The organism is Bacillus sp. BS3(2021) (assembly GCF_021043345.1).
GTDB classification, from domain to species: Bacteria; Bacillota; Bacilli; order Bacillales; family Bacillaceae; genus Bacillus; species Bacillus paralicheniformis.
The window spans coordinates 1-57,671 of sequence record NZ_JAJNDM010000004.1; the positions used below are offsets into that span (position 1 = coordinate 1).

A 57,671-nucleotide genomic window follows, 5' to 3' on the forward strand; every position below is an offset into this window, starting at 1 on the left:
ACGACTGCGCCAGGTTTTTCAGCGTATTGTTTACATCTTCGAGTGTCAGCTTGTCGTATAGACCGTGGCCGACTTGACGGTAGGTATCGTGTTTCAGGTCGTTGATCGCAGCGTCGTGTTCCTGATAAGCGTTTTCGGCTTCGCGTTTCATCGTCCGCAGATCGTTGATCATCACATTTACTTTTTGCGCGAGCTGTTTGGCAACTGCGGGTGTTACTTTAATTGCGCCACTTCCGGATGCAACTTCCGGTGGGAGCATCGCTTTTAAATTTTTGTCATAAACGAGCTCATCGCCCTCTATATTTTGAACGTTGCCGTTTTCGTCGAAAGAGAAATTATTGCTGCCGACCCAGTGTGTATCGGGATTTTGAAAGATTAGCGTATTTGCGAAATACAGAAGGTTTCTTCCGACTTGTTGGAGTTTATTACCGTCAAGCCTTTTTTCGCGATTAGCCATTGCGATAGAAGGATCTTTTGTGTAAATAGTAGTTCCATTGTGGCGATCAAATTCGTCCCACCAACCGGCACCGACCATATCATCCGGATTGACAATTGACTTTACATAAGGGTGATAGTCTCCGTTATTAATTTCCTTTTGTTTTTCCTCTGAATGTAATTTTACAATTGATGGGCTGTTAAATGAAACAGCGTAAATATCATTGTTGACTGCGCTGTATTCCGCCTCTGCGCCGCCGAGAGAATGTCCGGTTGTTGAAATAATCGTTGAGGTACCTTTATACTTTTGTTTGACTTCCCGCACAAGTTGATCGGCTTGATCGATTTGCGATGTTTTTGTAATTAATTTATAATCTCCGGACTCAAGCATGGCAGTTTGTTCCATCGAACCAGTATATCTCCCAAGTGTCGTAGATGTATCTTTCGCATCTTTCTTGACGACATATTGTGTTTTATCTTTAGGATCGTTTCCTAAGACAATATGGTTAACGTCCGCTTGTTCTACGTCACTTAACGGGTCCTTTCCTGGATCTGTTCCAGCAAAAGCTACAACGACGTTTTTCGGGTTATCGGATTTTACCCACTTGCCATTTCTCTTTTCGGCTTGTGACAGAACAACCGCATCAAGTCCGGTGTCGTCGTCGTTTCGAACGCGCTCAACGTACCAACCAATCTTGTTTTCTGTTACAATTGGCGTGTTACTTTTTAACTTTTCTTTAAGTTGATCATACTTATACGCATTTCTGCTTAATGAATAAAATGTGCTATCCGACAAATTTGGAACTTTTATGTTTTTACTCATACAAACCCTCGCAAATTTAGTGTAAAATGGTCTTGAAAGGATGAATAACTTTGAAAAAATACCTTATTATTCTAGCTTTAGTAATTATAGCAGTCGGAGGTTTTATTGTGAAGAACAACGCACAACATAATGAAGAAATTGAAGAGTTTAAAACTGCAAAAATACATATGGAAAAATTCTTGAAGTCAAATTATGAAGGGATAGATAGTGTTCAGTTCGAGGATAGATATGAAATAGATCCAATGGGGGGCGTACAGGTGTTTGGGTATTATAATAAAGATAAAAATAATAAATTTGATGGTATATACGATCCGTCTAATGATAAGATAATGAGTCATAGTGTTGACGCTGTTATGAAAAAAGAGTGTAGAGATAAAGATTGCGGATATTAAAGAACCCTTTTAAAATGAGTGAACCTTTTTCCTTACTTCTACAACGTTCCCATGAATAGCCGGAACGATTTAGTTCAGCTCAATCTTGTGAGGAAGGGTATACTTTAGAAAAAGCTTAATATACTGAGGTGAATATTGAAAATATGGATTCGGCATTGAATAATTTAATCATCAGTTGCCATTACGCTTTATTGGGGGCAATTCCATACAAATTAAGGGGACTCGCAGTCAAGTTAGAAAATGAAACGTTATACTGGAAAGGCTATTTTAACGGGGAACCGACAGACGATGAAATAGAAATGCTGAGCGTAGCTTGTACAGAGGTACTTGCTGACTTTCCACATATTAAGGACTGTGAAGAAGAGTATATCAATCATAAGTTTCCTTTAAAAATGGATAAATTACAGTTTTGGGCATTTTTAAGATGGGAAGACAACGAGCATGATGAAATAGGATAAGCTGTAAAACACTTTATTATAATTTGTTACGGAGTTTGGTGTGAAGTGTAATAAACGAAAGGTGAATTCATTTTAAGATTATAGGGATTAAAGCTTTAATATGCATAGTTGGTTATCGGGAAACCACTTTCAAAAACGCACAAGTTCATAATAATAAAAAGATATTCATGTTGATTAGGCGTGCATCATTGCATGTCTATTCTTTTTGGAAAGAACTTTTACCTAGAACTAAAGAACTCAAAAAGCGAGAATGACACAAATTTTATTAGTTCTATTGTCTTATTTTTTATACATAATACCAAAAATACACTTCAAATGATTTATAATGAAGCGTGCCTAATAATTAGCAAACATGGAACGTGATTCAATAAAAACGTATAAGGTTATTGCAGTATGAACTGGAGGATACAGTTTTGAAATATAAAAAAGCAGCAGCGCTTGGAATTGGTTTACTTTTATTTATAGGCGGATGTCAGAACAGAGAGGAGTCTGACATTAGCGTCCAAGATTACACAGGACAAGATTTTCATATTCAGAGCAGGGGTTATCAGAAAGAAACCGCTGAGATCGCGGAAGCGCATCGAGATGAGGTTGAAAAAACTGTAAAAGATTATTTCTTGGATCAATATAGAACAAAGGTAAAAGTCCATAACATTGTCGGAGGGCATGGATTTGTTACTGTGTATGCTGAATCGGTCGGAAAATTGCATTTCTACACAAGCGCAAAAATTAAAATTGATTTGGACAAGAAAGAGGTGCAGACTGACGCGATCCGTTCATCGGAGTTGGACGTGAAAGACTCGATTACAAGCGCGATATACGTATTGGCTTTTGAAGACGAATTTGCCGCGCTAGATTACTATTTAGAGAAGCTAACAGAAGAAGAGCCGATTGTAGGCAAAACGCAGGCAGCCGTTGATAACACAAGCGGTAAGGGATATCAGACGCCTTATTATGCTGTTTCTTTAACTGCTGATTGGAAGGATGACCTTTATTCAGCATATTTAGAAAACCCGAAAAGAAGCAAACAAGACTGGCAGGAAAAATTAGAAGATGAAGAAATCACCCCAAAATCATGTGATATCAATATAAATTTATATATGAAAAAAGCACATACAAGGCCAAGTGAACGCATTTATAATCAATTGGTGCAGGATATTGAAGACATGGAAGAGCTGGCACCAGGGACTTACAGCATTTACTTGAATGACAATAGAATCGATAAAAACTTAGGATTTAATCCAAGAAAAAGCACGCTTGGACGATAATGTCTTTCTAAACTGATCATGAAATTGAAAATGTACTGATACGGAGATCTATTTTAAAATAATGTTTTAAGGAGCCGGAAAGCGGTCGGGTATTTCATTTCATTCCGCACGGTCGCCGGTTTTTTCAGCTGTTCAATCAAAAAGCGGCATCGATTACGGCGCGGCGCGATGCTTCAAATAGCAAACTTCTTCGGGACGATGCAGGGAACAGAGGAAAAAAACCGCCGGACCCGGGTGGCAGGCGGTTTTTCCTTTTGCAGAAAAACTTGTGGAAATAAAGCTGCGTGGAAATCGTGAATATGTGCTGTAAAGGGCGGCTGATTAATGCAGGGAATCTTTAATAATTTTATAGTTTTTATGATTGACGACGGTTAAGGAGTCCAGTTCCAAGTCTCTGTAGTTTTCCATAATCGTAACATCGACGATCACAGAGTTTTCGTTTACTTTCTCTACGATTCCGGTGAGTCCGTTTTTAAATTCGATGACGTTCCCGACTTTTGCAATTTTCAAGTGACTTCCTCTCCTTTAAAGTAAATTAACCTATTGAAAGTATTTTGCAATATTTTCTTGGAGAAGTAAAGCAATTTGGGAAGCGGCATCACTATTGTTGTACCCGGTGTGACTTAATGTTATAGTTAATTAGTTAAAGATGATGAGAGAAAAGGGGAGAGAACAGGTGACAGAGCAAAATGCCATCGATCAGATTGAGCAATTAAGGTCAGGGAGCATTCATGAACTCCACGTAAAAAAAGAAGATTTTCTTTCTTTCAGAGCCATCTTAACAAAGCAGGAAGATTTTAAGCATTTTCGCGGCATTGCCCAGCATGGCGGAGATATTATATTTCAATATATGAAAGAGGCAAGAAGCTGAAAAAGGCTTTCTCAGACCGGCTGAGAAAGCTTTTTTATTTGTGTGAAGCCATATGTTTCTGGAGATTTTGGTGTTTTCTGCATGAAATCGTCCGGCCGTCTGCAATAATGTGACAACCGGACAGTTTGATGGAAGGCATGCCAACATTTTGGCAATGAAATCAGCGATTCGTCTTGTTAGTGTAAAACATATGTTTTTTTCGATGAAGATTTGACAAGGAGGAAGGAAATGAAATCGAAATTTGCTGCGCTAGCTGCGTTTTTAATCTGCATGCTGCCGGCAGCAAGAATCGAACATGCTCAAGCTGTCATGTTGTTCTCGAAAAAAGATAAACAGGAAATGGAACGGCTGATGGAAAGCCTTAAACAGGAAGAAAATCCTGCTTTTCAATTAACAGATGAAAAAAGCTTCATTGAAGCCGCGCATCTGCCGGCTGAAGAGGAGCAGGAAAAAGAAGAAGCTGATGAAGAGACGACGGATCTTTCACATAAAGAAAAAGATCTTTTATCAAGGCTTGTACATGCCGAAGCGAAAGGCGAGTCATTTGAAGGAAAAGTGGCTGTTGCCAATGTCGTCCTGAACCGGGTGGAAGACGGCCGATTTCCTGACAGCGTAAAAAGCGTGATCTATCAAAGAAACGCTTTTGAGCCCGTTCTAAACGGCAGCATCGAGAAAAAAGCAGACCGCGAATCAGTTGAAGCTGTGGAAGAAGCGGTAGATCAAAATAAAAAAGAAACAGACGCTTTATTTTTCTATAATCCCGACATCGCTTCTGATGACTGGATTAAAACAAGAAAAGTCGTGAAGCGCATCGGCAATCATGTCTTTGCGATTTAAAAAGCAGTCAGGGCCATCCGCCTTGACTGCTTTTTATATGCAATTCTTTCTCACTTTTCACCCCCCAAGAAAAAATTTGTTTTTGATACTTTATGAAAATCAATTTTCAATGAAAAAGAAAATAATTTTTAGACTTGTCTCATATGATGGGATAAACCCGTGAGACAAGGAGAGACCTCATGAACCGTTTTGTAAAAGGAATTGTTCTTCTTTCGCTAGCTGCTTTTTTTGCAGAATGTCTTGAATTTGTCATCAACATGATTCTTGCACGGGAGCTTGGCGAGCATGGCATGGGGCTCTACATGAGTGTTTTGCCTTCCATTTTTTTAGTTGTGGTGATTGCGAGCCTTGAGCTGCCTGTATCGATATCGAAGTTTATCGCCGAGTCCACCCCGAAGCTGCACGAAAGCATGCTGAAACATGCATTGCGGATGACTGCGGTCTGCACGGTTTTTTCCACGGCAGCTGCAGTGATCATTCTTCCATTTATTCCGGTTTTTGATTCTTACCACCCTCTGATCAGAGGGCTTGTGATCGGGATGATCCCTACGGTTGCCTTTACGTCGATCGCGAGAGGCTACTTCATGGGCGTTCAGCAAATGGGTAAAATCGCAACGGCGAATGCCCTGAAAAAAATCTTTCAGCTCATCGGCTTGTTTTTATTTTTTCAATGGTATTCCTTTGAATTGGATACTTCTCTTCTGATCTCGTTGTTTGTCCTTGTTGCAAGTGAAGTGGTCGTGTTTGTTTATCTGTTTTCTCAGTTTGTTTTGGTCAGGCGCGCCGCTCAAAAAGGGCAGCAGATCCACCTGCGGAGAAACGATGTTTTAAAGCGCCTGCTCACTGTTTCGATCCCGACGACAGGGCTGCGCGTTTTTCACGCTGTGACAAACGCAGTTGAACCTTTTTTGGTGAAGGGGACGCTGCTTGCCGCTGGCGTATCGAGAACATCGGCCATCGACCAGTTCGGCATGCTTTCGGGGGTGGCGATGACAATCGGCTTTTTTCCGGCTTTCATCGCCCATTCACTGATGGTCGTCATGATCCCGAGCATTTCCGAAAGCTACGCTTACGGACAATACGAAAGAGTGATCAAACGGATTAAACAAGCGATCTTCATCACGCTGTTTTACGGCATACCGTCCGTTATGGTGATGTATCACTTTGCAGATCCGCTGACCCACTTATTTTTCGATTCGGTTAAGGCGTCGTTTTACCTGAAAATGCTGTGGCCGTATTTTTTATTTCACTTTTTTGCCATGCCGTTTCAGGCCTGTTTAATCGGAATGGGGTTGGCCAAAGATGCCTTTTATCATAATGTATGGGCCAGTGTTTTGTCGTTTTTGATGATGTATGTTCTCGGATCCATGCAGACATTGCAGATGACGGGGATCATCCTAGCGATGAATACCGGAATGATTTTGCTGACGGCGCTGCATTATGTGACGATTTGCAAAGAGCTGGGCGTCACGCTTTTTTTGACAAACAAATCCCGATCTCCGAGAATTGAAAGCCGCTGATTGACCCTCTTCATAGTTTTGGTTTTTACGGGGAAGCTAATACTAAAAAGAAGGGGAGTTCATATGCGAAGAATCAGTCTTATTTATCCGCTCATCCTGTTGCTTTTTTTCGGAGCCTTCGTATTTCAGCCGCAGGCCTCTGCAAAACATGCTTCTCCGGCAGTCATGCAGATGAACACGGTGGAGGGGCAGCGCGTCGTCATTCCCGCCGAAGGCCAAAAGACGATCGTTCATTTTTGGACGACCTGGTGTCCGCCGTGCCGTGAAGAGCTTCCGCGATTCCAATCCTACTATGAAAGCAAGCAATCCGGAGTAAAGCTCGTGACCGTGAATCTGCTGAATGCCGAAAAAAACGAACAGAAGGTGAAACAGTTTATTAAAGCAAACAAGCTGACATTTCCGATCGTTTTTGACAAAAAGGGCGAAATGATGAAAGCCTACAATGTCATGACGATTCCAACAACATTTTTCTTTAACGAAAAAGGAGAGCTGGAGAAATCGGTTGTCGGACCCATAACTGTGGAACAAATGAAAGAATGGGCAGGGAAAAGCTGAGCCGGGGGTTCAGCTTTTTTTTGAAATCTAAATGATAATTAATATCATGAAGAAATTATAATAATTATTATTTGAAAACGTAGAAAGCCGTGCTATAATGAGAAATAGAAAAGGGTGTGTTCAATGGACAAGAAGCAGTCATACCCTTTATATAAATAAAATACTCCATGTTTATGCTGCCGATGAGGCGGCAATTTGTTTTTTAAGAAGGAAATTGACGATGAATTACATTCTCAATTAGGGAGGATATTGGAGATGCAATTAGAGATCGGGAAACAATCGCAGCAGAACCGTCACACGTTTCATTTTGAAAATTGGAGGCAGCACGGGGAATTGATTGCTGCGCTTTTGTCGGGTTTGTTGATTCTTGCAGGCTGGCTGTTGTCCGGCAATAAAACATTGTCCGTTGTTCTGTTTATTTTAGCTTTTTGTATCGGCGGCTTTGCCAAAGCGAAAGAAGGTATACAAGAAACGCTGGCGGAAAAAACGCTGAATGTTGAACTTCTGATGATTTTTGCGGCGGTCGGGTCAGCGCTGATCGGCTACTGGGCTGAAGGGGCCGTGTTAATTTTTATCTTTTCTCTCAGCGGGGCGCTTGAAACGTATACATTAAATAAAAGCAAACGCGATTTGACATCGCTGATGAAATTGGAGCCGGAGGAAGCCGTTTTGCTCGAAGAAGAAAGAACAAGAACCGTGGCGGCGGCCGATCTTCAAGCGGGCGACCTCATTCTTATTAAACCCGGGGAACGCATTGCGGCAGACGGGGAGATCGAATCGGGAAGAACGAGTATCGACGAATCGGCACTAACGGGTGAATCAATCCCCGCGGAAAAAACCCTCGGAGACGCGGTTTTTGCGGGTACAGTCAATTTGAGCGGATCGCTCACCGTCCGTGTCACAAAGACAAATGAAGATTCGTTGTTCAAAAAGATCATTCGGCTCGTTGAGTCTGCACAAAACAGTGTTTCGCCGTCACAGGCGTTTATTGAGCGGTTTGAAAATATTTACGTTAAAGGGGTTTTGCTTGCTGTCGGACTGCTGCTCTTTCTGCCACATTTTCTGCTTGGCTGGAGCTGGAGCGAGACATTTTACAGAGCGATGGTGTTCATGGTCGTCGCTTCGCCGTGTGCCCTTGTCGCTTCAATCATGCCTGCCGCGCTGTCTTTAATCTCGAATGGCGCAAGAAACGGCCTGCTTGTCAAAGGCAGTGTTTTTCTTGAAAAACTCGGCAACAGCAAAATCGTTGCATTGGATAAAACGGGAACGATTACGAACGGAAAGCCCGGCGTGGAAGATATGCTTTTAGCTGCTGATATCGAGGAGCGCGAATGCTTGGAGGCTGCTGCTGCGATTGAGAAGCAGTCAGGCCATCCGCTTGCCAAAGCGATTGTCGAGTATGCAGAAGCAAAAGGCATCGAGCCTCCCGCAAATGTGTCGATCGAGGAGACGTCAGGGTTTGGCGTTCAGGCTCGATATAATGGAGAGACATGGCTGATCGGCAAAGCCGGATTTGTCGGGGAAGAGGCAGCCGGGCAATTTCTCACGACGGCTGTTCAGGAGCTTGCCAAGCAGGGAAAAACAATTGTGTTCGTGAAAAAAGGCGAAAAAATCGCGGGGTGTTTTGCATTAAAAGACCAAATCAGACCGGAAGCTAAAGCGGTGATCGAAGAGCTGAATGCGCTTGGTGTTCAGACGGCAATGCTGACCGGGGACCAGCCTGAAACCGCAGCGGCCATCGCACGAGAAGCGGGCTTGAAAATCGTCATTTCAGAATGCCTTCCTGACAGAAAAGTAGAGGAAGCGCAAAAGCTGAAAAAAACATACGGAACAATCGTTATGGTGGGAGACGGAATCAATGATGCACCGGCCCTTGCCGCCGCTGATGTGGGGATCGCAATGGGGGGAGGCACAGATGTCGCACTGGAAACAGCGGATGTCGTTTTAATGAAAAACGAATTGACAGGACTGACCAAAATGATTCGGCTCTCCCGGAAAATGAATACGATCATTAAACAAAACGTGATTTTCTCGCTTGGTGTAATCTGTCTTTTAATCTGCAGCAACTTTCTTCAAATTCTTGATCTGCCACTCGGTGTCATCGGACATGAAGGCAGCACGCTGCTTGTTATTTTAAACGGTCTCAGGCTGCTGAAATCCTAAATAAAGAAACGGCTGCATGCTAACGGCAGCCGTTTTTTCACATCAGAGGGCTGTTTGAGGAAGAGGCGGCAATAATAGAAGCGGGCGGCATCCCCACAATACATAAGCGGTGAGCAAGAGACGGGAAAAACTGATACAATGGATGTGATGCTTTTACATGTTAAATGTATGGTACGGAAACTGTCTCAAGGAGTGAAAAGGAGCATGGAAAGAATTGAACAAATCTCTTCCTGGCTGAAAGAAAAAAACATATCTTCGGCTTTTATTCATTCAAAAGAAAACGTATTTTATCTTACCGGCTTTTATACAGAACCGCACGAACGGCTGATGGGCGTTTTTATTTTTCAAGATGAAGAGCCGTTTTTTGTTTGTCCGCAAATGGAGGCCGGTCAGGCGAGAGCAGCCGGCTGGGCGTATGAGATCATCGGATACGGGGATCATCAAAACCCTTGGGAACTCATATCCTCAGCGCTTCAAAAGCGAAACGGCCAATGTTCAAAAGTGGCGGTTGAAAAAGAAACGCTTGCTCTGTCGCGCGCCGAAATGCTGCAGGCGGTCACAAACGGTGCGGAGCTTGTCTCTGCAGAAGAAAGGCTGAACCAAATCCGCGTCATCAAAGACGAAAAAGAAATCAGCATCCTCCGTGAAGCGGCCAAGCTTGCCGATTACGGAGTCGAAGCAGGAGCCGCCGCATTAAAAGAGGGGATAGCTGAAATCGATGTCGTCGCTAAAATCGAGTATGAGCTGAAGAAAAAAGGAGTCCAGGGGATGTCGTTTTCCACAATGGTCCTTTTCGGAGAAAAGTCAGGACAGCCGCACGGAAACCCGGGCAGCCGCACGCTTAAGCCGGGCGATTTCGTCCTCTTTGATTTAGGCGTGATCATTGACGGATACTGCTCTGATATTACAAGAACGCTCGTGTATCAAAATGTGAGTGAAAAACAAAAAGAAATATATGATACGGTGCTTCAGGCCGAAACAGAGGCGCTTAAGATGAGCAAGCCCGGTGTCAGAATCGGCGATCTTGATTTAAAAGCGCGCGGCATCATCGAAAAAGCGGGCTATGGCGATTACTTTCCTCACCGTCTCGGGCACGGGCTCGGGATTTCGCCTCATGAATATCCGTCCATGAGCCATAACAATGATGAACTTTTAAAACAAGGTATGGTATACACGATTGAACCCGGCATCTATGTGCCGGAAATCGGAGGGGTGCGCATCGAGGATGATGTACTTGTCACTGCCGATGGAGCAGAAGCGCTGACAAAGTATCCAAAAGAGCTGACTGTCATTTCTTAAAAAACGGAACCCGCGCCCGCGCGCGGGTTCTTTTTTATGCTGACGTGAATCGTTTGTCTTACCCGCGTCAATCCTTTGAAATGAAAAAATCGTCAAAGGAACGGAATGGTTTGATCTCGTGTTTTTCTTTAAGCGGTTTCATCGCCGCTTTTGAAGACAGTACGATAACGATACATAATAGAATCAGAATGAAGATACCCATTTTTCTTCCCCTTTCTGGAATGAAAACGTGTTCAGCACCGGTGCTGCCTTCATTCTAAATTATGAAACGCTTTCCATATCAAGCCCTAAATTAATAAAAAACCCTGATGTCAGGGTTTTCAGGAATTTTGCCGAGCCGCTTAATAAGATTGACGTTGAAAAAGTCTTGTGATGATCGTTTGATGAATGAATCTACAGCGCCTTTTTGTTTTTATTATGGGGATTTAGATTGATCAAAAGATAATCGGATTGCATCATTATTCTCATGTTAAAAATTTGTATACTAAGCTCAAAAGAAGGGAGGGATTAAATGGGACAAACGCTGACAAATTAAATCTGCAACAGACAATTTCATCTCTCATCCAGATATTTCAGTCCCCGCAATGATTGCGGATTCACCCCCACACAAATAAGCGTTAAAAAACTTCTCTAATGATTTGAAGTCCATTATCTATGAAAGGAAGCTAGCAAAGAGTGAAAACATTAGGATATGTACTGTTTTTGTCGATATTTGCTTTTGTCAGTATCGTACCGGCAGCTGACGCGAAAGTGATTGATCATGACAAAGTGCAAGGCTTCAGTGAAGTAACCCCTGTGACGGTTTCTCAAAAAGCGGCCAAACGTTTTCAGCCTTATTTAAAGGTCGCAAGCGGCTGCGTGCCTTTTCCCGCAGTTGACGCACAAGGCAATACAAGCGGAGGCCTGGAGCCTACCGGAGCGCCCGAAGGACACTGCAGCAAAAGCGTGGGACAAGTGTACTCCCGCTCTGCATGGTACAATGGAGTATGGGCGATTATGTACGCATGGTATTTTCCTAAAGATTCACCTCTGCCTTTTAAAGCATTCGGCCACCGACATGACTGGGAAGGAATCGTCGTATGGATCGATAACCCGGCAAATCAAAATCCAAAAGTGTTTTCCATCGCTTATTCTCAGCACGGTAAATTTCAAAAAACAGCTCCAAACAACAACATCATGGAAGGTGATCATCCGAAAATCCGCTATGATGCTCCTCAAGCACCGATTAACCACAGTTTATATGTGGACAGCGCAAAGGGCGGAACCCAGCCTCTCATCGGATGGGAAGATTTGACGCCTGCCGCAAGAAACGCATTGAACACGACGGATTTCGGAAGCGCAAACGTTCCTTTCAATGATCACAATTTCATGAATAACCTTGGAAAAGCATGGTTTAGAAAAAAAAATATTTCGTGTATCGGCTGATTGTGAAATATTTTCATATCAGCCGGTTTTTTTCTCCGTACATCTTCTTCACTGTTTTCTTCATATTTATAGAACCCCGAAAAAAATTCCGAAAACGATCAAAATCCACGTCTCCAAGCGATATAATTTCTTTATGACGCGAAATGATCCGGCATGTATGAAAAGATTTGAAAGAAAGAAGGGAAACGAATGGCAAATATCAGGGAAATAGCTGAAGCCGCAGGGGTTTCCATCACGACTGTTTCAAGGGTTCTCAACGGCCACCCGTATGTCAAAGAAGAAAAACGTCAAAAAGTTCTTGAGACGATTGAACGGCTCGAATATGCAAGGAATATGCATGCCGTTCATTTATCCAAAGGCTTTTCAAATATGATAGGTGTTGTGCTGCCGACCATCGGCCTCCCTTATTTCGGCGAGCTGCTGGAAGGAATCGCTGAAGAAGCTGCAAAGGAAGGCGTTCACTTTTCGCTTTATCAAACAAATTATCAATTGGAAAAAGAAATTTTTGCATTGGAGCAGCTGAAACAAAGACAGGTGGACGGCCTGATTTTCTGTTCAAAAGCGATGTCTGATGAAGCGCTTTTGGACTGGCATGAGACCGGTCCGTTCATTCTGTGCCAGGACTCAAGCGAACAGTATTTTTCAACGGTCAGCATTCCGCACAAAGATGCTTTCCGGTTAGGACTGGATTTTTTGATTGAAAAGGGGCACACAAAAATCGCCATTGGTTTGGCAAGGAAAAATGGCATGAACAGCCATTTTCGCCTCGAGGCATACAAGGAAGCTTTGGCCGCGATCGGGGAGCCTTATCGGGAAGAATGGGTATTCGAGCGGTCGCTGACGATAAAAGACGGGCAAAAGCTGTTCTCTGAATGGAGAGAGATGGAGGAGAAGCCGACAGCTGTTTTTATCGCCAACGACCAAGTAACAGCCGGTATGTTTCTTGAAGCGCAGCGTCATCAGGTGGATATTCCCGGAAGCCTCGCCATTTTAAGCTGTGACAACCAGCCAATCAGTGAAGTGCTGGGCATTTCAACGATCAAAATTAATATAAAGGAAATGGGGAAGCATGCGTTTCGCCTTTTGCGAAAAAGAATCGGCGGTGCCGGCCCGGAAAAACAGACCGTTCCATACAAGCTGATCAAAAGGGCGACTGTGTAATGTAATCAAAACATCAATCATTTTCCAGACAGTGATCAAATTTCGACATTTTTCATCAAAAAGGTCAAAATAAATTGACGCGCTTTCATGAGTTTTGTACGATATGAGAGATTGATGACAAAAAGGAGCTGAGGATCGTGAACAGATCCTTTACCGTTGAAAAGGTACTCAACAACAACGTTTTAATCGCTCTCCATGATGATTACAGAGAAGTTGTCTTGATTGGCAAAGGAATCGGTTTTGGCAAAAAGCGCGGAGATCTTATCGAACATGAGAACTATGAAAAAATGTTTATCTTGGAAAATGATAAGGAACAATCGCAGTATAAGAAGCTCCTCACTTATGTCGATGAAAAAATGGTTGATATCGCCAATGATGTTATCTACCATATCGCGCAAAAAATCGGCCAGCCGCTGAACGAACACATTCATGTCGCGTTGACGGACCATATCGCATTTGCGGTTAAGCGCTTAGAAAAGGGATTTGATATGAAGAATCCGTTTTTGCTTGAGACGGAATCGCTTTATCCGAAGGAATACGAAGTCGCCAAAGAAGCCGTCGATATGATAAATGAAAAATCAGACATTCAGCTGCCTGAAGGCGAAATCGGGTTTATCGCACTTCATATCCACAGTGCGATGACGAACCGCCCGCTTTCTGAAGTCAATCAGCATTCCCAACTGATCTCCAGGCTTGTCCAGGTCATCGAGGATTCGTTCCAGATGCAGGTCAACAGGGAAAGTGTGAACTATTTGCGGCTGATCAGGCACTTGCGCTTTACGATCGACAGGATTAAACGGGACGAGCCGATTCAGGAGCCGGAAAAATTAATGTTATTGTTGAAAACGGAATATCCGCTGTGTTACAATACTGCTTGGAAGATGATCAAGATCTTGCAGCAAGCGCTCAAGAAACCGGTTCATGAGGCAGAAGCCGTTTATTTGACATTGCATTTGTACCGTTTAACTAATAAAATTTCATAACGCCTTTATAACGTGTTACTGATTCGATCAGGCATGAGTGAAAAAAGGGAAGAAATGAAGACGCTGTCTTTTGTTTCTTAGTGTACCCGCTTTCACCCATGCCTTTTTTGTCGTTCTAAAGGCGAAATGTAAACGGTTTATTTGGATGAAAAAGCAGTCTTTTGAACGAAGTTGTCATGAATTTTTGCTGTAAGGTCAAACTATCCTTAGAGGGGGTTAAAACATGTTTAAATCGCTATTTGGCGTTCTGCAAAAAATTGGACGGGCGCTGATGCTTCCTGTTGCGATCCTGCCGGCTGCAGGGATTCTGCTCGCGCTTGGTAATGCCATGCAAAATCCGCAGATGACAAAAGTCGCACCATTCTTAACGAACAGCACCGTTCAGCTTGTTGCGAAAGTGATGGAAAGTTCAGGTGACGTCGTGTTCACCAACTTGGCGCTCCTTTTCGCAGTCGGGGTTGCCATCGGTTTGGCTAACGGCGACGGTGTTGCCGGAATCGCCGCTATTATCGGATATCTTGTTATGAATGTCACGATGAGTGCAGTGCTTCTTCAAAACGGTTCGATTCCAAGCGACGCAGTTGAAAGAGCACAGTTCTTTACTCAAAACCATCCGGAATACACGACAATGCTCGGCATACCGACATTGGCAACGGGGGTATTCGGGGGTATTATTGTCGGTGTCCTGGCCGCTGCCATGTACAACCGATTCTACACAATCGAGCTTCCGCAGTATTTAGGATTCTTTGCCGGAAAGCGCTTTGTTCCGATCATTACATCGATTTGTGCATTGCTGCTGGGACTCGTCATGCTGTTTATCTGGCCGCCGATCCAAGGCGCGCTGAACAGCTTTTCGACAAACTTGCTTGCAGCAAATGAAGCGTTCGCAGCTCTCATTTTCGGAATGATTGAGCGGGCCCTGATTCCGTTCGGTCTGCACCATATTTTCTACTCGCCGTTCTGGTACGAGTTCTTCAGCTATACGAATCAGGCGGGAGAAATTGTCCGCGGTGACCAAAGAATTTTCATGGCGCAAATCAAAGACGGCGTCGATTTGACAGCGGGTACATTTATGACCGGTAAGTATCCGTTCATGATGTTCGGTCTTCCTGCGGCAGCGCTCGCTATTTATCATGAGGCAAAACCGCAGAACAAAAAGCTTGTTGCCGGTATTATGGGTTCAGCAGCATTGACATCATTCTTAACAGGGATCACTGAGCCGATCGAATTCTCATTCTTGTTCGTCGCTCCGATTCTGTTTGCGATTCACTGTGTGTTTGCCGGCCTGTCATTCATGATGATGGACATTTTAAATGTTAAGATCGGGATGACATTCTCCGGCGGTTTGATCGACTACTTCCTGTTCGGAATTCTGCCGAACCGTACAGCTTGGTGGCTTGTCATTCCTGTCGGTTTAGTCCTGGCTGTCGTCTACTACTTCGGATTCAGATTTGCCATCCGCAAGTTCAACTTGAAAACGCCTGGACGCGAAGATGCAGCTGCAGAATCCGCTGATGAAGGCAAAGAAGCAGCAGGAGATCTTCCTTATCAAATTCTTGAGGCGATGGGTGACCAAGAAAACATCAAACACCTTGACGCTTGTATCACAAGACTTCGCGTCACAGTCAACGATCAGAAGAAAGTTGACAAAGAGCGCTTGAAAAAACTCGGCGCATCTGGCGTGCTGGAAGTCGGCAATAACATTCAAGCGATTTTCGGACCAAGATCCGACAATTTAAAATCGCAAATGCAAGACATTATGTCAGGCCGCACGCCGCGTCCTGAAAAAGCACCAAACGCTGCCGAGGAAGTAGAGCAGCAAATCGAAGAAGTCATGGTTGAGCCTCTTCAAAATGAATCAGGTGAAGAAGTATTCGTTTCACCGCTTGCTGGTGAGCTTCATCCGATTACAGATGTTCCGGATCAAGTATTTTCCGGAAAAATGATGGGCGACGGATTCGCGATTCTTCCTGCAGAAGGCACAGTTGTGTCACCTGTAAGAGGGAAAGTGCTGAACGTGTTCCCGACAAAGCATGCGATCGGTCTGCAGTCTGACGGCGGCAGAGAAATTCTGATCCACTTTGGAATCGATACGGTCAGCCTGAAAGGCGAAGGTTTCACTGCATTTGTTTCTGAAGGTGACCGGGTTGAGCCGGGCCAGAAACTGCTTGAAGTCGACATTGAAAAAGTGAAGGACAGCGTACCTTCCCTGATGACGCCGATCGTGTTCACGAACCTTCAAGAAGGCGAAAGCGTGAGCTTAAAGGCAGAAGGCAATGTCAGCCTGACACAGGACGATATCGTCCGCGTTGAAAAATAAATTCACAAAATGGCCGTACTTGTCAGATGACATGTACGGCTGTATGATATAATATTGTGAATGTACTAAAAGCTTTAAATTAAAAGGAGATTGATAAAAAATGGCACAAAAAACGTTTAAAGTAACTGCAGATTCTGGAATCCACGCTCGTCCAGCGACTGTTCTTGTACAAACAGCAAGCAAATATGATGCAGATATCAATTTGGAATATAACGGAAAAACCGTCAACCTTAAATCAATTATGGGTGTTATGTCACTAGGTATTGCTAAAGGTGCTGAAATTACGATTTCTGCTTCCGGCGCTGATGAAAATGATGCTCTTTCCGCACTTGAAGAAACAATGAAAAGCGAAGGTTTAGGCGAATAATGCTTGAACTAAAAGGAATAGGCGCTTCAGCCGGTATTGCGATCGCAAAAGCATATCGGCTTGAGGAGCCTGATCTAACGGTTGAAAAGAAAAACATCTCTGATTCTGATGCGGAAGTAAATCGTTTTGAAGACGCCATCGAGCGTTCTAAAAAAGAGCTTGAAATCATTAAAAACCATGCATTGAAAGAGCTTGGAGAAGATAAAGCGGAAATCTTTTCTGCACATTTGTTAGTATTAAGCGATCCGGAACTGTTAAACCCGATTAAAGACAAAATCAAATCGGACTCCGTCAACGCGGAATTCGCTTTAAAAGAAACGGCCGACATGTTCGTCACAATGTTCGAGTCGATGGATAACGAATATATGAAAGAACGCGCCGCAGACATCCGCGATGTCACCAAGCGTGTCACAGGGCATCTTCTCGGCGTTGAAATTCCGAACCCGAGTCTGATTTCCGAAGAGGTCATCATCGTAGCCGAAGACTTGACACCGTCTGATACAGCGCAACTAAACCGCAACTTTGTTAAAGGGTTTACAACAGATATCGGCGGACGGACGTCCCACTCAGCCATCATGGCGCGCTCGCTTGAAATTCCGGCCGTTGTCGGCACAAAAGCGGCAACAAAAGGCATTCAAAACGGCGTAACAGTGATCGTTGACGGTATCAATGGCGATGTCATCGTTGATCCTGCCCAGGAAACAATCAGCGAATACGAAGAAAAGCATCAAGCCTTCCTGGCGCAAAAAGCCGAATGGGCGAAGCTTGTCAATGAACCGACTGTAACGAATGACGGACATCATGTGGAACTTGCCGCTAATATCGGTACACCTGATGATGTAAAAGGCGTTCTGGAAAATGGAGGAGAAGCAGTCGGCCTTTACCGGACTGAATTCCTTTACATGGGCAGAGACCAGCTTCCGACTGAAGAGGAGCAATTTGATGCCTATAAAACCGTTCTTGAGCGTATGGAAGGCAAATCAGTTGTCGTTCGTACTCTTGATATCGGCGGAGACAAAGAGCTTCCATATTTAGAACTGCCAAAAGAAATGAACCCTTTCTTGGGATACAGAGCGATCCGTCTTTGCCTTGATGAGCAAGAGATTTTCAGAACGCAGCTTCGTGCGCTGCTTCGGGCAAGTACATATGGAAACTTAAAAATTATGTTCCCTATGATCGCGACTGTAAACGAATTTAAAGAAGCGAAAGCAATTCTTTTAGAAGAAAAAGAAAAGCTGAAAGCTGAAGGTCAACAAGTTTCCGAAGACATTGAAGTCGGTATGATGGTTGAAATCCCTTCAACAGCTGTGATCGCTGATCAATTCGCTAAAGAAGTCGATTTCTTCAGCATCGGAACGAATGACCTGATTCAATATACGATGGCTGCTGACCGGATGAATGAGCGGGTATCTTACCTTTACCAGCCGTACAATCCTGCGATTCTCCGCCTGATCACGCTTGTCATTGAAGCGGCCCATAAAGAAGGAAAATGGGTCGGCATGTGCGGCGAAATGGCGGGAGATGAAATTGCGATCCCAATCCTGCTCGGTCTTGGACTGGACGAGTTCTCAATGAGCGCGACGTCAATCCTGCCGGCAAGAACGCAAATCAGCAAGCTTTCTAAAAAAGAGACGGAATCGTTCAAAGAGCAAATTCTGTCCATGAGCACAACAGAAGAGGTTGTACAATTCGTAAAAGAAACCTTCAATATGGCATAAGCGATTGAAAATCCGGACCGGCATAACCAATGCCCGTCCGGGTTTTTTTGTTGATCTGAATGATCTCGGCTGCGGCGGAAATAATACATGTGACCAATAGTTAGAAAGGGGGTTTTGATATGCCCAGGCAGCCATTCAAACCGGGTGATGAGGTCTACGTCATTTACCGGAACCCGCATGCCGCCAATGTCGCGCATATAAAGGAAGCTGAAGTCGTTGATCACCCGCTTCACGAAGGTGAACTGGCATTGTTTATGTATGATACATATCACGCCTTTGCCGAAGATGATGCCGTTTTTTCTTCATATGAAGAGGCGGAACGGCTTTACCGTGAGTTATTTGACGGGATATGAAAATATTACCGGTATATCACATCCTCTAAATGCAAAAAGTAACGGAAATAAGCAAAGGATGTGTCTGTTTCCAATGGTAAAACCGTTTGTTCCCCAGCTCGTCTATATTGAACCGAGAGCGCTGGAATACCCGCTGGGAAAAGAGCTGAGGGATAAATTTTCAAACATGGGGCTTGAGATCAGGGAAACGACTTCACACAATCAGGTGAGGAATATCCCGGGGGAAGGCCACCTGCAAAAATACAGAAATGCGAAATCCACTTTGGTCATCGGCGTCAGAAAAACATTGAAATTCGATTCATCAAAACCGTCCGCAGAATACGCGATTCCGTTTGCAACAGGGTGTATGGGTCACTGCCATTACTGCTATCTGCAGACGACAATGGGCAGCAAGCCGTATATCAGAACGTACGTCAATGTGGAGGAAATACTTGATCAGGCGGACCAGTATATGAAAGAACGCGCTCCCGAGGATACGCGGTTTGAAGCTTCTTGCACATCTGATATTGTCGGGATTGATCATTTGACACACACATTAAAGCGTGCAATTGAGCATTTCGGTCAATCCGACCACGGTAAATTGCGTTTCGTGACAAAATTCCATCATGTCGACCATTTGCTTGATGCCAAGCACAACGGAAAAACGCGTTTCCGCTTCAGCGTAAATGCCGATTATGTCATCAAAAGTTTTGAACCCGGCACATCCCCTTTGGATAAACGGATCGAAGCCGCCGTGAAAGTAGCGGAAGCAGGCTATCCGCTTGGTTTTATCATCGCTCCGATTTATATTCATGACGGCTGGCAGGAAGGCTACAGAGTGCTGCTCGAAAAGCTCGATCGTGCGCTGCCGCAGCATGCTAGGCGCGACATTACCTTTGAAATGATCCAGCACAGATTCACGAAGCCGGCAAAAAGAGTCATTGAAAAAAACTATCCAAAGACAAAGCTCGAACTGGATGAAGAAAAACGGCGCTATAAATGGGGCAGATACGGGATTGGCAAATATATATACCAGAAGGATGAAGAAGCAGAGCTTCGCAGCGCCCTTGAAACGTATATTGATAACTATTTTCCCGAAGCAAAAATCGAATATTTCACATAACAGAGCTTTAGCCGGAAAAGCTCTGTTTTTTGTTTTGAGATGTTAAAAAAGGGTTTTTCCACTCCATTAAGACCGCATAATGAAGCGATTCCTCATCTTCAATGTAGCCGGGAATCACGCAAACCGGCGATCGTCCGCACTGGAGCAGGAATGAGAGCACGGGATCGCGCTTTTCCCCGTCCAATACAGCTTGAACATACTGTTCGGGCGTCATTTCTTCAGCCGACTTGTGATAATGGGGAATCCGTCCGCCGCCAATGAGCCGCTTGAGCCCTTTAAAGACCGTCAGTTCATACATGGACTGCATCAGCCGCTTTCCGATGCCGAGTTTTCGATAGTGAGGGGACACGGAAATATCGACGACATAAAGGGAGTTTCCATCGTTTTGATGTGTGCCGATATACCCGTTGTCTGTCACTTCGTCCCAGCTGTGGTGAGGATGATGCGGATCAAAATCAGTCATGAGCGCCGTCATCGAACCGATGATTCGGCCTTCGGAAACCGCGCAAAGTGCACCATCGGGAAATCGTTCAATATGGGAATGGAGCTGCTTTTCATTCCACAAAAGGTCTTCCGGAAACGGAGGCGGAAAGCATTCTCTTTGGAGTGCAATCAAATCGGGAATATCTTTGTTGTTGTAATTGCGGATGTCCACCTGCTGATAAGAAATGCCGTTATCGACGTAAAACTGTTTATAGATCGCCCATCACTCCTTTTGATATTTCCTTCATTATACCGTTATTTTAGCAGGCTATCTTAATTTTGCGAAATTTTGGCCGATAAAAAGAATATGAAGGTGCATGTAAAGGAGGGTTTCATTTGTTTAAAAAACTGCATGTCAAAATTGCCGGATTTGTTGCCATCCTGCTGATTTTGACGGTTATCGTCCTACAGTTTTCCACAACACATTTGTTGAAATCGATGCTTGAAGATCAAGCAAAAGAATCGACTTCAAGTCTGCTTAACTCGATCAAAGGTAATATCGAGCTTCAATTAGAAAACTATGAAATCGCTTTAAATCGTATGAGCGACAGTCGAATGGCGCAGTCATTTTTAGAAGATGATCAAAATAAATTATTGGGCAGACTGATCAACGACGAATTAAAGCAAATCAAGGATAAAAACGAATTTGTCACCAATGCGTATATAGCGACTTCAAAAAAAGATATATGGATATACCCGAAAGCCGAATTTGATAAAGATTTTGACCCGACAACCCGGCCCTGGTACACATCGGCTGCCAAAACGTCTGATCAAGTGATCTGGACAGAGCCGTATCAAGATGTCGTGTCTGGAGAGATGATGGTCGCAGCGGCTAAAGCAGTCGTTGTCGACAATAAAGTATTAGGCGTCATCAGCTTAGATATTTCATTGAATTCATTAAACAAAATTATCGAAAATCAAAAGATGCCATATGACGGCTACGCATTTATTTTGGACCAAAACGGGACAATGCTTGCCCACCCGTCAAAACAAGGTGACGATATATCGAAAGACAAAACATATCGGGACATCCCGTCATCCAAAGACGGAATCAAAGTAGGCAAAGATACTGTGATCGCTTATCAGACCGTCGGTGGTACGGGCTGGAAAGTCGGTACGCAATTCGACACGGCGAAGCTGATGTGGGTTGCACAGGAAATGAACAAAATGGTCATGATCGTTTCAATCATTGCTTTGGCAGCGGCGATCATTTTAAGCTATTTCCTTGCCAAAACGATCACAGGCCCGATTAAGCAGCTGATTGCCAAAACAAAGGCTGTCGCGGGCGGTGATTTGACGGTCCAGACAGCCGCTGCCTCAAAAGACGAAATCGGTATATTAACAAAAGACTTCAACAAGATGGTCGAAAACATGAAAGAAATGATTGTGCAAGTCGGAACCTCGTCCGGAAAAGTATCGAAAACGACCGATCAATTAAGCGCTGTTTCAAAAGAAACGGTTTCTGCGAGCGATGAGATTGCCAAAGCAATCGAAGAAGTGGCGACAGGTGCGACAGAACAAGCGGCAGAGATCGAAAATGTAAATGAACAATCCGAACGGCTATCTGTCAAAATTAAAGAAATTGAACATCATGCCGACAGCATCAAGAAGCTTTCGAGAACATCAGAAGATGCAAGCTATACAGGAATCGATGCCCTCGGGCAGCTGCTTGCAAAATCAAATGAAGCCAACTCGGAGACGAAGAAAGTGGAACATATGCTTTTGCAGCTTGAAGAAAAAACGAAAAACATCGAAGAGGTTGTTACAGCCATCTCGGCGATCTCTGATCAAACAAACCTGCTTGCTCTGAACGCCAGCATTGAAGCAGCCCGTGCCGGCGAAAGCGGACGCGGTTTTGCGGTAGTTGCAGATGAGGTGAGAAAGCTTGCCGAACAATCGGCGGTCTCTTCACAGCATATCAGCGAAACGGTCAAGCAGATTCAGCTGGAAACGAAAGAAGCCGTTTCAGCGATGACGGAAGCAAGCAAGATGAATGAAGAGCAAAATGGAATGATTCATGAGACAGGAGAAGCGCTCAGCAAAATTACTGCAGAAATGCAGGCGCTCGTCAACTCAATTGACCACATTTACTCTGAAATCTCTGGTATGAGCGGAGAACAGCAAAAAATGTCTGATTCGATCCAAAGCATTTCAGCTATTTCCCAGCAGTCAGCAGCGGCTGCGGAAGAGGTCAGCGCTTCGACAAACGAGCAGCTGACAGCGCTGGAAAGCATCGCCAAATCGGCTGAAGCGCTGAGTGAGGCCAATCAAGAATTATTAAATGCGATCAATAAGTTTAACGTGTAATAAAGAAGTCCCTCTTTTTGAAAGAGGGACTTTTTCAACGCTCACAATCCCAATTTTCAGAATATACATGTTACACTATAAATATGAAGGGAGTGATGATTGTGGACTTAAAGATGAATGGCAAAACGGCGCTTGTGGCAGCAAGCAGCAAAGGACTAGGCAATGCGATTGCAAAAGCCCTTGCGAAAGAAGGGGCAAATGTCATGTTGTCCGGGAGACACGAAGCGGACTTGAAAAAAGCTGCGGAAGAGCTGAATGGACTCGGCGGCGGATCCATCTCATATCAAGTATGCGATCTTGCAGATGCTGACGGGATCAAAGCGCTCGTTCAAAAGACCGCTGACACATTTGGAACGATCGATATGCTCGTCAACAATGTCGGAGGACCGAAAGGCGGCAGCCTGCTCGATCTGACAGACGCTGACTGGACTTCTTCATTTGAATTGCATCTGCTCAGCTATGTCCGTTTAATCCGCGAAGCTTTTCCATATCTAAAAAAGGATGGAGGCCGCATTGTTAATATCGCTTCTTCATCAGTCAAGCAACCGATTCCGGGGTTGCTGCTTTCCAACACGTTTCGAATGGGAATCGTCGGTCTGACAAAATCCATTGCGGAAGAGTTGGCCGAACACCGCATTTTGATCAACACGCTCGCCCCTGGGAGAATCGCGACAGATCGCGTGGCAGAGCTTGACCGGCTCAAAGCCGAGAAAACAGGCCTTTCCGAGCAGCAGGTGAAGGAAAGCTATGAGAAAGAGATTCCGCTCGGCTCCTACGGAAAACCTGACGACTTTGCACAATATGCAAGCTTTCTTTTATCAGAATGCAATACATATATGACTGGACAGACTCTGCTGATAGACGGCGGAATGGTAAAAGCAATTTAAGGGGGATGACATCATGAAAAAAACGATCGGATTTATCGGACTCGGTGTAATGGGAAACAGCATGGCTTCGCATATTTTAGCTGCAGGCTATCCCGTCAGCGCATATACGAGAACAAAACAGAAAGCGGACAGCCTCGTGGAAAAAGGGGCGGAATGGAAATCATCCGTCAAAGCACTGGCGCAGTCGTCTGATGTGATCATCACAATGGTCGGCTACCCAAAAGACGTTGAAGAAGTTTACTTTGGAAGCGAAGGCATTATTGAAAATGCCAAAACAGGTTCTTACCTCATCGATATGACGACTTCCAAGCCTTCTCTCGCCAAACAAATCGAGGATGCTGCAAAAGAGAGAGGACTTTACGCTTTAGATGCTCCGGTTTCAGGCGGGGACGTCGGCGCGAGAAACGGCACGCTCGCCATTATGGTCGGAGGAGAACGGAAAGCCTTTGATGAATGCTACCCGATCTTTTCGATCATGGGTGAAAACATCCAATATCAGGGGCCGGCCGGAAGCGGGCAGCATACGAAAATGTGCAACCAGATTGCGATTGCTGCAGGTATGATCGGTGTCGCAGAAGCGATGGCCTACGCCAAAAAATCCGGACTCGATCCCGACAATGTGTTAAAAAGCATTACGACCGGCGCTGCGGGAAGCTGGTCCCTCTCAAATCTCGCGCCTAGAATGCTGAAAGGCGACTTTGAACCGGGCTTTTACGTCAAACACTTTGTTAAAGACATGGGCATCGCGCTAGAAGAAGCGGAGTTGATGGGCGAGAAAATGCCGGGGCTCGAGCTTGCGAAAAGCCTTTACGACACCCTTGTGGAAAAAGGCGAAGAAAACAGCGGCACCCAAAGTGTGTACAAGCTTTGGACAGAATATAAATAACGAAAAAAACCACTTGCTCAATGCAAGTGGTTTTTTGCTGGTTCTTATTTTCCGATGAACTGCTGAGTCCAGTAGTTGCCGTCTTTCACATATCCAACACCGATATGCGTGAAGTTAGGGTTCATAATGTTTTTTCTGTGACCTTCACTGTTCATCCAAGCTTTGACAACTTCCTGAGGCGTTTTTTGGCCTTTCGCGATGTTTTCTCCGGCAGTGCGGTATGTGATGCCGAATTTCTTCATCATGTCAAATGGAGAACCGTAAGTCGGGCTGTTGTGATCAAAGTAATTGTTATCTTTCATATCTTGAGATTTCGTGCGGGCAACCTTGCTCAGTTTTTCATCCAAAGTAAGAGGTTTTAGCCCTTGTTTCTTTCTTTCCGCATTCGTCAGCTCAACAACTTCTTTTTCATACGCGCTTACAGAAGAAGATGAAGGCGCTGTATTTTGCTTTTGCTGTGAAGTCTGCTCTTTTGAAGCCGCAGGCTTTGAAGCTTCCTGTTTTTGAGTCTGCGTGCTTTCAGGCTTTGAAGCTTTAGGTGCAGAAGACTTCGGTGCAGAAGCTTTAGGCTGTTGAGTGGCTTGTTTCTTATAAGAATGAAGCAGGGACTGAATTTTTTCCTGGTCAGCTTTAGAAAGCTGGTTCATGTTTTGGATATTCAGTTTGCCTTTGAGATCAGTTACATTTATGGAATGAACGGTTTTGACTTGTACTTGCTGCTGCTCTTTAGCGTCAGCGTGTTGAACGCCGCTGAATGTGAAGAGCGTTGCTGCAGCTGCTGCTGATAAAAGAAAAGCTTTTTTCATAAACAGTAATCCTCCTAAATGTTGTAGTTGTTGTTGTTTCGTACACTAGAATCATAACACGGCTTTTTTGAAATAATAGATCCATATATTCCCTTTGACAAGGTATTATTGTTAATTTTGACATAAAAAAAGAAAAATCCTTTGCTGCCAATATGCAACCAGATCGCTCTTTTACACGTCTTGTCATAAACGTGGTAAAATTTAAATGTGTTAGCTAAATTTTAATATAAAAAGAGATTGACAGCTTTTTTAAAAACTTTAGATTGTAACAACCATTACAAAAGTGTTACAATATATCTCAGTTAATTAATGTAAAAATTGAATATTGTGAGAGGAGAGAGAGTTTCAGTGACAGAATCTCAACATGATCCGGCTGAAATCAAAAAGAGCAGGCGTTCGCGTTTATGGCGGATCAACCTGTACTTCTTTGCGGTGTTCACTTTGTTCGCTGCGCTGATTGTCAAGCTGGGCCTCGTGCAAATCGTCAATGGAGAAGCGTATGAGCAGGAAGCTTCGAAAACCGAGGCGAAAATTGCGTCATACCCGGCGCCGCGGGGTAAAATGTATGACAGATACGGGCGGGTGGTTGTCGACAACCAAAGCGTTCCCGCGATCACATATACGATGATGACAAGCACAAAAACGGAGGAAAAAATCAGCACAGCCAAAAAACTCGCAGAATTGATCGATATCGATACTTCGTTTCTGAAAGAAAGAGATTTGAAAGATTACTGGCTTGCCAGACATCCGAAAAAAGCTGCTGCACTTCTGAAAGACGGCGAGAAAACCCTCAAGTCTGATCAAACATACAAGCTGCAGGTTGACCGCGTTCCGGCAGAAGAGATCAAAGCGCTGGAAAAGGACAAAGACGAGCTTAAAGTCGCCGCGATTTTCAGAAGGTTTTCAGGCGGCTATGCGTATGAGCCGCAGATCGTCAAAGCGATGAGCCCGAAAACCGAGGGGAAAAACGATGCGCAGCTCCTTGATGAGAAGGCTTCAAAACAGATGCCGGCCAACGATTTAACGTATGAGGAAGTCTCACGCGTTTCCGAGCATCTTGAAGAGCTTCCCGGCGTTGACGTCATCATGGACTGGACCAGGAAATATCCTTATGAAAAAACGCTCTACTCCATTTTCGGAGGCGTCACAACGCCTGAGCAAGGGCTCATCAAGGACCGGGAAGACTTCTACCTGACAAGGGGATATGCCCGGAATGACAGAGTGGGAAAAAGCTATCTCGAGTATCAATATGAAGAATATTTAAATCCGAAAAAAGCGAAAGTGCAATATACAGAAAACCGCTCAGGCAAGGTCATCAGCCAGGAAACGGTTGATGAAGGAAGACGCGGCTACGATCTGCAGCTGACATTCGACATGGAGCTCCAAAAGAAAGTCGAAGAAGCTATCGAAGAGGAGCTTAATAAATTCCGCGGCTCAAACTACATGCTGGACAGAGCGTTCGTCGTCATGATGGATCCGAATAACGGAGATATCCTGTCCATGGCCGGAAAGCGAATCATCGACGGTAAAATCACCGACTATTCAATCGGCGCGTTTACGACCCAGTATGAAATGGGATCAGCCGTCAAAGGTGCGACCGTGCTGGCCGGCTATCAGGACGGCATGCCACATGGGCAGAGTTATTTTGATAATGGAAAATTGACATTTGCAGGTCCTGTTGAGAAAGGCTCTTACACAACCTCTATAGGTTGGGCTAATGAGGTTAGAGCACTGGAAAAAAGTTCAAACGTTTATATGTTTTATGTAGCGATGAGAATGGCAGGGATCACATATAAACCGGGCGGCCCCCTTCCTGCAAACCTCGAAGATTTAAATAAAATGAGGTATTATTTCAATCAATTTGGCCTTGGGGTAAAAACAGGCATCGACTTGCCACAGGAGTCGGCTGGAATGCAGACAAACCCAAAGATTGTCGGGGGACTCCTGCTCGATGAAGCGATCGGCCAGTTTGACACGTATACGCCTTTGCAGCTCGCCCAATATGTTTCAACGATTGCCAACGGCGGATACAGGTTGCAGCCGAGAGTCGTAAAAAGCATTCACCAGCCTGAAAGTGAAAAACTCGGTTCAGTCATTGAAGAGCGCTCTGCCAACGTTTTGAATCGTATCAACAATTCCCAAAGCGACATCGCTATCGTCAAGCAAGGATTTAAAAGAGTAACCCAGACGGGAACTGCAGCCGGCGCATTCGGTTCGCTTGACGTATCAGGCAAAACCGGAACGGCACAGACGCACTACTACGGCACAAACCGAAACTGGTGGGGGAGAGGTACTTATAATATCACCTTTGCCGGCTATTATCCGTCAGAAAATCCGCAGGTCGCCTTCAGCGTTGTCGTCCCGTCTGTTGACGACAAAACGAAGATGAACAAAAACATCGCCGCCAAAATCGTCAAAGCCTATGTCGATCTGCAAAAAAAATACAGCAAGGATTAGACAAAAAAGAACACGGATTTTTTCCGGGTTCTTTTTTTGTTATCAAAATTTGACGAATGCTAGAAGTTTTGAAGGAGATTTCTCGCATTTTAGCGAATCCTTTTAAGCAAAATAGTTTTAATGAATGCTGGTCATGAATAGGGTATAAAGGAGGGATATGATGGAACAAAAAACAAAACGTTTTGAGCAATATAAGCCACATATGAATTTACAGGCAGTCCTGTCAGCTAACGGCCGTTTTATATACATATCTGCAAATTGCAAAGAACTCTTAAGCTACCAGCAGAATGAACTGATCGGTACGTATTTGAAGGACTATTTACACGAAGACGATCTTTTTCTGGTAGAAAGCTATTTTTACAATGAGCATCATTTGCTGCCTTGCACCTTCAGATTTGTGAAAAAAGACTACACGATGATCTGGATCGAAGCATCGATCGATTTCGTGACGACCCATGTTGGAGAAAAAGAACGCGAGATTGTACTCAAAATGAAAGTGTTTGAAGACCGTCCCTCTAAGAAAAGCAGCTCCATAAAAGAGGAAGACACACCGGAAGAAGCTGCCAGGCTGCCGGCAAAAGATGAATTCGAAGCCATGGTGGAAGGCTTGCCAAACCCTCTGTGCATCAGCGTTCAAGGGGAAATAGTCTACGTCAATGACGCCATGGTCAACCTGCTCGGAGCCGAGCACAAACGGCAAATTATCGGAAAGTATTCCTACGATTTTATCGAGAAAGAGTACCATGACATCGTCAAAAACCGTATCAAGCGGATGCAGCAGGGACTTGATGTCGGAATGATCGAGCAAACGTGGCATAAGCTCGACGGCACGCAGATTCACCTCGAAGTCAAGGCGGCGCCGACCATTTATCAAAAACAGAAAGCGGAGCTGCTCCTGCTCATTGACATTTCATCGAGGAAGAAATTTCAGACCATTTTGCAAAAAAGCAGGGAGCGCTATCAGCTCTTGATTCAAAACTCAATCGATACGATAGCCGTTATTCATAAAGGTAGATGGGTCTTTATGAATGAATCAGGCATTCGTCTGTTTGAAGCAAAGACGTATGAGGATTTAATCGGCAAAGATATTTATGAACATCTGCATCCGTGCGATCACGAAGATGTCAAAGCGAGGCTGGAACGGATTACAGACCGAAAATCCGAATCTGAAATCATAAAGCAGACGTGGTATACATTTGAAAAAAGGCTCATCTATACAGAAATGGTTTGCATCCCTACGACATTTTTCGGGGAAACGGCCGTTCAGGTGATTTTAAGGGATATTTCTGAACGCAAGCAGACCGAAGAGCTGATGGTCCGTTCGGAAAAACTGTCGATCGCCGGACAGCTTGCAGCCGGGATCGCCCACGAAATCCGCAATCCGCTCACCGCGATTAAAGGGTTTTTACAGCTGATGAAGCCCACGATGGAAGAAAATGAACATTATTTTAATATTATCTTTTCCGAATTAAGCAGAATCGAACTGATCTTGAGCGAGCTTCTCATGCTGGCAAAGCCGCAGCAAAACGCATTGAAAGAAAAGCTAGATCTGATCAGGCTGATCCGCGAAGTGACGGCTCTTTTAGAAACGCAGGCCAACTTAAACGGCATTTTGATCAATACGATCCTCCCGGACAATATCTATATTAAAGGGGACCAAAATCAATTAAAGCAAGTGTTTATCAACCTGATCAAAAACGCCGTCGAATCCATGCCGAACGGCGGTACGGTCCATTTGACCGTCAGAGAAACCGAAGATTCGGTCATCGTCGAGGTGGAGGACGAAGGAGAAGGAATACCTGAACATGTCATGAAGCGAATCGGCGAGCCGTTTTTGACGACGAAGGAAAAAGGAACAGGCCTCGGTTTGATGGTCACCTTCAATATCATCGAAAATCACAACGGAACAATCGAAGTCGACAGCAAAGCAGAAAAAGGCACGACATTTAAGATTTCATTTCCAAAATAAAAAACAACGGCGTAAAAGCCGTTGTTTACGTAGTCTGTATCGATTGCCTCTTATTGAAAACAAAGGACTCCAGCCGGTCAAGACCTTCCCTTAGCGTATCAGGAGAATATGCGTAAGAGATCCTCACATAGCCTTCCCCGTATTCAGAAAACGAGCTGCCCGGCACGATCGCAAGCCCCTCTTCCTCAAGAAGCGACATGCAGAAATCAAAGGAAGACATTCCAAATGATTTGATGGACGGGAAAATGTAGAATGCTCCCGACGGTTTAATCACATCGAGGCCCATTGTCACAAGTCTGTCGTACACGTAGTCAAGCCGTTTTTTATATTGCTCGCGCATGATCAGCGCATCATCAAACCCGTTGGTGACGGCTTCCAGAGCTGCTTTTTGAGAGATCGATGAAGCGCATGATACGTTGTATTGATGGACTTTTAAAATATGTTTGGCGATTTCCTTCGGCGCGAACAAAAATCCGATTCTCCAGCCTGTCATGCTGTGGGATTTGGAAAGTCCGCCGATGACGATCGTTTGGTCCCTTAGTACAGACGCGATGGAGTGGTGCGGTCTGTCAAAAGTGAGTTCGCTGTATATTTCATCCGAAAGCACAAAGACGTTTCGACCTTTTAAAAGGGAGGCGATGTCCTTCAGCTCTTCTTCGGACAGCGTCATTCCCGTCGGATTTGACGGATAAGGAAGAACAACACATTTTGTCTTCGGCGTCAGCGCTTCCTCGATCAATTTTGCTGTCAGCTTAAAGCCGTGAGACGTGGTGTCAATGATCAATGGAGACGCTCCGCACATTTTGATGATCGGCTCGTATCCGGGGTATACCGGCCCCGGAAGAATGACTTCATCGCCAGGTGATAAAATCGTGCGGAATGCCGAATCGATGGCCTGGCTGGCTCCGGTCGTCACAATGATCTCGCTTTCCGCTTCATAATTTAAATCGGCTTTTTTCTTCATATAAAGCTGTACAGCCTGCCTCAGTTCGGGATATCCGGCGTTGTGAGTGTAAGATGTTTGATTCTCATCTATCGCTTTTTTGGCGGCCTGTTTGACATGGTGGGGGGTGAAGAAATCAGGCTGGCCGATTGTTAAAGAGATTACGTTTTCGTACTGGGATACAAGGTTTGAGAACTTGCGGATCCCTGAGATTTCGATTTCTTTTACATTTGGATTAAGCAAATGTTCCATTTAGCATCACCTTAAAAATGTTATGGTTTATCTTATTTTACCATCATCAGACCAATTGTCATCTTTTAATCAATCAATTTTATAAAAACTCGTAACAAGTATATGCAAAACAATGCAAGGTATGCGGACATGCGGATGGCAGCAGATAGAAAAATAAGACAATCAAACGATTGTCTTACGTTATATTTCGTTTAGTAGCCGTAATCGAAGTCAACATCTTCTTTCCACGAAATATATATTTGTTCTTCACTGTCTGAAGCATCCTTGAGCATTTCTGTGTAAACGGCACGGCTGACCCCTTCTAAAATGGTCATTTCATGATTTTTAATCGTTACAATTGTTCCCATCATAAACACCTTTCCTGAAAAATCCTTGACCATTGTAACACGATAACTGTCAAAGTCAATGAAAAACTTGTGAGCCGTACATTAATTTAACTTTAAAAAAACGTGATACGTATTGATAATATTCAGCGAATCTTAGTAGTATATAGAAGTCAAGATGTTAGGAGGAAAAGCACATTGGAATTGGAATTAGACAAACACGAAACTGCTCCTGAAAGGAGCGAGTATGCCGGAATCGGCGCGCGTTTTGTAGCTTCCCTGCTCGACGGATTGATTCTCGGGATTCCCGCATATATTTTCACGTACGTTTTAACAGCGGCGTTGATGTTGGGAAATTCGGATATCATGCTCATGATGGAGACTGATCCCGAGTATTTGAGCGATCAGGAAATCTTTACGTTTATCATCAGCATGTTCAAAACCATAGCGATCGTTGGAAGTATTACTTTTATTGTTTATTTTCTTTATTACACGCTGATGGAATCATCCAAATGGCAAGGGACGCTCGGCAAGAAAATCATGAACGTTCAGGTGGCGAAAGCAGAAGGCGGAAGAATCTCTTTCGGCCGTGCGGCCGGAAGGTTTCTGGCCAAAAGCTTTCTTTCTCCGATTTTGTTGGTCGGCTACATTATGGCCTTTTTCACAGAAAGGCGCCAGGCGCTTCATGATATGTTGGCAGGAACCATTGTCGTAAAAAAATAACGGGTAAAAGACAGCACGCTTTCAGCATGAATGCGTGCTGTCTTGTTCAGAAAAATGTTTCACGGCAGGAATAAAAATAAGGAGGCATCAATCCAGATGGATACTCAGCCGGAACGTGAACAAGCTGTAAAGCGGGCGCAAAGAACAGGAATCAAGCTCTTTTTGACGTTGCCGATTCTATCTTGGGCGTTATACGATTTTGCAAACACGATTTTTTCATCAAACATTGTGACGATCTTTTTTCCTTTTTATTTGCAGGAGGCAGTCGGCGAAAACGCCAGCATGAATCAGGTGGCAAGCACTTTTATCTCCTATTCGAACGCAGCCGCAAGCTTCCTGCTCGTCATTTTCACGCCTTTATTCGGGGTGTTGATTGACCGGACGGGCAGAAAGAAAAAATACATCGGTCTGTTTACGATGATTTGTGTTTTGTGCACCATCTTAATGGGGGTTTTTGCGGGCGCTTCGTTTCAGAAGGACATATACGGGCTTCCGTTATCTTTGATCCTTGTTGTTGTCATGTTTGTGACCGCAAAGTTTTTCTATCATTCAAGCTTGGTGTTTTATGATACGATTTTGGCTGATTTGGGTACAAAAGAAGAAATTCCTCTCTTATCAGGATTCGGGATTGCGATCGGATATATCGGTACTTTGGCTGGCTTAACGGTTTACCTTCTGGTCGGGAACCAGGATTTTCACCGTGCTTTCATCCCGTCGGCTCTCTTGTTTTTACTTTTTTCACTTCCGTATTTGCTCTTCACGAAAGAGAAAAGAAAACCGGAACCGAAAGAAAAAAAATCGTTTTTCAGCGGATACAGGGAAATCGTGCAGACGTTCAAGGACATTCGCCTGTACAAACCGGTCTTCTTGTTCATGATCGCCTACTTTTTCCTGAATGATGCGCTTGCTACAGCAATAGCCATGATGGCGGTTTATTCAAAAACGGTCATCGGTTTTACGACCGGTCAATTTGTATTACTTTACCTTGTTTCAACGGTCTCAAGCATCATCGGTTCATTTTTGCTCGGCTTTGTCACAAAAAAGATCGGTGCTAAACACGCAGTCAGTCTTGTCGCCGCCATTATGATCACCGCTTTGACGATTGGAGCATGCACGACGTCAACAGTCTTGTTTTGGATTGCGGGAAGCCTTTTCGGTATCTCGCTTGGAGGCACATGGGTCGCATCAAGGACACTGATTATCGAACTGACGCCCGAGCATAAAAGAGGCGAATTTTTCGGATTGTTTGCTTTGTCGGGGAAAATCTCTTCCATTTTCGGTCCGGTCCTGTACGGATCGATTACTTTGCTGTTCAGGGATTTAGGGAACATGGCCAGCAGAATGGCTTTCGGATCTTTAGTGTTATTGGCAGCGATCGGCCTGATCATTCATCAAAATGTTAAGGCAAAAGCTTAACCCAGAGCATCAACTTTTAACAAAAGACGCCGATATAAAAAGTAAACACAAAGTAGGATAGAGAGGGATATCAGTGTCTTCAAACCAACAGGAAATTTTATTAAGTTCGGGAACCAATGAATTAGAAATCGTGAAGTTCGAAGTTGGTCTCAACATTTTCGGCATAAATGTCATGAAAGTCAGAGAAATCATTCAGCCGGTTGACATTACGAAAGTGCCTCATTCGCACAAGCATATGGAGGGCATGATCACATTGCGCGGGGAAATTCTTCCCGTCATTGATTTATTCTCTTTCTTCGGCGTCGAACACGGTGAGGACGAGCATCAAGAAAAATACATTGTGACGGAATTCAACAAGCGGAAAATCGTCTTTCACACTGGATCGGTTTCGCAGATTCACCGGGTGTCGTGGGAAGAAATCGAGAAGCCGACCGCTTTAAATCAAGGAATGGACCGTCACCTTACCGGCATCATTAAGCTCGACGGCACAATGATTTTCCTGCCTGATTACGAAAAAATCATTTTTGATCTTGAGTCTGAGTCAGGTACGGACCCTTATCAAATGAAAGATGAAAAATTTGATCAGAGACGGACTGACAAAAAGCTGATGATTGTCGAAGACTCTCCGCTCCTCTTGCGGCTTTTGGTGGAAAAGCTGAATGAAGCAGGGTATAACAACATCGTGTCTTTTGAAAACGGAAAAGAGGCTTACGAACATGTGCTTCAATTGATGGAAGACGGCACAGCCCTTCACGAAAAAGTCGATCTCATGATCACGGATATTGAAATGCCGCAGATGGATGGACACCGGCTCACAAAGCTGTTAAAAGATAACCCGCTGAGTTCGGAGCTGCCGATCTTGATTTTCTCTTCTTTGATTACAGACGATCTTCGCCATAAAGGGGAACAAGTCGGAGCTGACGAACAAATCAGCAAGCCAGAGCTCAACGAACTGATCGAAAAGCTTGATAAATATATTTTCAAGAACTAAAAAAAGCCTCTTTTTGAGGCTTTTTTTATTAAAAATAGCTTTCGCCAAGCTTCTTGAAGACGGGCTTTGAGGCAGGGCGCTTCCGGTTTGTGACGAGCGGTTTTTCCTTAATTCCCGTGTAGTTTTGAAGAAGCTGTTTCGCTATATTCAAGGACATATGAGCTTTAGGGTTCCGATACGAATGATTTAATGTACCTAAGTGTGGAAGGCTTGCGAAGTCTTCTTTTGTTGGAGGCATGTGAAAAAAGTAGTCTCCGAGAGAAATCAGCACATCTGACTGCTGCTGGCTGAATCTTGGATTTTTCGAAAAGTGAAGGCCTACCTTTTTACCCTTTCCTTCATTAAGCAGCTTTTGCAAAGCTTTCTTTTTCAGAAGATACAGGTATTTGGGATTAGTCGCGGTTTTTGCATGGCGATTAACTGTATAAATCGCTTTTGAAAGGTTTTCAACTGTCGGTTTTAATTCTTTCGTATGATTATGGTCGTCCATTTTTTCTCTCCTATCCATTCGTTTCTAGATCACCTCCTAAAGTTGCAAGGCTTATGTCTAAATTATACGAAATAGAACAGAAAATGCAAATATCTCATAGAAAAAACGCGCGATTTTTTAAGGAATCGCGCGTTTTCATCTTTATAAAACAGAGTTCATTTTTGCTTTTGTATTTTTTTGTCTCTTCAGCGCCGCTTGAACGTCGATTTCCGCGTTCTCGGCGCTTAATTTAGGCAGGACGATAAAATAGTACATCGCCGCCAGCAGAATAATGCCCGCCAAACCGTAATATATATAATCCACATCGGCGATGATTCCCGGGAATAAAACAGCGATCACGCCAAGCGCTGAGGATTGCGCCATCATTGTCAGCGGATCGGTCCACCCGCTGACTCTTCCCATCAGCCTTGGGTGGACGATTTTGGGAATCCAGCCGCCAAGCGCTGTGTTGATCGGTCCGATGCATATTCCGGCAAGAAACGCAGCCGAGTAATATACGGGCAATTGATCTGTAAAGCCAAGCAAAATGATAAAGGCACCCGCAATAAAAATCGGGACTGACATCATGTATGCCGGTTTCACTTTTTTTTCAAGCAGAGCGGCGACGGCAATCCCTATCAAAAGTCCGATACCCAGTACGATTGTAAAGAGGGATGTGTGCCACTCATAACTGTCAGGGGACAGCTCATACTTCATTTTAAACATCGGCAGAACCGAAAGTCCCCCGCTGACAAGTCCGAAGATAAAATATCCGAATACGAGAGAGGCAAGCAATTTATTTTTTAATATATAAACGATGCCTTCCTTAAAATCGTGCATCGAATCTTTGACGGTCATGTTTTTCCAGCCTTTTTGCCCGTTCGGCTGCCGCGCTTCAAGCGGAATATCGCAGGAACGGATTAAAAAGCCGGATACGATAAAGCTCACAAAATCAAGAGCGATAGCACCATGCAGGCCGATCGTCTTGTACATAAAAGCTCCAATTCCTACGCCGAACAATAGAAACAGGCTGAAAAGCATCTGGTTCAGTCCGGCTGCCTTTGCATACTGATCCTTTCTTAAAATGGCCTGGACCAAACTTGCTTCGGCCGGGTAGAAAAATTTTGTAACCGCGCTTCTAATAAATAGAACTAAAAACACAAGCGGTATGATCTGAAGATACAGTACAAAGAAAAGAACGACAGTCAATCCCGCTCTGATCCAATCACAGTTTTCCGCGACTTTCTTGCGGTCAAAACGGTCAGCGACCACCCCGACGATAAAGAATACAAAAACCGTCGGCAAGGAATACATCAGCTCGGCGATTGTCGTGTAGGCCGGCTGGCTGCTGAACCGGTCGAGCAAGAAAAAAGCGAAAGCCATGTTTCCGACTGTCGTTCCCATTTGAGAAGCGAAAGCTGCGAAAAAAAGTCGGACGAAATTACGATTTTTAAAAAGATCCATATATACGCTCCTTACCCTAAAGGTCCCATTATATCTTAATACAAGATGTTGTATTGTTCAAATTGCATTTGTCTGGAAATGTACTGGTCTAAGGTGTAATGGACACTCGGGTTCCGTTGGGTACGATAGAAGCAAGTTCCAGAACATCCTGATTGTGCATGCGGATACATCCCCTTGAAACAGCTTTGCCAATTGACGCCGGGTTATTCGTGCCATGGATGCCGTAGTGCTGTTTTGAGAGGCTCAGCCAGTAGGCGCCGAACGGGCCGCCTGGATTTGGCTGCCGGTTGACGATGACAAATTCGCCTCTCGGCGTCTGTGTAAGGATTTTTCCGACGGCAATCGGATATGTTTTTACAAGTCTGTTTTGCTCATATAATCTGAGCGTTCTCCCGCTGAGAGACACGACAATCCGGTAAGGGATTGTGTCCGGGTTTCTAATGCCGGGAATGATAATCGATTGGCCTGCGGACACTTGGCCGCCGTTTAAGCCCGGATTCGCCTGCAGCAATGACTGCCGGGTCATTCTGAAATCGGCGGCGATGCTTTCCAGAGTTTCTCCAGGTTTTACTTGGTACATCAGCAATAATCTGCACATCTCCTTTTCAAAACGAAAAGAGAGCCTTTTCCGCTGCTAATATATAGACGGAAAGAGGCTGGGGAAGTTTCGTTTTTTTAATGAGGATTGGATAAAATGAGCGGGAATGCTTTTACTTAATGTATGCAGATGCCTTTCATTTTGAGCCAAAAGGCCGGTTAAGGATTAAGTGGATTCAAGCTGAAACACGGTGATTTCAGGCTTTGACAAAAAGCGGAGCGGCAGCCTGGTCGTGCCGATTCCTCGATTGACATAGATTTTCATTCCAGCTGTTTCATACATCCCTTCCGTATAAATTTCTCCGTACGGAGGCGTGATTAAAGGACCAAATACGGGAATCTGAATTTGTCCGCCGTGGGTGTGTCCGGATATTTGCAAATTGACGGGGTATTGTTTTGCCGTTAAAGCAGCGTCTGGCTCATGGACGAGCAAAATCGAGAAGGCTTTTTTACTCAGTTTTGACAGGATGCCTTCATAGTCGGGGCTGCCGAGCATCAAATCATCGAGTGACGCGATCTCTATTACGCTTCCGTCTATCAATTCAAGCTTCATGAAGTCGTTTCGCAGCACCTGAAAACCGGCCGATGCCATGAGCGTCTGATAGACTTTTGTTCCATAGCCGCCGTGATCATGGTTTCCGAATATGGCAAGCTTTCCATAGGGGGCTGAAAGCTTTTTTAAGGCGTTGACAGCATGCTCGTGTTCCCGGTAGCGATGCGGTTTATCTATTAAATCCCCGCTGAATACGATAAGGTCCGGGGAAAGGGCGTTCACTTGGCTGACAACATTTGAAAGCTCGTCTGCTGTAAAGTATTCGCTTAAGTGGGTGTCGCTGAATTGAACGATCCGAAACTGGTCAAACCCTTTAGGAATGAGACGATGCCGAATGGGAATCAAGTTTGTTTCAAGCATGTGCGGCTCGAGATAGCGCGCATAGCCCAAGCCGCCGGCAGCGGTAAAGAGCCCTGCTGCAGCAAGGCCTAAGAAGCCTTTTAAAAATTGTCTTCTGGACGGATTTTTCATAAGCAACCAACCTTTAATAGAATCTCTACATTATATCATCCAGAAAAGCCATTTTAGGACAGTCCGCGTGTTTTGTTAATTTTTTTTAACTTATATGATAAACTATGAATTGAATGAATGCTCATTCATAAACAAGGGGGATGGATATGGACAGAAAAGTTGTAATCGTGACCGGCGGGTCGAGCGGAATGGGAAAAGCGATCGCCAAAAAGCAAGCCGAAGAAGGCTGGAATGTGATGATTACAGGCAGAACGCAAGAAACGCTTGAAGCGGCCAAAGAAGAAATTGAAACATTTACGGGGCAGGTGGCTATATGCCGGATGGATGTCAGGTCTGTTGAAGATGTGGAACAGATGATCACAGAGACGGCAGGACGCTTTGGTACGATCGACGCTTTGGTTAACAATGCCGCAGGGAACTTTATCTGCCCTGCTGAAAAACTGTCGGTCAACGGCTGGAAGGCGGTCATCGATATCGTGCTGAACGGCACATTTTATTGCAGCCAGGCAGCCGGCCGCTACTGGATCAAGGAAAAAAAACGCGGCCAGATTTTAAATATGGTCGCGACATATGCATGGGGCGCGGGTGCCGGTGTCGTTCATTCCGCGGCGGCAAAAGCAGGTGTCCTGTCGCTGACGAGGACGCTTGCAGTCGAGTGGGGAAGTGCATACGGGATCAGATGCAATGCCATCGCGCCCGGTCCGATCGAGAGGACGGGCGGTGCCGAAAAATTGTTTGAATCGGAAGAAGCCGCGCACGCGACAATCAAAAGCGTTCCGCTCAACAGGCTGGGAACCCCTGAAGAAATCGCGGGACTCGCCGCATTTTTGCTTTCTGAACAGGCGGGATATGTCAACGGGGAGTGTGTGACGATGGACGGCGGCCAATGGCTGAATCCCCGTCCGTTTTAAGATTTCAAATTCAAAGGTGCGGGCCGGTATGGTATAATCAGACAAAGATTAGAAGCAGGTGATATGCCATGTTGGATCCACTCGATATTTTAACGAACATTGAAGATGTTATTCCATACTATCAGCCGATCTTCAGTGCTGAAGAACAAAAGGTGATCGGCTATGAAGTGCTGGGGCGTATCAAGGTAGAATCTGAAGTGAAGAGTCTCGGGCCGTTTTTTTCTGATCCGACAATTCCTGAAGAATACAAGAAAGAGGTTGATCTCAAGGTGATCCGCCAGGCGCTTGATCATTTTTTGGAGAGCGGGCGCGACCTGCTCATCTTCGTCAATCAAGATGCAAATGTGCTGATGATGGATCACGGTGAATCGTTCCTCGACCTGTTGATGGAATATCAGGATAAAGGGCTCGAGCTCAACCGTTTCGTTATCGAAATCACGGAGCAAAAGTTTGAAGGGGATATTGAACAGCTGCATCATTTGCTGACCTACTACCGTACATACGGAATTAAAGTCGCTGTTGATAATATCGGAAAGGAAAGCAGCAACCTCGACAGAATCGCTCTTCTTTCCCCTGATCTGTTAAAGATCGACCTTCAGCCGCTCAAGCTGTCTTCTCCTTCGCCATCCTATGAATATGTGCTTTACAGCATATCGCTCCTTGCCAGAAAAATCGGCGCCGCATTGCTTTACGAGGATATTGAGGCGAGCTTTCAGCTGCAATACGCATGGAGAAACGGAGGCCGGTATTTTCAGGGGCAGTATCTTGAACTGCCGAAGGATGAATTTATCGAACGGAATGTATTAAAGGACCGGCTGCATGCCGAGTTTCACCAATTTATCACACATGAGAAGAAGAAGCTAACCATTTTGTACGACCACTCCGAGCAGTTTTACAAACGGATTCATCAGCTTGTCACATCGCTAAAGAAAATAGCTCAGTCAGACGATGAGTTTCTCTTCAATCTCGGAAAAGAACTGACCGATTGCAGCTTTAGAATTTACATGTGCGATGAAGACGGGATTCAGCTGACGAAAAACGTGTTTAAACATGATGGAGCATGGATATTTCAGCCTGAGTACATCGGCAAAAACTGGAGCTGGCGCCCTTATTTTCTCGAGAATATCATGAGGATGAGAACGATGAGAAAAGGGTTTTTCAGCGATTTGTACAGCGATATCGAAACGGGGGAAATGATCAGAACATTTTCCTATCCGATGGATGAAGAATTGTATCTGTTCATTGACCTGTCCTACTCATATTTATACGAACAAGACGGATTAATTTAAGCGGCGGCCTTTCGCCGCTTTTTCTTTTCGAAAAAATGAATCCCGAGAGGTTTGTTTTGCGTATATAAAGGAAAATGTGAATATATATGCTAAAAAAGGGGCGGATCATATGAAGAACGTTTGGTCATCCTTACTGTGCGGACTATTGACTGCGGCTTTTGTATTCCTCTGTGCGGATTTTGCCGAAGCCGGAGAAAAACCGACAAGAGCGTCGTTATTTGAGACCCTTCAATCCGTATCCGACGTCCATTTTCAGCTGACCGAAAAGGAAAGAACGAAAAAAGACATGATATCCCTCTTGGAACCTTATATGGAACACGCCATGGCAGCGAAGTACGTGGAGGCGAACGCCTTTCCCGAACAAGCGGGGTGGATTTTTTACGGGACAGACGCGCCGGAAGTGGCAATCCCTTTCTTCAGCTATGATGAAAACACAAAAGTGGCGGTGAAAGACGGAAGCTATACCGTATATGAATGTGTTGGAGATCAAGACGGCGGTCCTGTTTCATATCAAAAAAATTATCAGACGGTGACGCTGAAGAATATCGGCGGCAGCTTCAAAGTAACGGCTATCGGCCAATCTGATACAAAACCGGCTGGAGAAGACATGATGGCCGAACAACCGGACGAGAAAGAAACAAACTCGAATTTTGCGGATAACAAGAAAGAAGACCACGCTGTATTCCCGCTGTTTGTCATCGATGTTAACTGGACATTGGCCGAACTTTTCAGCTAGAAAAAGAATTTTTAAAAAATTCATTGACAATGATACTGATAATCATTATCATTTAATTATAGAGAGATGAACCTCTCTGTTCCCCAACCCCTCTATCAGATCAAGATTTTAAAAAACTTGGCGCTGCCCCCGCCAAGTTTTTTATTTGCGTGGAATCCTGCATTGCAAATGGCTGCGGGATTTTTGGGCTTTAGGTGTGGGACAGGAATAAGACAATCCTGTTGCCCCATAAATCTAAATTGGTGGTTAAAATAGGCTCCTCTGCAGTCAAAAAAATATTTTTCATGTATGACATGAAAAAAGAAAACTCAAACTATGAAAAGCGGTTTTTCTTTTTCATGATCAGAAAGGAAAAATGTCATCGGCTGATACTTTGTGGTATGATGCGTGTAGAACTTGTATTATAATTAATACTTGTTGATCCTGAAGTTGTTTTTTTGAAAGGAGTCTTTTTTAGAATGTCACAATTAATGGGTATCATCACGAGACTGCAGAGCCTGCAGGAGACTGCGGAGGCTGCCGGAGAACCGACGCAGCGCAATTTTGAAGTAAACGGAGAAAAAATTTGCAGCGTAAAATATTTTGAAAAAAACCAAACATTTGAGCTGACAGTTTATCAAAAAGGCGATAAGCCTACCACATTTCCGTTTGACAACATCGATATGATTTCAATCGAAATCTTTGAACTGCTTCAGCAATAGGAGGATATGGCATGAAAGCTTTTCCAAGCGTTATTTGTCCGAATTGCAAAACAACCGAGCATATGGATCAAGTGCTGACAGCCCAGTCCAATCAGAATGTAATTTACAGATGTGACAGCTGCGGGTTCAGCTTGAAAAATATACCGACCAAAAAAGGATAGCAGACAGACGAATCGTTCCATCTTCGGTGCAGATCAAAAATGAAAAGGGGCATTCCAATGGCTGATTCTTTTCTTTTTTATAATCTTTCTGAAGATCAAATGACATTTCCTGAAGTGATCGGGAGACTGAAGGCGTTCATACGCCAAGATCCGCGGGCAAGCTATCTGCTGTCCGTCGGAACAGACTCGCAAATCCATCAGAACTGCACAAAGTTTATCACGGCTATCCATTTGCACCGCAAGGGCAAAGGAGCGTGGGGCTGTCTGAAAAACACGGTTGTCAACAGACCGATACATAGCCTCAGGGAGAAAATATCGCTTGAAACAGCTTACAGCCAAGAGATTGCCGCATATCTTTTAAATGATTACTTTAATGAAATTATGGATCTGCTTCTTCCGTTTACAGACGAGGGAGCAGATTTAACCCTTGAAGTTCATTTGGATATCGGAAAAAAAGGAATGACAAAGGATTTAATCCAGGAAATGACGGGCCGGATCACCTCCATGGGAATCTGTGCCAAAATTAAACCTGACTCCTATACAGCTTCAAGCTATGCAAACCGGTACACAAAATAATTGTTTGAAAGAAAATCGAACAGATGTCGAAATGTGCGGTTGACGTTTGAATTGCAATTTCATATTCTAGCCCTATAGAAACTAGAGAGAACATATTGTTTCTGACTCTAGCTAAATCAATTAGGGGGCTGGTTAAGAATGGAACGCTTTTCAGAAGAAGAGAGAAAACTGTTGCTGAACGTACTTTTGGACCATGAGTATGCCGTAGAGCTACTAAGCAGTGAGATCAATGATATAGAAACGGGTACAAAAAATGTGGATAGCCTGACATATAAAAAACTGGTTACCTTATACGACCGTGTCCGGTCTGAAAATTAGGTCAGATTATATCAATTGATACTCATTAGAGTATCTTTTTTGTTTCCTAAAAGGATATGGAATGATAAACTGACCTTGGAAGAAAGGAAAGTTTTCGACAAATATTGATATCGTTTATATTATTGTAGTATAGGGAAAAGATGCGTTGATGGATTAAAGCTGAAAAGGAGTCGAAAAATCATGATTAGTATGCAATCAGATGAACTTCTTGAAACGACAGTAGGTCAGTTTATGATCGATGCTGATAAAGTAGCCCATGTTCAAGTCGGAAATAATCTGGAACATGCCCTTCTCGTGTTGACCAAAACCGGATATACCGCGATCCCTGTACTTGATGCTTCTTTCCGTTTGCACGGATTAATCGGAACGAATATGATCATGGATAAAATCTTCGGCTTGGAACGAATCGAATTTGAGAAGCTTGACAAGATTCATGTTGAAGAAGTCATGCTGACAGACATCCCACGCTTGAAAATTGACGACCCGATCTTAAAAGGATTCGGACTGGTCATCAACAACGCGTTTGTATGTATCGAAAATGAAGAGCAGGTTTTCGAAGGCATTTTTACAAGGCGTGTCGTGTTAAAACAGCTGAATAAGCATTTGAGAACGTTGAATAAATAGGCGCGGCAGCGGCCTATTTTTTATTTGCAGCGCTCCACCAAACCCTCCGCACATTCTCCGAAGCCTGACTTTCCGCTTGATTAAAAAACAGCCGTTTGATTAAATGTATGATAAGAAAAACTTATTGGAATGAGGAATGTCCATGCAGCTTCAAGAGCTCCACATGCTTGTCGTTCTGGCGGAAGAATTAAATATGCGGAAAGCGGCTGAACGCCTGTTTGTTTCCCAGCCGGCTTTGTCCCAACGCCTGCAGACCATTGAGAAATCATGGGGAACGAAAATTTTTTTGAGATCGCAAAAAGGGCTGACGGTTACGTCTGCCGGAGAAAAAATCATCCAGTTCGCAAAAGATGTGACATTGGAACAGGAAAAAGTGAGAGAGAATATCGATGAGTTGGAGGGCGAGATTCACGGTACGCTCAAATTGGCGGCCGCTTCGATCATTGGGCAGCATTGGCTTCCCAACGTTCTGAAAACCTATGTCAAACAATATCCAAACGTGAAAATTTCGCTCGTGACCGGATGGAGCAGCGAAATGCTGAAAAGCCTCTACGAAGACCATGTTCATGTCGGCATTATCAGAGGAAACCCGGAATGGAAAGGACCGAAGCATTACTTGATGCGGGACGAATTGTACCTTGTCGATACAGAGATCCGTAACATTGAGGACATTGCCAAAACGGAACGGCCGTTCATCCAGTTCAAAAGCGACAGCACGTACTATCAGGAAATTCAGCACTGGTGGCATCAAAAGTTTAAAACGTCGCCAAAGCAGACCATTATTGTCGACCAAATTGAAACATGCAAACAGATGGCTTTCCACGGAATCGGCTATGCGATCCTTCCATCTGTGACGCTTCACGGAAGCGGGAGCCATGTTCATCAAATCCCGCTGCTTGACGCTAAAGGAAAAGCAATCGGCAGAGATACGTGGCTGCTCGGTTATGAGCCGGCTTTCCAACTGAAGCAAGTACAGGCGTTTGTAGAGGTTGTGAAAGAATGTACGGCAACTGAATAAACATCAGAAAGGCAGGACTCAAAAAAGAGGGCTGCTTTTTTTGTGCGATTTATTGACATTGATAATCATTATCATTTAAAGTGTATCTATATAATAATGAAAATCATTATCAATTTCAGAGGTGATTCTGTTGTCTAAAGCATTAATTGCATATGCCAGCATGTCCGGCAACACGGAGGATATCGCGATGATCATCAAAGATACATTGAAGGAGAACGGTTTTGATGTCGCAATTCAGGAAATGGATGATGTCGATGCCGACTCATTGGCTGAATACGATCTTCTTTTAATCGGCACCTACACATGGGGAGACGGGGATCTTCCTTATGAAGCGGAATCGTTTTACGACGAGGTCTCTTCGCTTGACCTTAAAGGAAAGAAAGCGGCATGCTTCGGATCCGGCGACTATGCATACCCCCGCTTTTGCGAAGCGGTCAACACGTTTTACAGCATGCTAGAACGAACCGGCGCCGACCTTTATCGAGAGACCTTGAAAATAGAACTTGCCCCCGAAACGGATGAAGATGCCGAGTGCTGCAAGGAATTTGCCGAAGGTTTTATAAGATGGGCAGAACACGAAAAACGGCAGGCTGAGACCCATGTTTCATAAAGGTGCGACGGCCGTCGCTTCGGCAAAGCATTCCGGTTACTTTGTCGCCATCAAGCGGGAAGGGATTTTTCACTACTCACTTGAGCAAGGCTGGACAAAGCTCTTTCAATTAAAAAGCAAAATATGTTCCATCACCTATATCGGCGATTATTTATTCGGCGCAGGGGAGAGGGGAACGATTATCAGATCGTCTGACCAAGGAGCAACCTGGTCAATCTCAAGCTTTCCGACAAACGCCACGATTTGGTCGATCACAGGGAGAACGGACGGCTTTGTTTGTGCCCATGGGAAGCATTGCATTTACATATCAGAGGATTTCGGCGTCTCATGGAAAATCGTCAAGCCGTTTTCCGGTTTGAGTCATCCGCCCGTTATCCGCTCTCTGTGCCTCCATGAGGAGCGCCTTTACATCGGAACGCAGATTCATGAAGTGCACGGTGGTGTTTGGGCATACGATTTGGCAGCAGAATCGGCTTGTTTGATCAAAAAAGAAACCGGCCGCATGACCGCCTCGATGATCGCATTTGAAGGCGAATGGCTGGTTTGTGCGATGGGATCCAAAAAAGGAAATCACGGTGCCGTCAATTTGGTCAACATCCATACGAATGATGAAATACAAATCAGGCAGGGCCTAGTTGAGAATGAAGAATCATTCCTGGATGTGTCCGAAGACAACGGAATCATCTATGTCACATCGGCTCAAGACCGAGACAGATTTTCAAGAATCTACCGGCTTGATTTCTTTGAAAGAGAGCTGAAATGGTTTGACACGATTAAAGGGCATGGATTCAGAGTCGCCAATCAAAAGGAGAACTTCTTTTGCGCGGGTCTTTATGAATGCAAATTTGTCAGGCCTTATGAACAGCCTGCTGCAGCCCACTGATTTTATAGCGTTTTATAGGAGGAATAACGATGGGGAAAGTTTTGCTGGTTTATGCAAGCATGTCTGGAAATACAGAAGCAATGGCCGATTTAATCGAGAAAGGCCTTCTTGAGGGCGGGGCCGAAGTTGACCGCCATGAAGCGATGGATGTAGATGCGGCGCTCTTTAACGATTATCAGTATATGATATTTGGCGCTTATACATGGGGCGACGGGGATCTCCCGGATGAGTTTTTGGATATTTACGATGATATGGAAGGGATGGATTTCACAGATAAGATGTTTGCCGTTTTCGGGTCCGGAGATACTTCTTACGAGCATTTTTGCGGTGCCGTCGACATACTTGAGGACAAAATCAAAGAGCTTGGCGGAGACACGGTGCTTCCGTCCGTCAAAATCGAAATGAATCCGGAAGATGAAGAAGAAGACATGCTGCTTCAATTCGGCAGGGATTTTGCAAAGAAATGTGAAGTGCCGGCATGACATTTGCTAAAAAAGGAAACGGGACGCCCCCTTTCCTTTTTTTCTTGTTTTTAAATCTTTCCTTTGATACAGTAATGAGGAGAAAAAGAGAAGGAGGACTTACATAATGAAAATGATGGATGCAAATGAGATTATCTCATTTATTCAAAATAGTAAGAAATCAACACCTGTTAAAGTGTATGTGAAAGGCGACCTTGAAGGAATTGACTTCGGCGCTTCAGCCAAGCCTTTTATTACAGGGCATACTGGGGTAGTATTCGGTGAATGGGCGGAGATTCAAGCTGCGCTCGAAGCAAACAAAGGTAAAATTGAAGACTATGTTGTCGAAAACGACCGCCGCAATTCGGCGATCCCAACGCTCGATTTGAAAAATATTAAAGCGCGAATCGAGCCGGGTGCGATCATCCGCGATCAAGTGGAAATCGGCGACAACGCCGTCATCATGATGGGAGCTTCCATCAACATCGGCTCTGTAATCGGCGAAGGAACGATGATCGATATGAATGTCGTGCTGGGCGGACGAGCTACCGTCGGCAAAAACTGCCACATTGGAGCGGGTTCCGTGCTTGCCGGTGTCATTGAGCCCCCTTCAGCAAAACCTGTCGTTATTGAAGACGATGTCGTCATCGGTGCAAACGCCGTCGTACTTGAAGGCGTGACTGTCGGAAAAGGAGCCGTCGTTGCTGCCGGCGCAATCGTTGTGGAAGATGTGGCACCTTACACAGTAGTTGCCGGAACGCCTGCGAAAAAAATCAAAGACATCGATGAAAAAACAAAAGGCAAAACAGAAATCAAACAGGAATTGCGTCAGCTTTAAGAAGCGGCGGCGAAAAGTGCGTGGATGTGACAATCCACGCATTTTCGTATCGCCGGGGAGGTTAGAAAGATGAAATTGGACGAATTAGCAGCGATTCGCAGAGATCTGCACCAAATTCCTGAACTCGGTTTTCAGGAATATAAGACACAGGCTTATCTTTTGAACCACTTACTAAAGCATCCGGAAGACCGGATTGAAATCGAAAAGTGGAGAACCGGACTGTTTGTAAAGGTTAAAGGGACAGCCCCTGAACAGATTTTGGCTTACAGGGCGGATATGGACGGGCTCTCGATTCGGGAAGATACCGGATATTCTTTTTCTTCCGTACATCAGAACAGGATGCATGCGTGCGGGCATGATTTCCATATGACGATTGCCCTCGGCATCATCGATCATTTCGTCCGCAACCCGGTTAAACAAGATCTGTTGTTTTTGTTCCAGCCTGCTGAAGAAGGGCCGGGCGGCGCTGAACCGATGCTTGAAAGCGATTTGTTTAAAAAGTGGGAGCCGAGCATGATCACAGCGCTGCACATCGCGCCTGAGCTCCCGGTCGGAACGATCGGAACGAAAAGCGGGCTGCTCTTTGCCAATACGTCAGAGCTTGTAATCGAACTTGAAGGAAAGGGCGGGCATGCCGCATATCCCCACCTTGCAGAAGATATGGTGGTCGCCGCCAGTTCGCTCGTTACGCAAATGCAGTCGATCGTAGCCAGGAATGTCGATCCGCTGGACAGTGCTGTCATTACCATAGGGACGATTACAGGCGGATCGGCACAAAACATTATCGCTCAGCAAGCAAGGCTTGAAGGGACGATCAGGACACTGTCCCCAGCGTCAATGGAACAGGTGAAGAAAAGGATCGAGGCGATGGTGAGCGGCCTGGAAACGGCTTATCAATGCAGCGGTAAAGTCAGCTATCCGGCAGCATATTATCAGGTCTATAATTCAAGCGGTTTAGTTGAAGACTTTATGCAGTTCGTTTCTGAAAGCGGCCTTGCAGAGGTCATCCGTTCAAAAGAAGCGATGACAGGAGAGGACTTCGGCTATATGCTGAAAAAGTATCCGGGCTTCATGTTTTGGCTCGGCGTCGATTCACCTTACGGACTCCACCATGCCAAACTGCAGCCGAAAGAGGAAGCGCTTGAGACGGCAGTCCGCGTTATGACGGCTTATTTCTCTTCCAAAGCCAATTAGAACAAGCGGCTGGTATAAAAAATCAGCAAACGTGGCATCTTAATTGGTGGAGGTGTTTCTTCATGTCGAAAAAAATCGGAATCGAACAATCTCTTTCTGATGTCGAGGCTGCTTTGAAGGAAAAAGGGTATGAGGTTGTAACGATGAAAACCGAAGACGATGCAAAAGGCTGCGACTGCTGTGTTGTCACTGGTCTGGACACTGACATGCTAGGGATTTCAGATACGATGACCGGAGCATCTGTCATTCAGGCGACTGGTTTAACTGCCGATGAAATCTGTCAGCAGGTTGAGCAAAAACTTCAGTAATAAACATAAAACCGAAGTTCCAGCTTCGGTTTTAACTTGTTTTTCCAAAAAAACGGCTGTCGGGTGTTAAACGGTTGTTTCATCATCCGGAGGCATGTTACACTTTTTTTAAAGGCTTAAAAAAAGAACAACCGCTAATTTAAATTTATTATCAATTAATATTGACTAAAAATATGGTAAGTATTATAATGAATTATGTATGTGATGTTATTAACTAAATGAGAATTTAATATTTAAATTCTCATTTTGATATGGGTAGCAGAACCCAAAAATCACAATTGGAGGGATACATAAAATGGCAGAACGCATGGTAGGTAAACAAGCGCCGCGCTTTGAAATGGAAGCGGTTCTTGCAAACAAAGAATTTGGAAAAGTAAGCCTTGAAGAAAACATGAAGAATGATAAGTGGACGGTTCTATTCTTCTATCCTATGGACTTTACTTTCGTGTGCCCGACAGAAATTACAGCAATGTCTGACCGCTATGACGAGTTTGAAGACCTTGATGCAGAAGTAATCGGCGTTTCAACTGACACCATCCACACTCACTTGGCATGGATTAACACAGACCGCAAAGAAAATGGTCTCGGCCAGCTGAAATACCCGCTTGCTGCCGACACAAACCATGAAGTATCCCGTGAATACGGCGTACTGATTGAAGAAGAAGGTGTGGCGCTTCGCGGATTGTTCATCATTAATCCGGAAGGCGAACTTCAATATCAAACAGTGTTCCATAACAACATCGGCCGTGATGTAGACGAAACATTGCGCGTGCTTCAAGCGCTGCAAACAGGCGGTCTTTGCCCTGCAAACTGGAAACCGGGTCAAGCAACTCTTTAATTTTTATTCTCAAATTAGAAATCAGATTGGAAAGGTCTAACATTTGTTAGACCTTTTTAATCGACAAAAATGACAATGGAGGAAAAATCATGAAATTACGCCAGCCGATGCCGGAACTGACCGGCGCAAAAGAGTGGTTAAACGGAGAAGTGACAAAAGAGCAGCTTATCGGAGAAAAGCCGACATTAATTCATTTTTGGTCGATCAGCTGCCACTTGTGCAAAGAGGCGATGCCGCAAGTCAATGAGTTCCGCGACCGCTACAGCGATAAACTAAACGTGGTGGCCGTGCATATGCCGCGTTCAGAAGACGATTTAGACTTGAATAAAATCAAAGAGGTTGCCGCTGAACATGATATTACTCAGCCTGTTTTTGTTGACAGCGACCATAAGCTGACTGACGCTTTCGAAAATGAATATGTTCCGGCTTATTACGTTTTTGATAAAACAGGCCAGCTTCGCCATTTTCAAGCTGGAGGAAGCGGGATGAAAATGCTCGAAAAACGTGTAAACCGTGTTCTTGCCGAAACAGAACAGTCTGCTGAATAAAGATGAAAAGCCCCGTTTTCATGGGGTTTTTTGTTTATTCGGCTCCTCATTGCAAAAAAAGCAAAAAAATTTCCTCTATCCGCCCCTTTCGACAAATGGATCATTAGACACTGTTTATTTTACTTGATGAGTCTTATGTCCTGTTTTTGTTTCAGGAGTATTTCTGACTTTCCCTGTACACAACAAACTGCGAATTCGACAAGTGAAATCTGGCAATTTTGAATATTCTGGATTTATAAGCCGGATTAATCATTGATATTTCACACTTTCCATCACGATTAAACAGTAGAGTCTATTCCTAAATTATGTTTCGTTGAAAAGTAATTTTCTATGTTCCTTCATTATTTACCATTTTTCGACAATGGGTTTAGAGTAGGCCGAAATGCTTCGAAAACTCCTCAGGCTTCAAGTTTTCCGGAAATTTAGTTCTATTTTCTTAACGGAAAGCAACAGTAGAAAAACGAAAAAATAGTTGATAAAATTAGTTTGGTAATCTAATATTTTTATTGGAAGGTTTATTTATTCTGATAGGAGGGTATAAACGGTATGTTTAACGAGAGGGAAGCATTGCGTTTAAGATTGGAGCAGCTGAATGAGGCTGAGGTTAAGGTGATTAGGGAGTATCAAATTGAGCGGGATAATATATATGCAAAGCTGCGTGAATTGGATCGTCCATCCAGCTTTAATGATACAAAAAAAGATTTTCGCCCGGAGCGTAAAACGGAATCTCTCCCTGTTTTAGCTGAATTAGCTGCGCAGGAGATGAAGAGCTATCAGCAACAACAGCAGCAGCCGCAAGCATCTCAAAAGAACCAGCAGCAGACTTCTCCGCAAACCTCCTCACTGCCTGCCGGAATTCCAGATGGAACGACAAGGCGTAGAAGGGGTACAGCACGTCCAGGCTCAAAAGCTGCAAAACTGCGTGAAGCGGCGATTAAAACATTAAAACGCCATAATGCGGCCATCAAAAGCTCCGAACTTCAAAAAGAAATCGAAAAAGAGAGCGGACTTGAGATCCCTAATATGACAACCTTTATGCAAAGCCTGATTAAAATGTACCCGGAAGTCAAAAAACCATACCGCGGTCAATATATATTAGAGGGTGAGATTTCTACCGAGACAGAGCAGCAATAGTCAAACCCTTGCTTTTCCAGATAGCGTTTCCATTTTGAGGAACACCAAGGCGGCCGCTATATACGCCGCCGCCCTAATCAACTGCTTGAGACAATCGACTCAAGCGGTTTTTTATAAAATCCAAATTATTCCTTAAAGTGGTATTCAATTTAAAGGTTTTGTTTCTTTGTCTTTGCGTTTAATTTGATAGACCCATTTTTGCGGGGTTGTTTCTTCTTTCGTCTGCTTTTTCCATTCAGTTATTTTCTGATCCATTTTCGTGTCATTTTGTTTGATGACGCTCAATTGCTGTTGGAGCTGATCGACTTGCTCCGTAACTGTTTGAAGTACCGCCTCGATCTGCTCTGACCGTTCAAAAAGCTCTTCGTTTTGTTCAAGCGCCTTCTCCGTCTGCTGAGATGTATCAATATCGGCAAAATGAGAAGCGATCCACTTATCACTTTCATCGAGCTGCCTTTTATAGGATAAAATCGTTTCGTAAAACAGCGCTTCTTTTGTTTTTTCAGCCTCCAAAAGGCGGTTTTTCGTTTCTGTCACCCGCTCTTTTAATACCGCAACATCTGTTTCGATTTGTTTGAGCTGAAGACCTTTAGCATGAAGTTCGTCTTTCAGGCGGGCATTTTCGTGTGCAGCGTTTTCGAGCTCATGCTCCTTTTTTTCCCTCAGCGTTTTTTCTTTTTCCGCATGAAGCTTTTCATATTCTATTTGGCTATGTAAGCTTTTTTTCTCTTCTTCGGCTTTTACATTTGTTAAATGAAGGCGGTGCTTTTCTTCTATCTCTTGTTTTCTTGCATAGGTTTCTTTTTGAAGGAGCTCCTGAAGAACAACGATTTTACCCAGCAGTTCGCTTTTTATCCGGTTGAGCGTTTCGGCCGACTCGTCTTCCTTGTTTGCCGAAATCCGCTCCAGTTCGATTGACAGCTGCTGAAGCTGCTGCTTCAGCGCTGCGTTTTCCTGGCTGAGCTTATGATTTTTTTGATGAAAATAGCTTGCTTCAAGCTCGTGGATCAATTGATGTGACCTTGCCAGCTCCGCTTTTAAAAAAAGGTTTTCCTGTGATAAATCATGAAAATAAGGCAGCGAACCCGTTGTTTTTTTCATGGTGACCAGCCCCCTATTAATGTTACAACTACAATATGCATAAATGAAACACGGCATGCCTTTTGAAAAAGAGATTTTACAGACTTGTTCGGATTTCTAAAATTTTGCTATGATGTTCGCAGGCAGAAACACGCGAAGGAAGGTTGAGCTGCATGAAAGAAATACATGTCATATTATCGGGGGGCCTTTCACGCCGTTTTGGGGAACCGAAAGCGTTTGCCCGCTGGCAAGGCAAGCCGCTTTATCAATGGTGCAAACATGCGCTGGGAGGCGATGTCCTGATATTGAGCCGTCCGGGGCTGACGGAGCGGTTTAAAGAACTCGGGGAAAAAGCGGTGCTGGAAGATATCGAACCGTTCAGTGGGAGAGGGCCGCTTGCAGGTATGTACACAGCCATGGTTCGGGCGGAAGGGGAATGCTATATTTTTTCGGCCTGTGATACCCCGCTTGTCCGGCAGGAGACCATATCGGCTTTAAAACGGCAGATGACCCCGGCGGATGACGCCGTCGTGCCGGTCGCAGACGGAAGGGCGCAGCCGCTTGTTGCTGTCTACAGCAGAAGGGTGAAATCCGTCCTCCTCGAACAGCTTCAGCAGAACGAGCTGAAGATCAGCAGTTTCCTCGACCGCATCCGCGTCAAGTATATTGAAGCTGATAGGGTCGGGGCAGAGCCGTGGGAATTTATAAATGTCAATAAAAAGTCGGATTTAGATAAAATAGAACCGTTCTTTCCGGGATGAAATATTTTATTATAGATTGCAAGGGTTTTTCGGAAAGTGTTTTTCAAAAAACAGCGGACGGAAAAATGATATGATATAGAAAAGGAAGTAAAGGGGATCATCCTGATGCATGAACGGTATTCAAGACAAATCAGATATCAAAACATCGGACAGGCGGGTCAGGACAGAATCAGGCAGAGCCATGTTTTGATCGTCGGAGCCGGGGCGCTCGGCACGTCGGCTGCCGAGGGGCTTGTGCGCGCAGGCATCGGTACACTGTCTATTATAGACCGCGATTATGTGGAATGGAGCAACCTGCAAAGGCAGCAGCTCTATACAGAGAAAGACGCGGAGGAAAGGCTTCCGAAAGCGGCAGCCGCAAAAGAACGTCTTTCCCAGATCAATCGCGATGTTAAGCTTCGTACATATGTTGCCGACGGCACCGTGGAAACACTCAGACCGCTGATCAAAGAAGCGGATGCTGTCATCGATGCAACGGATAACTTTGAGACCCGCATGATCATCAATGACCTTGCCCAAGAGACGGGCACTCCGTGGGTTTATGGCGCTTGTGTCAGCAGTCAGGGCATGTATATGACGATTATTCCTAAAAAAACGCCGTGCCTTGCCTGCCTGTTTGAAGATGTTCCGATTGGCGGGGCTACATGCGACACGTCGGGGATTATTTCGCCGGCCGTTCAAATGGTGTCGGCTTATCAGCAAGCTGAAATTCTAAAAATCTTAACGGACAACCAAGATGCGCTTGAAACCGCTTTTGTCACGTTTGATTTATGGGCGAACACCCACTTTCGAATGGAGATCGGCCGCAATGAGACATGTCCTTCGTGCGGAGAAACGCCGGTTTTTCCTTTCCTCAGCAACATGAGCCAAAAAAAAGCCGACGTTCTGTGCGGAAGAGAGACCGTCCAAATTCGCAGCGATATGTTAAAACGGCTGCCTAAAGAGGAACTCATGAAAAAACTTTCGGGCATCGGAAAAGTGGATGCGAATGATTATTTGCTGCATGTACAATACGAGACATTCAGAATCGTCATATTTAACGATGGAAGAGCCCTTGTTCACGGCACAAATGATATAAAAGAAGCCAACTCCATATTGGCGAGAGTCATCGGAATGTAACAACAGGAGGTTTTTTTAATGATTGAAAAAAGAACGCCCATTCCAGTTTTTGAAGCCGCTGCGCGTGTCTCTCGGCACTGGAAGCAGGGAGATACAGAGTGGATCCATCTTGAGGAGAGTCTCCATAGACTTTTAGCCGAAGATGTAAAGGCTGATCACGACGTACCCGCTTTTGACCGTTCGCCGTACGACGGCTTTGCTGTCCGAGCTTGCGATACCGCCGGTGCTTCACGGGAAAATCCGCTGCAATTCGAGGTGGTTGATCACATTGGAGCCGGAGCCGTGTCAGGTAAAACGCTCGGTCCTTTTCAAGCTGTCAGAATTATGACCGGAGCGCAGATTCCGGAGGGCGCTGATGCGGTAGTCATGCTTGAGCTGACGAAAACCTACTCAGAAGACGGTAAAAACTATATGGTGTTAAAACGCTCATTGGAGCCGGGAGAAAATATTTCAAAAACCGGAGAAGATGCGAGAAAAGGATCAGTGCTTGTGAAGAAAGGAACCCGGATCACGCCGGGTGTTGTCGCTTTGCTTGCAACATTCGGATATGCAGTGGTACCTGCAGTCAAAAAGCCTGTGGTAGGCATCATTGCCACCGGAACGGAGCTCCTGAATGTCAGCGATCCCCTCGTTCCCGGAAAAATCCGCAACAGCAATGCAGGCATGGTGGCCGCCCAGGTTGAAGAAGCAGGCGGAACCCCCCTTTATTTAGGGAAGATTTCTGATCGATTTGACGAAAGCTTTGCAGCGGTGGAAAAAGCTTTGGACAAGGTGGATTTTCTGATTACGACCGGAGGGGTGTCCGTAGGGGACTTTGATTTTCTGCCGGCAATTTACGAAAAGCTCGGGGCCGAGGTCCTGTTTAATAAAGTGGCCATGCGTCCGGGAAGTGTAACGACTGTTGCTCAATTAAACGGCAAATTGCTGTTTGGGCTCTCCGGGAACCCGTCAGCCTGCTTCGTTGGATTTGAGCTGTTTGTCAAGCCGTCCCTCCACACCTGGCTGCATCATCAAAAGCCGTATTCTTTATGTGCAGAAGCGGTTTTAAGCAAGGATTTTCCAAAGCCTAATCCGTTTACAAGATTTGTCCGCTCGTTTGTATCCATTAAAGACGGGGCGCTTCATGCGGAGCCTGTCGGCCTGGATAAATCAAGCGCCGTCACGTCGCTGGCAGATGCCAATGCGCTGATGGTTTTGCCGGGCGGAACGAGAGGCTATGAGGCCGGGGCAAGAGTGCATGTTCTGTTATACCGGGATGAGAACGGAAGTGAAGAGCTGTGGCCGCACATTTTCCAATCCTCCAGATCGTAGGGTACCAAAACAGCGGCAAAACGACGTTCGTTGAAAAACTAGCGGAAAAGCTCGGTCAGCTCGGAGTCAAGATTGGCTGCCTGAAACACCACGGACATGGAGGAGAACCGGATGTTTTCGCCGAGGGAAAGGATTCCGACCGCTTTTTTCGGGCTGGAGCGGCTGCGTCCGGCGTCGAAGGAGCAGGCGTTTTTCAGCTGAGGGCGCGCGGCGAGTGGACGCTTGATCAACTGATTGCCGCTTATGGCGTTTTAGCGGTTCAGTGTCTTCTCATCGAAGGATTTAAACATGCGCCATATCAAAAAGTTGTCATGGTCAGAAACGAAGCGGACTGTCAGCTCTTGGAGGAATTGGACGGCATCATCGCCGTCATTTATCAAAAGAGCGAGCCGAAAACGGATGTTCCATCCTTTCATATTGAAGACCCGAGCGCCGTGGCTTTTATTCTGAATCATCTAAAGGAGGAAGGCGTTTGTCTGAACGATTTGTTATAACAAAAGAGCCGATTGTCATCGAAGATATCGTCAAAAAAGTTGAAAAAAGGGAAGCCGGTGCCATCACGACGTTTATTGGAACAGTGAGAGAATGGACAAATGGAAAAAAGACACTCTATCTCGAATATGAAGCATATGTTCCAATGGCGGTCAGCATGCTTGCTCAGATCGGGAAAGAAATCAATGAAAAATGGCCTGGTACAGCTGCAGCGATTACCCATCGCATCGGCAGGCTGGACATCTCCGACGCGGCCGTGGTGATCGCGGTGTCGTCACCTCACCGGAAAGCGGCATATGAAGCGAACGAATATGCGATCGAAAGGATAAAGCAAATTGTGCCGATTTGGAAAAAAGAACATTGGGAGGACGGCGAGACTTGGATCGGCGACCAGCTTGAGACAACTGAATACCCGGAAGGGAAACCAGATTTGGAAGCAGCGGCTTCCGACAGAAAAAGAGGTGCTGACCTTTGATTAAAATTTTACTGTTTGCCCAGCTTGCCGAACAAGCGGGTGCGCAGAGCGTTGATATAGATGAAGAAAAAACGACAACAGACGACATCAGACAGTTTTTAAAAGAAACTTACAATCTTCAGGGGACGGACCGAGCGATGATCGCTGTCAACGAAGTGTACAGAAGAGGAAACAGTGAGGTTAAGTCTGGAGATACGGTTGCTCTTATTCCCCCGGTCAGCGGAGGTTGAGAACGTCGGTCGGTTCAGGCATAGAGCCTGTTACCGACCGACGTTTTTTTTCGAACCGTTTTCCAGATAAATAAAACAGCCGCGCCGTTCTTTCGAAATGTTTGGTTCTAATTTTTGAATCAAGTCATAAAGCTCACTAATACGGTGAACGTTAAAATTGGTTCTTTCTTTCAGTTTCATTTTCAGTTCTTTTGTCGTTACAATTTTTCCTTTTTGCTGTTTAATAATGTCTACGCAATGTGCTGCATAATACTCTTTAGTGGAACGTCTATGTCGCTGGATTTGTCTGTCAAGTTCTCCTAACCTTGCGTAAATCCCTTCGCGTTCTTTCCGGAAGTCCTTCCAGATTTTTTGTTCCAATTCACCTAAGAGGAGAAGCTGTTTTTTTAAAGCCTCTCTTTTCGCCATTGCAATCAACTCCGTCATTCATAATTTGATAACATTTTCTATTATTTTACATCATCTTCCTTCATTCATCAAAAAATTTCCTTTGCCAACAAGAAACTATTTTTTATTGACTGTCACATTTTAAAAAAGATTTATTTCAAGCGGAAGAAGGAGGAAAACTCCATAATAAGTCTGAATTTTGTAAAATCGGTGGAATTTTATTTCGCAAACCGATATATTAGATGATGTGTCCTTGTTTTACATGAATTGGAAAGGTGCTGGTGCAAATGGAGTCCCTTAAAAAACTAAAAGATTTTTATTGGCCTTATAAAAGAATGTTCTTGTGGTCGCTTGTGTCGATGCTTCTGATGACGGCGATCACTGTTGTTTACCCGATTATTCTGCAAATGACAATTGATGAAGTGATTCTCGGCGGAAGGTACGGTTTGGTCATATGGATCAGCCTCGGGTTCATTGCTGTCATGGCGGCGAAGGGCGCAGCTACTTTTTTTCATCAGTATCTTGGAGATATGTTCGGAATCCGCTCGGTCTACCGGTTAAGAAAAGAGCTGTATGCGAAGTTGCAGCGTCTGCCGTTCAAGTATTATGACAGCGCTAAAA

General features: G+C 44.6%; 62 protein-coding genes and 2 pseudogenes (1 of these 64 running past the window's edge). 51 read left to right on the top strand and 13 right to left on the bottom strand.

The window, feature by feature from the left end; all coding sequences use genetic code 11:
- The coding region (locus LQ247_RS10050; RefSeq protein ID WP_231006011.1) for a lipase family protein at positions 1–1,258 on the bottom strand (1,258 nt) is incomplete at its 3' end.
- A 50-nt stretch (positions 1,259–1,308) separates the two neighbouring features.
- On the opposite strand from LQ247_RS10050, the gene LQ247_RS10055 reads away from it, so the two are divergent.
- From LQ247_RS10055 to LQ247_RS10065, 3 genes are all read left to right on the top strand, one after another.
- The gene (locus tag LQ247_RS10055; protein ID WP_128822333.1) at positions 1,309–1,650 is read left to right on the top strand and encodes a DUF1433 domain-containing protein; all 342 of its coding nucleotides are present in this window, start codon (positions 1,309–1,311) and stop codon (positions 1,648–1,650) included.
- Positions 1,651–1,793: 143 nt separating this feature from the next.
- The gene (locus LQ247_RS10060; RefSeq protein ID WP_075213209.1) at positions 1,794–2,108 is read left to right on the top strand and encodes a hypothetical protein; all 315 of its coding nucleotides are present in this window, start codon (positions 1,794–1,796) and stop codon (positions 2,106–2,108) included.
- Between the two features lie 413 nt (positions 2,109–2,521).
- Positions 2,522–3,376: a DUF1672 family protein gene (locus LQ247_RS10065; protein WP_101560803.1), complete on the top strand. Its 855-nt coding sequence runs from the start codon at positions 2,522–2,524 to the stop codon at positions 3,374–3,376.
- A 321-nt stretch (positions 3,377–3,697) separates the two neighbouring features.
- Here LQ247_RS10065 and LQ247_RS10070 read toward each other — a convergent pair whose 3' ends face one another.
- On the bottom strand, positions 3,698–3,886 hold the full coding sequence (locus LQ247_RS10070) for a YkvS family protein (RefSeq protein ID WP_003181225.1): 189 nt from the start codon (positions 3,884–3,886) through the stop codon (positions 3,698–3,700).
- A gap of 142 nt (positions 3,887–4,028) precedes the next feature.
- On the opposite strand from LQ247_RS10070, the gene LQ247_RS10075 reads away from it, so the two are divergent.
- The 6 genes from LQ247_RS10075 to LQ247_RS10100 all read left to right on the top strand — a co-directional run bounded on the left by LQ247_RS10075 (position 4,029) and on the right by LQ247_RS10100 (position 10,621).
- A complete protein-coding gene (locus LQ247_RS10075; RefSeq protein ID WP_371268714.1) occupies positions 4,029–4,247 on the top strand; it encodes a hypothetical protein in 219 nt (72 codons plus the stop codon).
- 228 nt (positions 4,248–4,475) lie between these two features.
- A complete protein-coding gene (locus tag LQ247_RS10080) occupies positions 4,476–5,084 on the top strand; it encodes a cell wall hydrolase (protein ID WP_020451169.1) in 609 nt (202 codons plus the stop codon).
- A 179-nt stretch (positions 5,085–5,263) separates the two neighbouring features.
- Positions 5,264–6,604 (top strand): polysaccharide biosynthesis protein, encoded by a 1,341-nt coding sequence (locus tag LQ247_RS10085; RefSeq protein ID WP_023857303.1) that lies wholly within the window; start codon positions 5,264–5,266, stop codon positions 6,602–6,604.
- Positions 6,605–6,667: 63 nt separating this feature from the next.
- Entirely contained in the window at positions 6,668–7,159 is a 492-nt protein-coding gene (gene stoA, locus LQ247_RS10090; protein ID WP_020451171.1) for an endospore biogenesis thiol-disulfide oxidoreductase StoA, read from the top strand.
- A gap of 255 nt (positions 7,160–7,414) precedes the next feature.
- Complete coding sequence (locus LQ247_RS10095; protein ID WP_144497588.1) at positions 7,415–9,322, top strand: heavy metal translocating P-type ATPase; 1,908 nt, start codon at positions 7,415–7,417, stop codon at positions 9,320–9,322.
- Between the two features lie 204 nt (positions 9,323–9,526).
- Entirely contained in the window at positions 9,527–10,621 is a 1,095-nt protein-coding gene (locus LQ247_RS10100) for a M24 family metallopeptidase (RefSeq protein WP_105978966.1), read from the top strand.
- Positions 10,622–10,688: 67 nt separating this feature from the next.
- On the opposite strand, the gene LQ247_RS22040 is transcribed toward LQ247_RS10100, so the two are convergent.
- Positions 10,689–10,823, bottom strand: a complete 135-nt coding sequence (locus LQ247_RS22040; protein WP_003181237.1) for a hypothetical protein — start codon at positions 10,821–10,823, stop codon at positions 10,689–10,691.
- A gap of 473 nt (positions 10,824–11,296) precedes the next feature.
- On the opposite strand from LQ247_RS22040, the gene LQ247_RS10105 reads away from it, so the two are divergent.
- From LQ247_RS10105 to splB, 8 genes are all read left to right on the top strand, one after another.
- The gene (locus tag LQ247_RS10105; RefSeq protein ID WP_144497589.1) at positions 11,297–12,046 is read left to right on the top strand and encodes an NPP1 family protein; all 750 of its coding nucleotides are present in this window, start codon (positions 11,297–11,299) and stop codon (positions 12,044–12,046) included.
- Between the two features lie 189 nt (positions 12,047–12,235).
- A complete protein-coding gene (locus tag LQ247_RS10110; protein ID WP_095290357.1) occupies positions 12,236–13,207 on the top strand; it encodes a LacI family DNA-binding transcriptional regulator in 972 nt (323 codons plus the stop codon).
- Positions 13,208–13,344: 137 nt separating this feature from the next.
- Positions 13,345–14,190: a glucose PTS transporter transcription antiterminator GlcT gene (glcT, locus tag LQ247_RS10115; RefSeq protein WP_003181243.1), complete on the top strand. Its 846-nt coding sequence runs from the start codon at positions 13,345–13,347 to the stop codon at positions 14,188–14,190.
- Between the two features lie 223 nt (positions 14,191–14,413).
- Complete coding sequence (gene ptsG / locus LQ247_RS10120; RefSeq protein ID WP_106071010.1) at positions 14,414–16,510, top strand: glucose-specific PTS transporter subunit IIBC; 2,097 nt, start codon at positions 14,414–14,416, stop codon at positions 16,508–16,510.
- 100 nt (positions 16,511–16,610) lie between these two features.
- Positions 16,611–16,877 (top strand): phosphocarrier protein HPr, encoded by a 267-nt coding sequence (locus tag LQ247_RS10125; RefSeq protein WP_003181247.1) that lies wholly within the window; start codon positions 16,611–16,613, stop codon positions 16,875–16,877.
- Entirely contained in the window at positions 16,877–18,595 is a 1,719-nt protein-coding gene (ptsP, locus tag LQ247_RS10130; protein WP_020451177.1) for a phosphoenolpyruvate--protein phosphotransferase, read from the top strand. Before LQ247_RS10125 ends, ptsP begins: the two co-directional genes overlap by 1 nt.
- A 119-nt stretch (positions 18,596–18,714) precedes the next feature.
- Entirely contained in the window at positions 18,715–18,948 is a 234-nt protein-coding gene (locus LQ247_RS10135) for a transcriptional regulator SplA domain-containing protein (protein ID WP_025808421.1), read from the top strand.
- A gap of 73 nt (positions 18,949–19,021) precedes the next feature.
- Positions 19,022–20,050, top strand: a complete 1,029-nt coding sequence (gene splB / locus LQ247_RS10140) for a spore photoproduct lyase (RefSeq protein ID WP_023857297.1) — start codon at positions 19,022–19,024, stop codon at positions 20,048–20,050.
- 7 nt (positions 20,051–20,057) lie between these two features.
- On the opposite strand, the gene LQ247_RS10145 is transcribed toward splB, so the two are convergent.
- Positions 20,058–20,750 carry a GNAT family N-acetyltransferase gene (locus LQ247_RS10145; RefSeq protein ID WP_023857296.1) on the bottom strand — a complete coding sequence of 231 codons (693 nt, stop codon included), beginning with the start codon at positions 20,748–20,750 and terminating at the stop codon, positions 20,058–20,060.
- 221 nt (positions 20,751–20,971) lie between these two features.
- Between LQ247_RS10145 and LQ247_RS22305 the strand changes: the two are divergent.
- The 4 genes and pseudogenes from LQ247_RS22305 to LQ247_RS10160 form a co-directional block, all read left to right on the top strand.
- Positions 20,972–21,898 (top strand): annotated as a pseudogene (locus LQ247_RS22305) (HAMP domain-containing protein); the annotation flags it as partial.
- Positions 21,899–21,913: 15 nt separating this feature from the next.
- Positions 21,914–22,840: a methyl-accepting chemotaxis protein gene (locus tag LQ247_RS22310; protein WP_373367297.1), complete on the top strand. Its 927-nt coding sequence runs from the start codon at positions 21,914–21,916 to the stop codon at positions 22,838–22,840.
- Positions 22,841–22,941: 101 nt separating this feature from the next.
- Positions 22,942–23,727: an SDR family oxidoreductase gene (locus LQ247_RS10155; RefSeq protein ID WP_023857294.1), complete on the top strand. Its 786-nt coding sequence runs from the start codon at positions 22,942–22,944 to the stop codon at positions 23,725–23,727.
- Between the two features lie 13 nt (positions 23,728–23,740).
- Complete coding sequence (locus LQ247_RS10160; RefSeq protein WP_023857293.1) at positions 23,741–24,613, top strand: NAD(P)-dependent oxidoreductase; 873 nt, start codon at positions 23,741–23,743, stop codon at positions 24,611–24,613.
- A gap of 44 nt (positions 24,614–24,657) precedes the next feature.
- On the opposite strand, the gene LQ247_RS10165 is transcribed toward LQ247_RS10160, so the two are convergent.
- The gene (locus LQ247_RS10165; RefSeq protein ID WP_050820756.1) at positions 24,658–25,419 is read right to left on the bottom strand and encodes a CAP domain-containing protein; all 762 of its coding nucleotides are present in this window, start codon (positions 25,417–25,419) and stop codon (positions 24,658–24,660) included.
- Between the two features lie 348 nt (positions 25,420–25,767).
- Between LQ247_RS10165 and LQ247_RS10170 the strand changes: the two genes are divergently transcribed.
- Positions 25,768–27,876, top strand: coding sequence for a peptidoglycan D,D-transpeptidase FtsI family protein (locus LQ247_RS10170; RefSeq protein ID WP_231006013.1), 2,109 nt, complete (start codon positions 25,768–25,770; stop codon positions 27,874–27,876).
- 160 nt (positions 27,877–28,036) lie between these two features.
- Positions 28,037–29,845, top strand: coding sequence for a PAS domain-containing protein (locus LQ247_RS10175; RefSeq protein ID WP_231006015.1), 1,809 nt, complete (start codon positions 28,037–28,039; stop codon positions 29,843–29,845).
- Positions 29,846–29,859: 14 nt separating this feature from the next.
- Here the strand turns inward: LQ247_RS10175 and LQ247_RS10180 are convergent.
- Both LQ247_RS10180 and LQ247_RS10185 read right to left on the bottom strand, forming a co-directional pair.
- Positions 29,860–31,040 (bottom strand): annotated as a pseudogene (locus LQ247_RS10180) (aminotransferase A); the annotation flags it as partial.
- Between the two features lie 191 nt (positions 31,041–31,231).
- Positions 31,232–31,390: a hypothetical protein gene (locus LQ247_RS10185; RefSeq protein WP_165583461.1), complete on the bottom strand. Its 159-nt coding sequence runs from the start codon at positions 31,388–31,390 to the stop codon at positions 31,232–31,234.
- Between the two features lie 171 nt (positions 31,391–31,561).
- Here LQ247_RS10185 and LQ247_RS10190 point away from each other — a divergent pair, with 171 nt between their 5' ends.
- The 3 genes from LQ247_RS10190 to LQ247_RS10200 all read left to right on the top strand — a co-directional run bounded on the left by LQ247_RS10190 (position 31,562) and on the right by LQ247_RS10200 (position 34,493).
- Complete coding sequence (locus LQ247_RS10190; RefSeq protein WP_020451188.1) at positions 31,562–32,086, top strand: RDD family protein; 525 nt, start codon at positions 31,562–31,564, stop codon at positions 32,084–32,086.
- Positions 32,087–32,182: 96 nt separating this feature from the next.
- Complete coding sequence (locus LQ247_RS10195) at positions 32,183–33,502, top strand: MFS transporter (protein ID WP_020451189.1); 1,320 nt, start codon at positions 32,183–32,185, stop codon at positions 33,500–33,502.
- 73 nt (positions 33,503–33,575) lie between these two features.
- A complete protein-coding gene (locus LQ247_RS10200) occupies positions 33,576–34,493 on the top strand; it encodes a chemotaxis protein (RefSeq protein ID WP_020451190.1) in 918 nt (305 codons plus the stop codon).
- A gap of 28 nt (positions 34,494–34,521) precedes the next feature.
- Here the strand turns inward: LQ247_RS10200 and LQ247_RS10205 are convergent, their stop codons facing one another.
- The 4 genes from LQ247_RS10205 to LQ247_RS10220 all read right to left on the bottom strand — a co-directional run bounded on the left by LQ247_RS10205 (position 34,522) and on the right by LQ247_RS10220 (position 38,047).
- Positions 34,522–34,983 carry a YkyB family protein gene (locus tag LQ247_RS10205; RefSeq protein ID WP_020451191.1) on the bottom strand — a complete coding sequence of 154 codons (462 nt, stop codon included), beginning with the start codon at positions 34,981–34,983 and terminating at the stop codon, positions 34,522–34,524.
- Between the two features lie 141 nt (positions 34,984–35,124).
- A complete protein-coding gene (locus LQ247_RS10210; protein WP_231006017.1) occupies positions 35,125–36,426 on the bottom strand; it encodes an MFS transporter in 1,302 nt (433 codons plus the stop codon).
- Between the two features lie 88 nt (positions 36,427–36,514).
- Entirely contained in the window at positions 36,515–37,012 is a 498-nt protein-coding gene (locus LQ247_RS10215; protein WP_224066986.1) for a L,D-transpeptidase family protein, read from the bottom strand.
- A 177-nt stretch (positions 37,013–37,189) separates the two neighbouring features.
- Positions 37,190–38,047 carry a metallophosphoesterase gene (locus LQ247_RS10220; protein ID WP_023857290.1) on the bottom strand — a complete coding sequence of 286 codons (858 nt, stop codon included), beginning with the start codon at positions 38,045–38,047 and terminating at the stop codon, positions 37,190–37,192.
- Positions 38,048–38,193: 146 nt separating this feature from the next.
- Between LQ247_RS10220 and fadH the strand changes: the two genes are divergently transcribed.
- The 18 genes from fadH (at position 38,194) to rok (ending at position 51,195) form a co-directional block, all read left to right on the top strand.
- Positions 38,194–38,958 carry a 2,4-dienoyl-CoA reductase gene (gene fadH, locus LQ247_RS10225; RefSeq protein ID WP_095290373.1) on the top strand — a complete coding sequence of 255 codons (765 nt, stop codon included), beginning with the start codon at positions 38,194–38,196 and terminating at the stop codon, positions 38,956–38,958.
- Between the two features lie 68 nt (positions 38,959–39,026).
- Positions 39,027–40,247 (top strand): EAL domain-containing protein, encoded by a 1,221-nt coding sequence (locus tag LQ247_RS10230; RefSeq protein ID WP_231006019.1) that lies wholly within the window; start codon positions 39,027–39,029, stop codon positions 40,245–40,247.
- Positions 40,248–40,356: 109 nt separating this feature from the next.
- Positions 40,357–40,983: a DUF3993 domain-containing protein gene (locus tag LQ247_RS10235; protein ID WP_231006022.1), complete on the top strand. Its 627-nt coding sequence runs from the start codon at positions 40,357–40,359 to the stop codon at positions 40,981–40,983.
- 458 nt (positions 40,984–41,441) lie between these two features.
- Entirely contained in the window at positions 41,442–41,684 is a 243-nt protein-coding gene (locus tag LQ247_RS10240) for a YkuJ family protein (protein WP_003181299.1), read from the top strand.
- Between the two features lie 11 nt (positions 41,685–41,695).
- Positions 41,696–41,845: a hypothetical protein gene (locus LQ247_RS10245; protein WP_020451198.1), complete on the top strand. Its 150-nt coding sequence runs from the start codon at positions 41,696–41,698 to the stop codon at positions 41,843–41,845.
- Positions 41,846–41,902: 57 nt separating this feature from the next.
- A complete protein-coding gene (locus LQ247_RS10250) occupies positions 41,903–42,421 on the top strand; it encodes a ribonuclease H-like YkuK family protein (protein ID WP_020451199.1) in 519 nt (172 codons plus the stop codon).
- A 138-nt stretch (positions 42,422–42,559) separates the two neighbouring features.
- The gene (gene abbA / locus LQ247_RS10255; RefSeq protein ID WP_003181305.1) at positions 42,560–42,739 is read left to right on the top strand and encodes an antirepressor AbbA; all 180 of its coding nucleotides are present in this window, start codon (positions 42,560–42,562) and stop codon (positions 42,737–42,739) included.
- Between the two features lie 180 nt (positions 42,740–42,919).
- A complete protein-coding gene (gene cbpB / locus LQ247_RS10260; RefSeq protein ID WP_144497595.1) occupies positions 42,920–43,363 on the top strand; it encodes a cyclic-di-AMP-binding protein CbpB in 444 nt (147 codons plus the stop codon).
- A 142-nt stretch (positions 43,364–43,505) separates the two neighbouring features.
- Positions 43,506–44,381, top strand: coding sequence for a LysR family transcriptional regulator (locus tag LQ247_RS10265; protein WP_023857289.1), 876 nt, complete (start codon positions 43,506–43,508; stop codon positions 44,379–44,381).
- Between the two features lie 130 nt (positions 44,382–44,511).
- Positions 44,512–44,991 (top strand): flavodoxin, encoded by a 480-nt coding sequence (locus LQ247_RS10270; RefSeq protein ID WP_020451202.1) that lies wholly within the window; start codon positions 44,512–44,514, stop codon positions 44,989–44,991.
- Entirely contained in the window at positions 44,981–45,874 is an 894-nt protein-coding gene (locus LQ247_RS10275; RefSeq protein ID WP_231006024.1) for a WD40/YVTN/BNR-like repeat-containing protein, read from the top strand. The genes LQ247_RS10270 and LQ247_RS10275 overlap by 11 nt, the downstream gene beginning before the upstream one ends.
- A 29-nt stretch (positions 45,875–45,903) precedes the next feature.
- Complete coding sequence (locus LQ247_RS10280; RefSeq protein ID WP_020451204.1) at positions 45,904–46,356, top strand: flavodoxin; 453 nt, start codon at positions 45,904–45,906, stop codon at positions 46,354–46,356.
- A gap of 106 nt (positions 46,357–46,462) precedes the next feature.
- Positions 46,463–47,173, top strand: coding sequence for a 2,3,4,5-tetrahydropyridine-2,6-dicarboxylate N-acetyltransferase (gene dapD / locus LQ247_RS10285; RefSeq protein ID WP_065644039.1), 711 nt, complete (start codon positions 46,463–46,465; stop codon positions 47,171–47,173).
- Positions 47,174–47,242: 69 nt separating this feature from the next.
- Entirely contained in the window at positions 47,243–48,367 is a 1,125-nt protein-coding gene (locus tag LQ247_RS10290; protein ID WP_231006025.1) for an N-acetyldiaminopimelate deacetylase, read from the top strand.
- 62 nt (positions 48,368–48,429) lie between these two features.
- Positions 48,430–48,675 (top strand): YkuS family protein, encoded by a 246-nt coding sequence (locus LQ247_RS10295; RefSeq protein WP_003181323.1) that lies wholly within the window; start codon positions 48,430–48,432, stop codon positions 48,673–48,675.
- A 295-nt stretch (positions 48,676–48,970) separates the two neighbouring features.
- Complete coding sequence (ahpA, locus tag LQ247_RS10300) at positions 48,971–49,513, top strand: biofilm-specific peroxidase AhpA (protein ID WP_020451207.1); 543 nt, start codon at positions 48,971–48,973, stop codon at positions 49,511–49,513.
- Between the two features lie 89 nt (positions 49,514–49,602).
- Positions 49,603–50,061 carry a redoxin domain-containing protein gene (locus tag LQ247_RS10305; RefSeq protein ID WP_020451208.1) on the top strand — a complete coding sequence of 153 codons (459 nt, stop codon included), beginning with the start codon at positions 49,603–49,605 and terminating at the stop codon, positions 50,059–50,061.
- A gap of 546 nt (positions 50,062–50,607) precedes the next feature.
- Positions 50,608–51,195, top strand: coding sequence for a transcriptional regulator Rok (rok, locus tag LQ247_RS10310; RefSeq protein ID WP_020451209.1), 588 nt, complete (start codon positions 50,608–50,610; stop codon positions 51,193–51,195).
- 144 nt (positions 51,196–51,339) lie between these two features.
- On the opposite strand, the gene LQ247_RS10315 is transcribed toward rok, so the two are convergent.
- Entirely contained in the window at positions 51,340–52,296 is a 957-nt protein-coding gene (locus tag LQ247_RS10315; RefSeq protein WP_023857286.1) for a sporulation protein, read from the bottom strand.
- A 152-nt stretch (positions 52,297–52,448) separates the two neighbouring features.
- On the opposite strand from LQ247_RS10315, the gene mobA reads away from it, so the two are divergent.
- From mobA to moaD, 6 genes are all read left to right on the top strand, one after another.
- Positions 52,449–53,036, top strand: coding sequence for a molybdenum cofactor guanylyltransferase (mobA, locus tag LQ247_RS10320; protein WP_023857285.1), 588 nt, complete (start codon positions 52,449–52,451; stop codon positions 53,034–53,036).
- A gap of 105 nt (positions 53,037–53,141) precedes the next feature.
- A complete protein-coding gene (locus LQ247_RS10325) occupies positions 53,142–54,155 on the top strand; it encodes a molybdopterin-synthase adenylyltransferase MoeB (protein ID WP_101560810.1) in 1,014 nt (337 codons plus the stop codon).
- 18 nt (positions 54,156–54,173) lie between these two features.
- Positions 54,174–55,466 carry a molybdopterin molybdotransferase MoeA gene (locus tag LQ247_RS10330; RefSeq protein ID WP_101560811.1) on the top strand — a complete coding sequence of 431 codons (1,293 nt, stop codon included), beginning with the start codon at positions 54,174–54,176 and terminating at the stop codon, positions 55,464–55,466.
- Entirely contained in the window at positions 55,433–55,960 is a 528-nt protein-coding gene (gene mobB, locus LQ247_RS10335; RefSeq protein WP_020451214.1) for a molybdopterin-guanine dinucleotide biosynthesis protein B, read from the top strand. Before LQ247_RS10330 ends, mobB begins: the two co-directional genes overlap by 34 nt.
- Complete coding sequence (locus LQ247_RS10340; RefSeq protein WP_020451215.1) at positions 55,939–56,433, top strand: molybdenum cofactor biosynthesis protein MoaE; 495 nt, start codon at positions 55,939–55,941, stop codon at positions 56,431–56,433. Before mobB ends, LQ247_RS10340 begins: the two co-directional genes overlap by 22 nt.
- On the top strand, positions 56,430–56,663 hold the full coding sequence (moaD, locus tag LQ247_RS10345; protein WP_023857283.1) for a molybdopterin converting factor subunit 1: 234 nt from the start codon (positions 56,430–56,432) through the stop codon (positions 56,661–56,663). Before LQ247_RS10340 ends, moaD begins: the two co-directional genes overlap by 4 nt.
- A gap of 30 nt (positions 56,664–56,693) precedes the next feature.
- Here the strand turns inward: moaD and LQ247_RS10350 are convergent, their stop codons facing one another.
- The gene (locus tag LQ247_RS10350) at positions 56,694–57,071 is read right to left on the bottom strand and encodes a Rok-like winged helix domain-containing protein (RefSeq protein ID WP_020451217.1); all 378 of its coding nucleotides are present in this window, start codon (positions 57,069–57,071) and stop codon (positions 56,694–56,696) included.
- Between the two features lie 266 nt (positions 57,072–57,337).
- Between LQ247_RS10350 and LQ247_RS10355 the strand changes: the two genes are divergently transcribed.
- Positions 57,338–57,671, top strand: the start of a protein-coding gene (locus LQ247_RS10355) for an ABC transporter ATP-binding protein (protein WP_023857282.1). It continues 1,424 nt past the right edge of the window; only the first 334 of its 1,758 coding nucleotides appear in the window; it begins with the start codon at positions 57,338–57,340; its stop codon lies beyond the right edge, outside the window.

Coding starts and splice junctions, on each gene's coding strand:
- LQ247_RS10210 (WP_231006017.1), bottom strand. CDS start 36,426: ATGGATCTTTTTAAAAATCGTAATTTCGTCCGACTTTTTTTCGCAGCT.
- LQ247_RS10230 (WP_231006019.1), top strand. CDS start 39,027: ATGTTGGATCCACTCGATATTTTAACGAACATTGAAGATGTTATTCCA.
- fadH (WP_095290373.1), top strand. CDS start 38,194: ATGGACAGAAAAGTTGTAATCGTGACCGGCGGGTCGAGCGGAATGGGA.
- LQ247_RS10330 (WP_101560811.1), top strand. CDS start 54,174: ATGATTGAAAAAAGAACGCCCATTCCAGTTTTTGAAGCCGCTGCGCGT.
- LQ247_RS10315 (WP_023857286.1), bottom strand. CDS start 52,296: ATGAAAAAAACAACGGGTTCGCTGCCTTATTTTCATGATTTATCACAG.
- LQ247_RS10305 (WP_020451208.1), top strand. CDS start 49,603: ATGAAATTACGCCAGCCGATGCCGGAACTGACCGGCGCAAAAGAGTGG.
- LQ247_RS10095 (WP_144497588.1), top strand. CDS start 7,415: ATGCAATTAGAGATCGGGAAACAATCGCAGCAGAACCGTCACACGTTT.
- LQ247_RS10165 (WP_050820756.1), bottom strand. CDS start 25,419: ATGAAAAAAGCTTTTCTTTTATCAGCAGCAGCTGCAGCAACGCTCTTC.
- LQ247_RS10080 (WP_020451169.1), top strand. CDS start 4,476: ATGAAATCGAAATTTGCTGCGCTAGCTGCGTTTTTAATCTGCATGCTG.
- LQ247_RS10100 (WP_105978966.1), top strand. CDS start 9,527: ATGGAAAGAATTGAACAAATCTCTTCCTGGCTGAAAGAAAAAAACATA.
- LQ247_RS10275 (WP_231006024.1), top strand. CDS start 44,981: ATGTTTCATAAAGGTGCGACGGCCGTCGCTTCGGCAAAGCATTCCGGT.
- LQ247_RS22040 (WP_003181237.1), bottom strand. CDS start 10,823: ATGGGTATCTTCATTCTGATTCTATTATGTATCGTTATCGTACTGTCT.
- ptsP (WP_020451177.1), top strand. CDS start 16,877: ATGCTTGAACTAAAAGGAATAGGCGCTTCAGCCGGTATTGCGATCGCA.
- LQ247_RS10250 (WP_020451199.1), top strand. CDS start 41,903: ATGGCTGATTCTTTTCTTTTTTATAATCTTTCTGAAGATCAAATGACA.
- LQ247_RS10350 (WP_020451217.1), bottom strand. CDS start 57,071: ATGGCGAAAAGAGAGGCTTTAAAAAAACAGCTTCTCCTCTTAGGTGAA.
- splB (WP_023857297.1), top strand. CDS start 19,022: ATGGTAAAACCGTTTGTTCCCCAGCTCGTCTATATTGAACCGAGAGCG.
- LQ247_RS10290 (WP_231006025.1), top strand. CDS start 47,243: ATGAAATTGGACGAATTAGCAGCGATTCGCAGAGATCTGCACCAAATT.
- LQ247_RS10110 (WP_095290357.1), top strand. CDS start 12,236: ATGGCAAATATCAGGGAAATAGCTGAAGCCGCAGGGGTTTCCATCACG.
- LQ247_RS10205 (WP_020451191.1), bottom strand. CDS start 34,983: ATGGACGACCATAATCATACGAAAGAATTAAAACCGACAGTTGAAAAC.
- LQ247_RS10185 (WP_165583461.1), bottom strand. CDS start 31,390: ATGATGGGAACAATTGTAACGATTAAAAATCATGAAATGACCATTTTA.
- ahpA (WP_020451207.1), top strand. CDS start 48,971: ATGGCAGAACGCATGGTAGGTAAACAAGCGCCGCGCTTTGAAATGGAA.
- LQ247_RS10245 (WP_020451198.1), top strand. CDS start 41,696: ATGAAAGCTTTTCCAAGCGTTATTTGTCCGAATTGCAAAACAACCGAG.
- LQ247_RS10240 (WP_003181299.1), top strand. CDS start 41,442: ATGTCACAATTAATGGGTATCATCACGAGACTGCAGAGCCTGCAGGAG.
- LQ247_RS10280 (WP_020451204.1), top strand. CDS start 45,904: ATGGGGAAAGTTTTGCTGGTTTATGCAAGCATGTCTGGAAATACAGAA.
- LQ247_RS10160 (WP_023857293.1), top strand. CDS start 23,741: ATGAAAAAAACGATCGGATTTATCGGACTCGGTGTAATGGGAAACAGC.
- dapD (WP_065644039.1), top strand. CDS start 46,463: ATGAAAATGATGGATGCAAATGAGATTATCTCATTTATTCAAAATAGT.
- LQ247_RS10295 (WP_003181323.1), top strand. CDS start 48,430: ATGTCGAAAAAAATCGGAATCGAACAATCTCTTTCTGATGTCGAGGCT.
- LQ247_RS10235 (WP_231006022.1), top strand. CDS start 40,357: ATGAAGAACGTTTGGTCATCCTTACTGTGCGGACTATTGACTGCGGCT.
- LQ247_RS10135 (WP_025808421.1), top strand. CDS start 18,715: ATGCCCAGGCAGCCATTCAAACCGGGTGATGAGGTCTACGTCATTTAC.
- LQ247_RS10060 (WP_075213209.1), top strand. CDS start 1,794: ATGGATTCGGCATTGAATAATTTAATCATCAGTTGCCATTACGCTTTA.
- cbpB (WP_144497595.1), top strand. CDS start 42,920: ATGATTAGTATGCAATCAGATGAACTTCTTGAAACGACAGTAGGTCAG.
- mobA (WP_023857285.1), top strand. CDS start 52,449: ATGAAAGAAATACATGTCATATTATCGGGGGGCCTTTCACGCCGTTTT.
- LQ247_RS10195 (WP_020451189.1), top strand. CDS start 32,183: ATGGATACTCAGCCGGAACGTGAACAAGCTGTAAAGCGGGCGCAAAGA.
- LQ247_RS10265 (WP_023857289.1), top strand. CDS start 43,506: ATGCAGCTTCAAGAGCTCCACATGCTTGTCGTTCTGGCGGAAGAATTA.
- LQ247_RS10220 (WP_023857290.1), bottom strand. CDS start 38,047: ATGAAAAATCCGTCCAGAAGACAATTTTTAAAAGGCTTCTTAGGCCTT.
- ptsG (WP_106071010.1), top strand. CDS start 14,414: ATGTTTAAATCGCTATTTGGCGTTCTGCAAAAAATTGGACGGGCGCTG.
- rok (WP_020451209.1), top strand. CDS start 50,608: ATGTTTAACGAGAGGGAAGCATTGCGTTTAAGATTGGAGCAGCTGAAT.
- abbA (WP_003181305.1), top strand. CDS start 42,560: ATGGAACGCTTTTCAGAAGAAGAGAGAAAACTGTTGCTGAACGTACTT.
- LQ247_RS10325 (WP_101560810.1), top strand. CDS start 53,142: ATGCATGAACGGTATTCAAGACAAATCAGATATCAAAACATCGGACAG.
- LQ247_RS10075 (WP_371268714.1), top strand. CDS start 4,029: ATGAGAGAAAAGGGGAGAGAACAGGTGACAGAGCAAAATGCCATCGAT.
- stoA (WP_020451171.1), top strand. CDS start 6,668: ATGCGAAGAATCAGTCTTATTTATCCGCTCATCCTGTTGCTTTTTTTC.
- LQ247_RS10085 (WP_023857303.1), top strand. CDS start 5,264: ATGAACCGTTTTGTAAAAGGAATTGTTCTTCTTTCGCTAGCTGCTTTT.
- LQ247_RS10175 (WP_231006015.1), top strand. CDS start 28,037: ATGGAACAAAAAACAAAACGTTTTGAGCAATATAAGCCACATATGAAT.
- LQ247_RS10125 (WP_003181247.1), top strand. CDS start 16,611: ATGGCACAAAAAACGTTTAAAGTAACTGCAGATTCTGGAATCCACGCT.
- LQ247_RS22310 (WP_373367297.1), top strand. CDS start 21,914: ATGATTGTGCAAGTCGGAACCTCGTCCGGAAAAGTATCGAAAACGACC.